Origin of the sequence: Microbispora sp. NBC_01389 (assembly GCF_045040095.1) — a bacterium.
Taxonomy (GTDB): domain Bacteria; phylum Actinomycetota; class Actinomycetes; order Streptosporangiales; family Streptosporangiaceae; genus Microbispora.
This window is the reverse complement of the sequence record NZ_CP109552.1, coordinates 2,807,536-2,865,206: the sequence shown is the minus strand read 5'-3', so window position 1 is coordinate 2,865,206 and position 57,671 is coordinate 2,807,536. Positions and strand designations below refer to the sequence as shown.

Annotated in this window: 46 protein-coding genes (2 of these 46 only partly in view); 27 read left to right on the top strand and 19 right to left on the bottom strand. The window is 71.0% G+C overall.

Annotation, left to right across the window (positions count from 1 at the left end; genetic code table 11):
- Together OG344_RS12960 and OG344_RS12955 are read right to left on the bottom strand one after the other, a co-directional pair.
- A protein-coding gene (locus OG344_RS12960; protein ID WP_405088440.1) for a BTAD domain-containing putative transcriptional regulator crosses the window boundary here: on the bottom strand, window positions 1-1,958 show its 5' portion. It extends 874 nt beyond the left edge of the window; only the first 1,958 of its 2,832 coding nucleotides appear in the window; it begins with the start codon at window positions 1,956-1,958; its stop codon lies off the left edge, out of view.
- On the bottom strand, window positions 1,888-3,000 hold the full coding sequence (locus OG344_RS12955; RefSeq protein ID WP_405088439.1) for a DMT family transporter: 1,113 nt from the start codon (window positions 2,998-3,000) through the stop codon (window positions 1,888-1,890). The genes OG344_RS12960 and OG344_RS12955 overlap by 71 nt, the downstream gene beginning before the upstream one ends.
- Window positions 3,001-3,208: 208 nt before the next feature.
- On the opposite strand from OG344_RS12955, the gene OG344_RS12950 reads away from it, so the two are divergent.
- The 10 genes from OG344_RS12950 to OG344_RS12905 all read left to right on the top strand — a co-directional run bounded on the left by OG344_RS12950 (window position 3,209) and on the right by OG344_RS12905 (window position 14,457).
- Window positions 3,209-4,966, top strand: coding sequence for a TauD/TfdA family dioxygenase (locus OG344_RS12950; RefSeq protein ID WP_405088438.1), 1,758 nt, complete (start codon window positions 3,209-3,211; stop codon window positions 4,964-4,966).
- Between the two features lie 29 nt (window positions 4,967-4,995).
- Window positions 4,996-5,883, top strand: a complete 888-nt coding sequence (locus tag OG344_RS12945; RefSeq protein WP_405088437.1) for a metal-dependent hydrolase — start codon at window positions 4,996-4,998, stop codon at window positions 5,881-5,883.
- A gap of 22 nt (window positions 5,884-5,905) precedes the next feature.
- Entirely contained in the window at window positions 5,906-7,153 is a 1,248-nt protein-coding gene (locus tag OG344_RS12940) for an acetyl-CoA carboxylase biotin carboxylase subunit family protein (RefSeq protein ID WP_405088436.1), read from the top strand.
- Window positions 7,150-8,370: a lysine N(6)-hydroxylase/L-ornithine N(5)-oxygenase family protein gene (locus OG344_RS12935; protein ID WP_405088435.1), complete on the top strand. Its 1,221-nt coding sequence runs from the start codon at window positions 7,150-7,152 to the stop codon at window positions 8,368-8,370. Before OG344_RS12940 ends, OG344_RS12935 begins: the two co-directional genes overlap by 4 nt.
- Window positions 8,367-8,714: a cupin domain-containing protein gene (locus OG344_RS12930; protein ID WP_405088434.1), complete on the top strand. Its 348-nt coding sequence runs from the start codon at window positions 8,367-8,369 to the stop codon at window positions 8,712-8,714. The genes OG344_RS12935 and OG344_RS12930 overlap by 4 nt, the downstream gene beginning before the upstream one ends.
- Window positions 8,696-9,808: an NAD(P)/FAD-dependent oxidoreductase gene (locus OG344_RS12925; protein ID WP_405088433.1), complete on the top strand. Its 1,113-nt coding sequence runs from the start codon at window positions 8,696-8,698 to the stop codon at window positions 9,806-9,808. Before OG344_RS12930 ends, OG344_RS12925 begins: the two co-directional genes overlap by 19 nt.
- Entirely contained in the window at window positions 9,805-11,445 is a 1,641-nt protein-coding gene (locus OG344_RS12920) for a class I tRNA ligase family protein (RefSeq protein WP_405088432.1), read from the top strand. The genes OG344_RS12925 and OG344_RS12920 overlap by 4 nt, the downstream gene beginning before the upstream one ends.
- A gap of 75 nt (window positions 11,446-11,520) precedes the next feature.
- Window positions 11,521-12,738 carry an acetyl-CoA carboxylase biotin carboxylase subunit family protein gene (locus OG344_RS12915; protein ID WP_405088431.1) on the top strand — a complete coding sequence of 406 codons (1,218 nt, stop codon included), beginning with the start codon at window positions 11,521-11,523 and terminating at the stop codon, window positions 12,736-12,738.
- Entirely contained in the window at window positions 12,738-13,994 is a 1,257-nt protein-coding gene (locus OG344_RS12910) for an MFS transporter (protein ID WP_405088430.1), read from the top strand. Before OG344_RS12915 ends, OG344_RS12910 begins: the two co-directional genes overlap by 1 nt.
- 79 nt (window positions 13,995-14,073) lie before the next feature.
- Window positions 14,074-14,457 carry an SCO4225 family membrane protein gene (locus OG344_RS12905; RefSeq protein WP_405088429.1) on the top strand — a complete coding sequence of 128 codons (384 nt, stop codon included), beginning with the start codon at window positions 14,074-14,076 and terminating at the stop codon, window positions 14,455-14,457.
- A gap of 23 nt (window positions 14,458-14,480) precedes the next feature.
- On the opposite strand, the gene OG344_RS12900 is transcribed toward OG344_RS12905, so the two are convergent.
- Genes OG344_RS12900 through OG344_RS12890 form a run of 3 tightly spaced genes read right to left on the bottom strand, consistent with a single transcriptional unit; the run spans window position 14,481 to window position 16,097 of the window.
- Window positions 14,481-14,876, bottom strand: a complete 396-nt coding sequence (locus OG344_RS12900) for a cupin domain-containing protein (protein ID WP_405088428.1) — start codon at window positions 14,874-14,876, stop codon at window positions 14,481-14,483.
- Window positions 14,877-14,906: 30 nt separating this feature from the next.
- Window positions 14,907-15,407 carry an FBP domain-containing protein gene (locus tag OG344_RS12895; RefSeq protein ID WP_405088427.1) on the bottom strand — a complete coding sequence of 167 codons (501 nt, stop codon included), beginning with the start codon at window positions 15,405-15,407 and terminating at the stop codon, window positions 14,907-14,909.
- Window positions 15,408-15,467: 60 nt separating this feature from the next.
- Complete coding sequence (locus tag OG344_RS12890; protein WP_405088426.1) at window positions 15,468-16,097, bottom strand: class I SAM-dependent methyltransferase; 630 nt, start codon at window positions 16,095-16,097, stop codon at window positions 15,468-15,470.
- A gap of 104 nt (window positions 16,098-16,201) precedes the next feature.
- Here OG344_RS12890 and OG344_RS12885 point away from each other — a divergent pair, with 104 nt between their 5' ends.
- Window positions 16,202-17,470 (top strand): CaiB/BaiF CoA transferase family protein, encoded by a 1,269-nt coding sequence (locus tag OG344_RS12885; protein WP_405088425.1) that lies wholly within the window; start codon window positions 16,202-16,204, stop codon window positions 17,468-17,470.
- Window positions 17,471-17,569: 99 nt separating this feature from the next.
- A complete protein-coding gene (locus OG344_RS12880) occupies window positions 17,570-17,911 on the top strand; it encodes a hypothetical protein (protein WP_405088424.1) in 342 nt (113 codons plus the stop codon).
- Here OG344_RS12880 and OG344_RS12875 read toward each other — a convergent pair.
- Entirely contained in the window at window positions 17,815-19,260 is a 1,446-nt protein-coding gene (locus OG344_RS12875; RefSeq protein ID WP_405088423.1) for an endo-1,4-beta-xylanase, read from the bottom strand. The genes OG344_RS12880 and OG344_RS12875 overlap by 97 nt on opposite strands.
- Before the next feature lie 731 nt (window positions 19,261-19,991).
- Between OG344_RS12875 and OG344_RS12870 the strand changes: the two genes are divergently transcribed.
- From OG344_RS12870 to OG344_RS12860, 3 genes are all read left to right on the top strand, one after another.
- Complete coding sequence (locus tag OG344_RS12870; RefSeq protein ID WP_405088422.1) at window positions 19,992-21,098, top strand: cellulose binding domain-containing protein; 1,107 nt, start codon at window positions 19,992-19,994, stop codon at window positions 21,096-21,098.
- 38 nt (window positions 21,099-21,136) lie between these two features.
- A complete protein-coding gene (locus tag OG344_RS12865) occupies window positions 21,137-22,516 on the top strand; it encodes a PHB depolymerase family esterase (protein WP_405088421.1) in 1,380 nt (459 codons plus the stop codon).
- Window positions 22,517-22,586: 70 nt separating this feature from the next.
- A complete protein-coding gene (locus OG344_RS12860; RefSeq protein ID WP_405088420.1) occupies window positions 22,587-24,668 on the top strand; it encodes a family 43 glycosylhydrolase in 2,082 nt (693 codons plus the stop codon).
- A gap of 133 nt (window positions 24,669-24,801) precedes the next feature.
- Here OG344_RS12860 and OG344_RS12855 read toward each other — a convergent pair whose 3' ends face one another.
- Window positions 24,802-25,473 carry a FadR/GntR family transcriptional regulator gene (locus OG344_RS12855; protein ID WP_327043507.1) on the bottom strand — a complete coding sequence of 224 codons (672 nt, stop codon included), beginning with the start codon at window positions 25,471-25,473 and terminating at the stop codon, window positions 24,802-24,804.
- 283 nt (window positions 25,474-25,756) lie between these two features.
- Here OG344_RS12855 and OG344_RS12850 point away from each other — a divergent pair, with 283 nt between their 5' ends.
- From OG344_RS12850 to OG344_RS12820, 7 genes are all read left to right on the top strand, one after another.
- Window positions 25,757-30,742 (top strand): ThuA domain-containing protein, encoded by a 4,986-nt coding sequence (locus tag OG344_RS12850; protein WP_405088419.1) that lies wholly within the window; start codon window positions 25,757-25,759, stop codon window positions 30,740-30,742.
- Between the two features lie 114 nt (window positions 30,743-30,856).
- The gene (locus tag OG344_RS12845) at window positions 30,857-31,489 is read left to right on the top strand and encodes a hypothetical protein (RefSeq protein ID WP_405088418.1); all 633 of its coding nucleotides are present in this window, start codon (window positions 30,857-30,859) and stop codon (window positions 31,487-31,489) included.
- Window positions 31,490-31,642: 153 nt separating this feature from the next.
- Window positions 31,643-32,362: a hypothetical protein gene (locus OG344_RS12840; RefSeq protein ID WP_405088417.1), complete on the top strand. Its 720-nt coding sequence runs from the start codon at window positions 31,643-31,645 to the stop codon at window positions 32,360-32,362.
- A gap of 172 nt (window positions 32,363-32,534) precedes the next feature.
- Window positions 32,535-33,275 (top strand): aminoglycoside 3'-phosphotransferase, encoded by a 741-nt coding sequence (locus tag OG344_RS12835; RefSeq protein WP_405088416.1) that lies wholly within the window; start codon window positions 32,535-32,537, stop codon window positions 33,273-33,275.
- Between the two features lie 117 nt (window positions 33,276-33,392).
- Complete coding sequence (locus OG344_RS12830; protein ID WP_405088415.1) at window positions 33,393-35,123, top strand: PHP domain-containing protein; 1,731 nt, start codon at window positions 33,393-33,395, stop codon at window positions 35,121-35,123.
- On the top strand, window positions 35,120-35,671 hold the full coding sequence (locus OG344_RS12825; protein ID WP_405088414.1) for a hypothetical protein: 552 nt from the start codon (window positions 35,120-35,122) through the stop codon (window positions 35,669-35,671). The genes OG344_RS12830 and OG344_RS12825 overlap by 4 nt, the downstream gene beginning before the upstream one ends.
- An 88-nt stretch (window positions 35,672-35,759) precedes the next feature.
- Window positions 35,760-36,416 (top strand): hypothetical protein, encoded by a 657-nt coding sequence (locus OG344_RS12820; RefSeq protein ID WP_405088413.1) that lies wholly within the window; start codon window positions 35,760-35,762, stop codon window positions 36,414-36,416.
- 102 nt (window positions 36,417-36,518) lie between these two features.
- Here the strand turns inward: OG344_RS12820 and OG344_RS12815 are convergent, their stop codons facing one another.
- The 3 genes from OG344_RS12815 to OG344_RS12805 form a co-directional block, all read right to left on the bottom strand.
- The gene (locus OG344_RS12815) at window positions 36,519-37,190 is read right to left on the bottom strand and encodes a hypothetical protein (protein ID WP_405088412.1); all 672 of its coding nucleotides are present in this window, start codon (window positions 37,188-37,190) and stop codon (window positions 36,519-36,521) included.
- Between the two features lie 140 nt (window positions 37,191-37,330).
- Window positions 37,331-39,883 carry an ABC transporter permease gene (locus tag OG344_RS12810; protein WP_405088411.1) on the bottom strand — a complete coding sequence of 851 codons (2,553 nt, stop codon included), beginning with the start codon at window positions 39,881-39,883 and terminating at the stop codon, window positions 37,331-37,333.
- Window positions 39,884-39,898: 15 nt separating this feature from the next.
- A complete protein-coding gene (locus OG344_RS12805) occupies window positions 39,899-40,675 on the bottom strand; it encodes an ABC transporter ATP-binding protein (protein WP_327043497.1) in 777 nt (258 codons plus the stop codon).
- Between the two features lie 180 nt (window positions 40,676-40,855).
- On the opposite strand from OG344_RS12805, the gene OG344_RS12800 reads away from it, so the two are divergent.
- Window positions 40,856-41,125: a heavy metal-associated domain-containing protein gene (locus OG344_RS12800; protein WP_327043496.1), complete on the top strand. Its 270-nt coding sequence runs from the start codon at window positions 40,856-40,858 to the stop codon at window positions 41,123-41,125.
- On the opposite strand, the gene OG344_RS12795 is transcribed toward OG344_RS12800, so the two are convergent.
- The 3 genes from OG344_RS12795 to OG344_RS12785 are packed head-to-tail and all read right to left on the bottom strand — an operon-like array spanning window position 41,115 to window position 45,470.
- Window positions 41,115-44,141 carry an AfsR/SARP family transcriptional regulator gene (locus OG344_RS12795; protein WP_405088410.1) on the bottom strand — a complete coding sequence of 1,009 codons (3,027 nt, stop codon included), beginning with the start codon at window positions 44,139-44,141 and terminating at the stop codon, window positions 41,115-41,117. The genes OG344_RS12800 and OG344_RS12795 overlap by 11 nt on opposite strands.
- 43 nt (window positions 44,142-44,184) lie before the next feature.
- On the bottom strand, window positions 44,185-45,273 hold the full coding sequence (locus OG344_RS12790; RefSeq protein ID WP_405088409.1) for a flavin-containing monooxygenase: 1,089 nt from the start codon (window positions 45,271-45,273) through the stop codon (window positions 44,185-44,187).
- Window positions 45,270-45,470 carry a heavy-metal-associated domain-containing protein gene (locus tag OG344_RS12785; protein ID WP_405088408.1) on the bottom strand — a complete coding sequence of 67 codons (201 nt, stop codon included), beginning with the start codon at window positions 45,468-45,470 and terminating at the stop codon, window positions 45,270-45,272. The genes OG344_RS12790 and OG344_RS12785 overlap by 4 nt, the downstream gene beginning before the upstream one ends.
- A gap of 207 nt (window positions 45,471-45,677) precedes the next feature.
- Here OG344_RS12785 and OG344_RS12780 point away from each other — a divergent pair, with 207 nt between their 5' ends.
- Window positions 45,678-48,968, top strand: coding sequence for a heavy metal translocating P-type ATPase (locus tag OG344_RS12780; RefSeq protein ID WP_405088407.1), 3,291 nt, complete (start codon window positions 45,678-45,680; stop codon window positions 48,966-48,968).
- A gap of 231 nt (window positions 48,969-49,199) precedes the next feature.
- On the opposite strand, the gene OG344_RS12775 is transcribed toward OG344_RS12780, so the two are convergent.
- From OG344_RS12775 to OG344_RS12755, 5 genes are all read right to left on the bottom strand, one after another.
- On the bottom strand, window positions 49,200-50,999 hold the full coding sequence (locus tag OG344_RS12775) for a DUF222 domain-containing protein (protein WP_405088406.1): 1,800 nt from the start codon (window positions 50,997-50,999) through the stop codon (window positions 49,200-49,202).
- 714 nt (window positions 51,000-51,713) lie between these two features.
- A complete protein-coding gene (locus tag OG344_RS12770) occupies window positions 51,714-52,406 on the bottom strand; it encodes a hypothetical protein (RefSeq protein WP_405088405.1) in 693 nt (230 codons plus the stop codon).
- 347 nt (window positions 52,407-52,753) lie between these two features.
- On the bottom strand, window positions 52,754-53,818 hold the full coding sequence (locus OG344_RS12765; protein WP_405088404.1) for an AI-2E family transporter: 1,065 nt from the start codon (window positions 53,816-53,818) through the stop codon (window positions 52,754-52,756).
- A gap of 369 nt (window positions 53,819-54,187) precedes the next feature.
- Window positions 54,188-55,084 carry a YihY/virulence factor BrkB family protein gene (locus OG344_RS12760; RefSeq protein WP_405088403.1) on the bottom strand — a complete coding sequence of 299 codons (897 nt, stop codon included), beginning with the start codon at window positions 55,082-55,084 and terminating at the stop codon, window positions 54,188-54,190.
- A gap of 98 nt (window positions 55,085-55,182) precedes the next feature.
- Window positions 55,183-55,614 (bottom strand): CBS domain-containing protein, encoded by a 432-nt coding sequence (locus OG344_RS12755; protein ID WP_405088402.1) that lies wholly within the window; start codon window positions 55,612-55,614, stop codon window positions 55,183-55,185.
- Window positions 55,615-55,750: 136 nt separating this feature from the next.
- Here OG344_RS12755 and OG344_RS12750 point away from each other — a divergent pair, with 136 nt between their 5' ends.
- Both OG344_RS12750 and OG344_RS12745 read left to right on the top strand, forming a co-directional pair.
- Window positions 55,751-56,650 carry a fructose 1,6-bisphosphatase gene (locus tag OG344_RS12750; protein ID WP_405088401.1) on the top strand — a complete coding sequence of 300 codons (900 nt, stop codon included), beginning with the start codon at window positions 55,751-55,753 and terminating at the stop codon, window positions 56,648-56,650.
- Between the two features lie 27 nt (window positions 56,651-56,677).
- Window positions 56,678-56,896, top strand: a complete 219-nt coding sequence (locus tag OG344_RS12745) for a DUF1918 domain-containing protein (RefSeq protein WP_405088400.1) — start codon at window positions 56,678-56,680, stop codon at window positions 56,894-56,896.
- A gap of 22 nt (window positions 56,897-56,918) precedes the next feature.
- Here OG344_RS12745 and OG344_RS12740 read toward each other — a convergent pair whose 3' ends face one another.
- A complete protein-coding gene (locus tag OG344_RS12740) occupies window positions 56,919-57,554 on the bottom strand; it encodes a phosphoribosyltransferase (RefSeq protein ID WP_405088399.1) in 636 nt (211 codons plus the stop codon).
- Window positions 57,555-57,651: 97 nt separating this feature from the next.
- Here OG344_RS12740 and OG344_RS12735 point away from each other — a divergent pair, with 97 nt between their 5' ends.
- On the top strand, window positions 57,652-57,671 hold the start of the coding sequence (locus OG344_RS12735; RefSeq protein ID WP_405088398.1) for a LacI family DNA-binding transcriptional regulator. Its footprint extends 1,015 nt past the window's final position; 20 of the gene's 1,035 nt are visible here — the first part of the coding sequence; it begins with the start codon at window positions 57,652-57,654; its stop codon lies beyond the right edge, outside the window.

The window sequence follows — 57,671 nt, the reverse complement described above, 5'->3', positions numbered from 1 at the left end:
CAGAGGTCGTCGAAACCCAGGTGCGCCGCCTGCCGGACCGCTCCCTGGATGTTCGGCAGTTCGGCCTCGCACCAGGTCACGGGATCGGTGACGATCTCCCTGAGGTGCTCTTCCGTCATCGGCCGGCGCCGGGCCGTGCTGTGCAGCACCAGATGGTCGTGGCCGGCGAGCTGGGTGTGGGCGTACTCGGTCACCGTCAGCAGTGCCGCGATGGCCCGCTCCAGCGCGGCGCGCACCTCGTCGTCGGGAAGCTGCGCCTGCGCCTGCTGCCGGGCGAAGATGCGGACCAGATCGTGCAGGCCGTACCGGGGCTGGCTGTGGTCTCCGGTCGCCACGGTGACCAGATGACTGTGGGCGAGCTGGTCCAGGAGGTCCTCGGCCTCCCGGAGCGGGCAGTCCAGCAGCGCCGACGCCGCCCATTCCTCGTATTCGACGAGGTCGAGACTGCCGAGCAGCATGAGAAGGAGCCTGGCCCGCGGCCCCAGCGCCGCGTAGGAGAGCATCAGGTTGGCGCGCACGTCCAGTTCGCCGTGCACGAGTTCGTCGAGCCGATGGTGCTCTCCGGCCAGCCGGTCGACCATGCGGCGTACGGGCCAGTGCGGCCGGGCGGCGAGCCGCGCGCCCGCGATGCGCAGGGCGAGCGGGTGACGCCCGCACAGGCGGACGAGCCTCGCGCCGGCCTCCGGGCTGCTCCTCATGCGGTCGTCGCCGAGCATCCGCTGCAGGAAGTCGATCGCCTGCTCCTCGGTGAAGGACTCGAGCTCGAGCCGCCGTATGCCCGGAACGGCCGTGAGGCGGTGCCGGCTCGTGATCAGGACGGCGCAGCCGCTCGTACCCGGGATGAGCGGCATCACCTGGCTCTCGTCCGCGGCGTCGTCGAGAATCAGCAGCGCACGTCGCTCCGACAGCACCTCCCGGAGCATCGCGCTGCGCTCCTCGATGTGCTCGGGCAGCCGGTGGTCGGGCACCCCCAGGGTGCGCAGCGAACCGGCCAGCGCGACGCCCGGCGGGATGCGGCGCGCCGCCTCGGCCCCGCGGAGCGGCACGAAGATCTGCCCGTCCGGGAAGTCCTCCCGCAACCGGTGGGCGACGTGTACGGCCAGGGTGGTCTTGCCCGCGCCTCCGCGGGCGGACACCGCCACGATCGACGGGCCGACCCGGTCACCGGAGGTCAGCCAGCGGGTGATCCGCCCGATCTCCTCGGCCCGGCCGGTGAAGTCGGGGGTGTCGGCCGGGAGGTTACACGGGCGCGGGGAGGCGGCGGCGGGTTCCTCGCCCGGCGACACGGCCTCCCGCAGGATCGCCTGTTCCTTTTCCCGCAACTGCGGGCCGGGCTCGATTCCGAGCGACTCGACGAGGAGGGCGCGCGTGTCCCGATAGAGCTGCAGCGCCTCCGCCTGGCGGCCCGACCGGTGCAGCGCCTCCATCAACCGGCCGCGCAGCGACTCACGCAGCGGGAACTCCTCGACGAGCTGGACCAGGACGGGGATCATGTCCGCGTGCCGGCCGAGCGCGAGTTCGTGCTCCACCCACTGGCCGGCGGCGGTGAACCGCCGCTCCTCCAGCACCGCGGCCTCGGCCCGCAGCGCGGGGCAGTCGTCGAGCCCCGCGAAGGGCACGCCGGTCCACTCGTCGAGGGCCCTGCGGAGGATCTCCGCCGCCTGCGCGACGTCGCCGCCGGCGGCCGGTTCCTCGCTCCTGACGACCAGCGCGGAGAACCGCAGGGCGTCCACCTCGTGAGGCCGTACGTGGAGGAGGTAGCCGCGATCGGCGCGGGTGATGCGGTGCGGGTCGCTCAGCGTCGTACGGAGGCCGCGGATGTAGGCGCGCAGGTTCGCGGCCGCGGACGGCGGCGGATCCGACGGCCACAGCCCGTCGATCAGCCGATCATCCGGTACGGCGGTGTTCGGACAACAGAGCAGAAGGGCCAGGAGCGTTCGAACCTTCTGGCCCTTCAAGGCGACCTGGGAGCCATTCGCTGTCAGCTCCAGCGGCCCGAGTATGCGGAACCGCAGATCTGGATGCTGCTCTCCCCCGGCCATGGCGGGTAAATACTATGTCAAAAGCCTGCGGGCGGCCTGTGAAAATTCCCCGGACCCACCCCATCGACGCGCGGGACGGCTTGACGTCCATGAGAAGCACGCCGAGCACCATGGTCGCGGCGCCCGCCCAGCCCAGCGGCGTCAAACGGTCGCCGGCGAGCCAATATCCGAAGACGCCGGCGAAGACGGGTTCCATCCCGAGGATGACGGACACCCGGGTCGGCGAGGTGCGTCGTTGCGCGTACGCCTGAACGAAATAGGCGAAGGCGCTGGCGGCCAGTCCGGTGAACGCGATCGCGCCCCAGACGTCCCATTCGCCGGGCAGGCGGAAATCCTCCTTGACCAGTGCGACGCACAGGGCGAGCACTCCGCATGTCCCCAGTTGCACCGCGACCAAAGCCCCCGTGGGGAAAAGCCGGACCGCCCTGTCCATGGCGATGATGTGCAGCGCGAAGCAGAGGCTCGAACCCAGGGTGAGCGCGTCGCCCAGCGGGTGGAAGGCCCCTCCGTAGCCCGAGAGGAGCAGCAGGCCCACGGCGGCGGCCCCGATGCACAGGGCGCTCCAGCGGGTGACCCGCTGGCGAAGGAGCAACGCGGCCATGAGCGGGGTGAACACGATGTAGAGACCGGTGATGAAGCCCGAGTTGGACGCGGTGGTGTACACGAGGCCGATCGTCTGGAATGCGTACCCGCCGACCAGCAGCAGGCCCAGGCCCGCCCCGGAGCCCCAGCCCGACCGCGGCAGCCGGCCGATCTGCGCGGCGTACGGAACGGCCACCACACCGGCCGCCAGCAGAAAGCGGAGAGCCACGAACGACCACGGCGGCACGTTTTCTATGGCGTCCTGAATGACGACGAAAGTAAGCCCGAAAACGGCGGCAACCACGACGAGACCCGACTCCGCCATCCATGCGGCCGGCGCGTCCGTCTTCCGCGCGGCGGGCTCTTCGATCGACATCAACGGTTTCCTCCGGGCGACGTGCTGGAACACGAGGCTAGTCGGCCGTTGTATAAGCGCCGTATATGCGGCGTGCACGGCTGCCCGGGACAGAACCGGAGAGCTTCCCCCGTTATACGAGGAATGTACAGAAATCCGAACTTCGTCCTCTAGCCTCTCCGATGGACGCGAAGTCTCACCTCGCGAAGTCTCACCTGGAGGATCCGGCATGGTGATCGGTATCGATCTGGTGCACGCTGCGGTGTGGAGGTTCGACATTCAGCGGAAATCGGGAGCCGGCCGGGCCGCCGACTTCTCCGAAGTCAGCGTCGTCGCCGACCTCGGAGAATTGGCCGTCGACCTCCTCGGCGGAACGGTGGCCGCTCTCGAGAACGGTTTCCAAGGAGACGCGCTCAAGGGCCTGGACCTCGTGCTGATCCCCGCTCCGGGCGTCGACGGAGCGGTCTTCACTCCCGGGGAGTGCGAGGCCCTCGACCGGTACGTCCAGGAGGGGGGCGCGGTGCTGATCCTCGGGGACGGGGAGTGGCCGCGGCCGCCCCGGGGCCCCGCCCCGTTCGGGTTCGTCTCGGGCGATCTGGCGATCGGCGACCCCGCGGATCCGGCGCAGCCCCATGTGCGGCCCTACCAGTTCCCGGCCGGGGTCACCGGCACGCACCCCGCGCTGGAGGGCGTCGCCCGGGCGTATCTCTATCGGCCCAAGCCCGTCAGCGCCCGCCTCCCGCTGACCGGCCTGGTGGAGAAGGACGGGCAGATCTTCCTGGGGACGGCGCGGCACGGGGCGGGCAGGGTCGCCGTGGTGGGCAACGCCGAGATGTTCGCGCGTCCCTTCCTCGGCCGCGAGGACAACGCGCGGCTCCTGCTCAATCTGCTCTCCTGGCTGCTGGACGGCCGGTCCGAAGGATCGGCCGCCGACCAGGCGGCCGAGGTGACCGGCGCCTACCGGTTCTCCGGCCGGGACTTCTCCTCCACCGAGAACCTGAAGAACGAGCCCGGTCCGCACGTCGTCGACGCCGGTCTCTACGCCCACCTGTTCACCGGGCTCGCCGAGGGGTTCCTGCCCGACTCGGAGACCGACGAGGAGGCGTTCCTCCGCGAGGCCGAACTGCGGTTCCACGAGATGCCGCGCGTCGTCAGGCAGGCGGTGAGCCGGTTCCGTCAGTACGGCACCGACTCGGGCGTCCTGCTGGTGAAGGGCCTGCCCGTGGACCCCGGGCTTCCCCCCACCCCCGCCGACCCGAAGGCGCGCGTCCGCTTCGCCAATCCGCTCAGCGAGCTGTGGCTGGCGGCCTTCGCGCAGGCGCTGGGCGAGCCCATCGGCTACCGCCAGGAGAAGAACGGCCTCCTGTTCCAGAACGTGGTGCCGACACCCCACAACGCCGCGAAGCTCTCCTCCGAGAGCTCTTCGATCCTGCTCGACTACCACACCGAGACGGCGTTCCACCCCTTCATGCCCGACTACGTGCTGCTGCACTGCCTGCGGCCCGACCACGACGGGGCGGCCAGGACGATCAGCGCCAGCCTGCGGATGGCCCTGTCCCGGTTGAGCCTCCGTGAGCGTGCGATCCTCAGCGAGCCCCTCTACCGGACGGGGATCGACTACTCGTTCGGCAGCTCCCACGGCACGAAGGGCAACGGGCCGCTGCTGCGCGTGCTCTACGGCGACCCCTTCGATCCCTATCTCACCGTGGATCCCGACCTCATGATGGGGATCGTGCCCGAGGCGGACGCCGCCCTGAAGCGGCTGCACGCGGTGCTCCACGAGGTCAGGAGGTGGGTGTGCCTCGACACGGGAGACCTGCTGATCGTCGACAACCGCAGGGCCGTCCACGGCCGCTCGGAGTTCACTCCCAGGTACGACGGCCGGGACCGATGGCTCCAGCGCGTCTGCGTGGTCCGGGACCTCGTTCCTTCCGCCGGACACCGAAGACTGCGCGGCCGTATCATCGACACCGCGTTCGCCGTCTGATCCCTTTATCCAAGGACAAGGACCGCGCCATGGGCGAAACCACCTCGGCCCCGAGCACCGTCGCCCTCTTCCCGCAGGGCGTGAGCGCCTGTGAGGCCACCGTCGTCCTCGCGGAGGCCGCCGGCGACGAGGGCCCGTTCGTGATCGCCACCGACCGGACTCCGTTCCACCCGCTCGACCACACCTGGCCCGACCAGCCGGGCGACCGCGGCGCCATGACGCTCGGGCGGCGGGAGCACGCCGTCGTCGACGCCGTCACGATGGCGGTCGGGCCGGACGGCACGCTGTACCGGGAGGAGGAGATCCCCGCCCGCCGTACGGACCCGGGCTGGTCCTTCATGGTCGGTCACGTTCTCGAGACGCCGCCGGACGGGTACGCGGCGGATCTCGTCGGAGAACAGGTGGGCCTGGCGGTGGACGTGGCACGGCGGTCGAGCCTGAGCGCCGCGCACACCGCCTGCCACCTGATGTCCCTCGCCCTGAACATGGAGCTGCGCGACCTGTGGCGCAAGGTCCCGCGTACGGACTGTCTCGGCAGCCCCGACTTCGACCAGACGGCGATCACCCGGTCGAGCATCACCCCCTGGGAGAGCGTCGACCGTTACCGCCTCGGCAAGTCGCTCCGCAAGGCGGGATTCGACGCGGAGGCCCTCCTCGGGCGGCTCGACGCGGTGGGCGAGGGCGTCACGGCCCGGCTGTCGGAATGGATCGCCGGCGGCGGGCGGATCGCGATCGACACCGAGGGGCCCTGGATCAACTCCCGCCGCTGGTGGAGCTGCGAACTGCCCCCCGGTCACGCACGGATCCCCTGCGGCGGCACGCACCTGGGGAATCTCGGCGAGCTGGCCTCGATCGACGTGCGGATAGTGATCGGAGAGGGGGAGCTGGTAGTCAACACTACGGTCAAGCAGTCATGAACCCGGAAGTGGAGGTCAGTCCGTGTTCGATCCGGTCGGCTCGTCCGTCCTCGTCGTAGAACCGGTCTCCGGCGGCGCAGACGTCGCCCGGCTCGCGCACCACCTCGGCATGACAGTCGTGATCGCCTCGCAGGACGTGGGCGACTGCGAGATCCCCCCCGACCTGAGAAAGCTCGCCTCCGTGGTGCTCACCGTGGACACCAACGACGAGCGGACGCTGTTCGACGTGGTCGCCGAGCACCACGAGCGTGAACCGCTCGCCGCGGTGCTCCCGGGATGCGACTTCTACGTGGCCACGACGGCCCGGCTCGCGGCGCGGCTGGGCCTGCCCGGCCTGCCCGTGGAGACCGTGGACGCCGTACGGAACAAGGCGCGCATGCGCGAGCGGGTCGCCGCCGCCGGGCTGCGCACGCCGCGCTTCGCCGAGGCGTCCTCGCTGGAGGAGCTGCGTACGGCGGCCGAGACCGTCGGCTTCCCGTGCGTCATGAAGCCGGTGGAGTCGTCCGGCAGCATCCACGTGAGCAGGGCCGACGACTGGGCGCGGCTCGCCGCCGCGTACGCCGCCCTGACCGGCGACCGGGAGCTCGACCTCGGCCGCCCGATGGGGCACACCGTCGTCGTCGAGCGGTACGTCGCGGGCGAGGAGGTCAGCACCGACGGCTACGTCGAGAACGGCCGGGTCACCGTCGTCGCGATCACCGGGAAGGTCCTCGGCGCCGAGCCGCGTTTCGTCGAGCTGGGGCACCTGACTCCGGCCGACCTCCCGGACGACGTGACGAACGAGGTCATCGCGTACACGGACCAGGTGGTCCGGGCGCTGAACGTCACCGCCGGGCCGTTCCACTGCGAAGTGCGCCTGAGCGACGAGGGCCCGGTCCTGATGGAGCTCGGCGCCCGGCTGCCCGGCGACGGGATCCCCGAGCTGATCCGGCTCGTCACCGGAACCGATCTCGCCGCGGTCATGCTCGCGGCGGGGCTGGGCGTCGGCGCCGCGGAGCTGCCGGCGTTCGGCCCGCCCGCCGCGCCGTACGCCGCCATGCGGTTCTTCACGGCCGACGACCTGGACTCCCACAGCGGGATCCGCGGGTGGGACGAGCTGGACGGCCGGCCGGAGGTCATCGGCAGGCAGCTGTTCATCCCGCCCGGCACGCCCGTTCCCCAGACCGGCGACTGCCGTTCGCGGCTCGCCTGCGTGCGCTACATCGCGGAGTCGCATGAGGCCGTCCTGGCTTTCTGGAAGAGCCTGGACGACCTGGCGGTGCTCCCGTGAGCGACGTCCTGGACTACGCGGCGGTGGGCGTCGGCCCGGCCAACCTGAGCCTGGCGGCCCTCGGCGCCGACGTGGAGAACCTGCGGAGCGCGCACTTCGAGGCGCGCCCCGGTTTCTCCTGGCACCCGGGCCTGCTGCTGCCCGAGGCGACCCTGCAGGTCTCGCCGTTCAAGGACCTGGTCACGCTGGTCGACCCGACCAGCCGTTACTCGTTCCTCGCCTTCCTCGCCGGCGAGGGCAGGTTGTACCAGTTCCTCACCGCGAAGTTCCCGGCCGTGCTGCGCGCCGAGTTCGACCAGTATCTCCAGTGGGCCTCCCGGAGCATCCCGTCCATCGAGTTCGGCGCGGAGGTGCGCGGCGTCCGCGTCCGTGCCGGGAACTTCGTCCTCGACACGGGACGCGGCGAGGTCGCGGCGCGGAACGTGGTGCTCGGGACCGGCCAGGCGCCGTTCGTCCCCGGCTTCCTGCGCCCCCACCTGGGCGCCGACGTGTTCCACGCCGAGGAGTTCCTGTCACGGCCTCGGGAACTGCCCGGCCGCGCCGTCGCGGTGATCGGCGGCGGGCAGTCGGGGGCGGAGATCGTCCGCCACCTCATGCGTCTCGACGAGCCGCCGCGCGGCATCACCTGGATCACCCGCAGGCCCGGCTTCCTCCCGATGGACGACTCCCCCTTCACCAACGAGTACTTCTTCCCGGCGTACGCGCGGGAGTTCCACGGGCTGCCGCGGCCCGACAAGCGGGAGCTCCTGGCCGAGCAGAAGTACGCGAGCGACGGGATCGACCTCGCGACGCTCCAGGACGTCTACCGCGAGCGCTACCGGCACGAGTGCCTGCTGGGCCGCAAGGACTGGCTCCGCCTGATGCCCCGGTCGGAGGTCACCGGCTGCGCCCCGCTCTCCGGCGGCTGGGAGCTGGAGGTGAAGGGCCCGCACGCCTCGGTCGTCCGCTCCGACGTCGTCGTCCTCGCGACCGGGTACGAATACCGCCTTCCGGACTGCATGGGCGAGCTCGCTCCCCACCTGGCCAGAACTCCCGACGGGCTCGTGGTCGGCGACGACTACGCGCTGTCGCTGGACCTCCGGACCTCCGGCCGCGTCTTCCTGCAGAACGGCGCCCGGCACGCCTGGGGCATCGCCGACCCCAACCTCAGCCTGCTGGCGTGGCGCAGCGCGGTCATCCTCAACGCGATTCTCGGTTACCGGAGGTACAACACATGAGCCTCCCCCGGCTCGGCTTCGAGGCGCTGCCGCGCGAGTTCGAGGAGCTGGACGAATGGGCCGCGCTCCTCGGGCCGCTCCTCGGGCCGTTCGACGGCGACCGGCCCTTCTCCATGGCGCGCTTCACGGTGGCCCCCGGCGGCGCGACGCCGCCCGACAGCCACGCCGTGAAGGAGATCTGGCTGGTCCTCGACGGCACCGGAACCGTGCGCTACGAGGGCCGGCCGTACGAGGTCGGCAAGGGTGATCTGCTGGGTTTCGCGCCCTTCGCCGAACATGTCGCGATGGCGGACCGCGGCGTCCCGCTCTCCGTGCTGTCGATCTGGTGGGGCACGACCGGATGACCGGCGCCGTCCGGGAGTTCGACCTCGCGGTCGTCGGAGCCGGTGTCGTCGGCGCGATGACCGGCCATCTCGCCCTGGAGAGACAGCCGGGACTGCGCCTGCTCACCGTGGATCAGCTCCCCCTGGATCAGGACGGGCTCAACGCGACGGATCTGTCGGCGGGGCTCGACGTGCCGACGGGGCGGGACGCGCGGCAGCGCGAGCTCGCGGCGCGCAGCACCGCCCTCTACCGGCGGCTCCTGGCCGGGCGGCCCGGCCTGCCCGTCCGTCCCGTCGACACCTTCTGGCTGCTGGCGCGCGACAACGTCGGCCGTCTCCGCGAGACGATGGCCGGTCCTGCCCTGGAGGAGGCCGGCCCGGACGCCCTCGACGGCGTCTTCCCCGGGCTGCGCCCGTCGGGCGACCGGATCCTGCTCCGTTCCGACGGATCCTGGCGCGCCGACGTCGCCGGGCTGACCCGCGCTCTCCTCGACGAGCAGCGGGGCCGCCCCGGCTGCGCCGTCCGGGAGGACGAGGAGGTCACCTCCCTGCGGCCGTACGCGGACGGATTTCTCCTGGCCGGCGAGGGCGGACGGCCACTCGCGCGGTGCCGTGCGGCGGTCGTCGCCACCGGCCCGTGGGCGTTGCACGGACCGTTCGGCGAGCGGATGCGGGCGGCCGGGCTGCGGATCAAGAAGGTCGCCGCGTTCCACCTGGACCTCCGGCCCGCCCACGACGCACCCGTGCTGATCTTCGAGGACGACGACGCGTTCCTGCTGCCGCAGCCGGAGAGCGGCCGCTGGCTCTTCAGCTTCACCTCCCAGGAGTGGGGCGGCTCTCCGGTCCTCCGGCCGGCCGCCCTGAGCGGCGGGGATTACAGCGAGGCGCTCCGCGTGCTGCGCCGGTACGCTCCGTCGCTGGCCGGCGCGCTCTGCGGCGGGCGTGCCTTCTACGACGGCTACACCCCCGACCGGCTGCCGCTGGTCGAGCCGGTGCCCGATCACCCCGGCGTCGTGGTCGCCGTCGGCGGCAACGGATCCGGCTTCCGCCTGGCGCCCGCGATCGCCGAACGCGCTCTCAGCCTTCTCCCTCGATCTGGAAATGGTCGCCAATGAGCACTCACTCCACGGGCCTCATCCGCGGCGCGGGCACCCTCCCCCCGCGCCACTACCTGCTGGTCCCGCCCGAGCCGACCCCCAACGGACGGCTCCATCTGGGCCACATCGCCGGTCCCTACCTGCGATCGGACATGCTCAGCCGGTTCGCCCGGATGAGGGGCGACCTGCCCCTCACGATCACCGGGATCGACGTCTACGAGCCGTACATGACGCTCAAGTCGGCCGTCGACGGACGCCCCGAAGGGGAGATCGCCGCCGAATACCACGCGCTCATCGCCGAGGACCTGGCCGCGATGGACATCGGCCTCGACGCGTTCGTCAACCCGGCCGAGGAGCCGTGGCGTACGGCGTTCGAGGACGAGGTGGCCGGCTGCCTCCGGCGGCTGCGGGAGCGGGGCGCGGTGACGACGCTGCGCGAACGGGTCCCCTACAGCCCCTCCGCGGGGCGGTTCGCCGTGGGCCCCTGGCTCGCCGGCCGGTGCCCGGACTGCGGCGCCGGGGCGGGCAGCTACTTCTGCGAGGCCTGCGGAGGACACTTCCGCCCGGAGAATCTGCGCGACCCCGAGGGCACGAACGGAGTGGGCCCGCTCCAGTGGCGGGAGATCACCTCGCTGTTCCTGCGGCCGGCGGACCCCCGCGACCTGGGGGCGCGGATGGCGGACATCGGGGTCCCGGCGCGCTACCGGGAGACGGTCAGGCGCTACCTGAGCCGCGAGGGCGGGATGGTCCGCGTCAGCGCCCCGGAACGCTGGGGGATCCCGCTGGACGAAGCGGATCCGGGCGTGCCGCGGACGCTCTTCCCGTACGCCGGGATCTTCATGTTCGCCCGGCTGGCCGGCGCCGTCCACGGCTCACTGAGCGGCACCGGCGTCAACGCGTTCGACCCCGGCTCGGACGTCGTCACGGTCACCAGCCTCGGCGTCGACAACGTCGTCCCCACCCTCGTCTGCATCGTCGGCACGTCGCTGCTCCATGGGGACATGAAGACGTACGACCGGACGCTGATCAACGAGTTCTACGGGCTCGAAGGGGAGAAGTTCTCCACCAGCAGGGGCCACGTCATCGGGGCCGCCGACATCGCCGGCGCCCCGGACGTCGACGTCGACGCCGTACGGTACTTCCTCGCCGGGACCCGGCTGGAGGAGCGCCGGGAGAGCATGGAGCCGGAGTCGTTCGTCGAGGTGGTCAACCGGCGGCTGGCCGGCGGTCTGACACCCCTGCTGGAACGCGCCCGCCGCGGGCTCGCGGAGGTTTCCGTGCCGGAGGCGATCTCGGACAGGCAGCTCACCCGGCTGGAGACGCTGCTGGAACGGCAGCGGTCGGCGCTGGACGGCCCGGTCGTCGCGACCTCCCGGGCGCTGGAGGCCTTCGACGCCTGGTGGCGGAGCGTCCCGGACCTCGACGAGAGCGCCTATTGGTGGCTGAAGGGCGTGAGCGTCCTCGGATTCCCGATCATGCCCCGGCTGAGCCGCCGCATCTGGGAAGATCTTGGCGGTGTGGGAGAGCCCCGGCTGGCGGACTTCCCGGCCCCGACGCCACCGCGCGAGGCCACGCGTCCGCTGGGGTTCGGCACGATGAGCATCGGCGACCTCGTGCCGGTCCTGCCCGCCACCTCGCGGTACGCCCTGGCCTGACCCTCGCCACTGTCCTTTGTCACTCCTACCGACTGTCACTCCTACCGACTGTCACTCCTACCGACGGAAACGACGATGCCGGACCGCCCGCACTACCTCGTCGTCAACCGCTACGACGACAGCGACGCCGAGTATTTCCGCTACTGCGCGGATCAGCCGTGCGACCTGTCGTACGTGACCCTGCCCATGCGGACGACGGCGCTGGGCCCGGTCGAGCCGGGCCGGGTCAGCTCCCTTCCCGACCTGCGGCTCGCGACGTTGGTGCCGGCCGCGCGAGACCTCGCCGAGCGGTACGGACGGTTCGACGGGGTCGTCGCGCTCTCCGAGTTCGACGTGCTGACGGCGGCGCTGCTGCGCGAGGAGTTCGGCGCCCCGGGACCGGCCGCCGACCTGGTGCGGGCGTTCAAGGACAAGATCGTGATGAAGGAGCGGCTGGCCAAACGTGGCCTGCCGGTGCCCCGGTTCATGGAGCTGGGCGCCTCCACCACGATCGCCGAGATCTTGGCCGGGATCGGTTTCCCGCTCGTCCTCAAACCACGGGCCGAGGCCGGCTCCGTCGGGGTGCGGATCATCCGCGACGAGGAGGAACTCGCGGCCGAGCTCGACGGTCTCGACGTCACGGCGTTCGAGTGCGAGGAGTTCGTCTCCACCGAGATCTACCACGCGGACGGCGTCCTCTCCGGAGGGCGGCCGCACTTCCTGAGCGTCTCCGGCTACGTCAACACGCCCCTGGACTTCCTGCGGGGCAGGCCGCTCGGCTCGGCGACGCTCGACCCGGGCCCGCTGCGGGACGAGCTTCGCGAGTTCGCCGTCGCGTGTCTCACGGCTCTCGGCCTGGAGACCGGCTGCTTCCACCTCGAAATCATCCGCCGGCCCGACGGCGGTCTGGTGTTCCTCGAAGCGGGGATGCGCGCCGGCGGGGCCGAGGTGCCCTATGTCCACCGGGAACTCCACGGCATCGACCTGGTGACGGAGAGCTTCCGTACGGTCCTGGGCATCCCGCTGCGGTCGGCGGGCGCCCGCTTCGGCGACGCCCCGGCCGGATGGGTGGTGATGCCCGAACCCGCCCTCCGCCCCGGCCGGGTGGTCCGCCGTACGGCGATGACGGGCATCGTCCCCCAGGTGTACGCGGAGGTGCTGCCGGAGCCGGGGGACGTCTTCGACGGGACCGGCGGCTACTTCCACGTGCCCGGGCGCTTCAGGCTGACCGGGCCGGACGAGCGCGGCGTCCGCGCCGCCGCCCGGAGGGTCATGCGGGAGTACGTTGTCGAGTTCGAGCCGACCGGCCTCTGATGGCCGCCGTCCACTGGCGCAACCTCGCGGAACTGGCCGGATTCACGCAGTTCCGCAACCAGTTCCTCGCGAGCGCCCTCTCCTCGGTGGGCAGCGCCCTGACACCCGTCGCGCTGTCGTTCGGCGTGCTCGAGGCCACCGGCTCCGCGGCCGCTCTCGGCCTGGTGCTGGCGGCGTACTCGGCGGCTCAGATCGTCTTCATGCTGGGCGGCGGCGTGTGGGCCGACCGCCTGCCGCGCAAGCGCCTGATGGTGCTGTCCGACGCCGTCAGCGCGGCCTCGCAGATCACGTTCGGCCTGCTCCTGCTGACGGGCCATCCGCCGCTGTGGGCGATGATCGCGCTGCACGGCCTCGCCGGCGCGGCGAGCGCCCTGTTCATGCCCGCGTCGGTCGGGCTGGTCGCCGAGACCGTGCCCTCGCGGCTGCTGCAGGAGGCCAACGCCCTGCTGTCGCTCACCCGCAACATCTCGGTGAGCGTCGGGCCGATGATCGCGGGACTGGCGGTGGTCCTCGCCGGCGCCGGCTGGGTGCTCGTCGCCGACGGGCTGACCTTCCTGGGCAGCCTGCTGTTCCTCCGCCGGCTGGCGGTCCCCGCCCGGCCCGCGGCCGAGGGCGGCGGCTTCCTCCGCGACTTCCGCGGCGGATGGCAGGAGGTCGCGAAGCGATCCTGGGTCTGGACGGGCATCGCCATGTTCATGATCTTCAACTTCGTCTACTCCTTCCTCTACGTGCTGGGGCCGGTGTCGCTGTCCGGCTCGGACAACGGCGGCCTGCTCTGGGGAGCGGTCGCCGCGAGCCTCGGCATCGGCGACGTGCTGGGCAACGCCCTCGCCGTACGGTTCCGGCCGCGCCGCCTCCTGCTCACCGGGCGGCTCATGATGCTGCCGGCGGCCCCGCTGATCGTCGTGCTCGGAGTCGCGCCGGAGCCGATCCCGCTCATCCTCTGCGGGCTCCTGGCCGGGATCGCGACCACCTTCCCCAACACCCTGTGGGAGACGGCGCTCCAGCAGCACATCCCCAACTCGTCGCTGTCACGGGTCTCGTCGTTCGACTACGCGGGGTCCTTCGTCCTGCGGCCGGCCGGGCTCGCCGTCACGGCCCTCGCCGCCTCGGCCTTCAACACCCAGGTGACGTTGACGGCGGGCGCCGCGCTCATCGCCTTGTCCGTGACCGCGAGCCTCCTCGACCGCGGCACCCGCACACTAATCCGCAACGAACACCAGGACCACCCGGCCCCCTCCACCGCACCAGGCTGACGCGCCCGGTGACGCACTGAGTGGCACTTGAGTATTCACGCTCAGGACATGGCGCCCGCAGTCGGTCAAAGTGGGGACCATGCGACCGCTGCGAGCACTGACCCGCTACGTCTCCCGATATGAGCGCGGAGGCTTCGCCGCGTCGATCGCCGGGCCCTACGCGCTGATCGTCGTCGCCGCGACCGTCTACGTCGCGATCTCGACGCAGAGGCCGGGCAGCCAGGGCCTGGAAGCAGTCGTTCTCTTCGCGGTCACCACGCCGATATCACTGCTCCTCCTGTCCCTGCCGCTCGCATCACTGCCGGACGACCCACCCGGCCCGCAGATCTTCCTGCTCACGATCACCGCCGCCGGGCTCTTCCAGGCGTGGCTCCTCTGGCTCATCGCGCGCGGGCGCAGAAAGGACAAGGCCGCCGGCGGAGACACTCCGGCTCCGGGACCGCCGACGGCTCGCCCATCATGAGCGAGGACGGCGTACGGGGCGGATCAGGGGAGATTGTGGCCTGTGGTGCTGTCCACGTTGGCCGGAACGTCCCCTTCGTGGCGGTCCCCGGTCGTCAGGGTTCCCGACGGCTCGAACATCAGGATCGACCCCCCGGGCGACGACGGCTTGTGCTCGGTGCCCTTGGGGACGACGAATGTGTCGCCCTTGTGGAGCACCACCGTCGTTTCGACACCGGCGGCATCGCGTATGGCGATGTCGAACCGGCCGTCGAGGACGAGAAAGAACTCGTCGGTGTCCTCATGGACATGCCAGACGTGTTCCCCCAGGGTGTGGGCGATTCTCACGTCGTAGTCGTTCATCCGCGCCACGATGCGCGGACTGTAGACGTCGTCGAACGACGCCAGCGCCTCGGTCAGGTTGACAGGCTTCGCGTTCATATCGCCGATTCTCTCCGATCCCACCGGCGGTCAGCCGTTCGCGACCCGGTCGAGGAAGGAGTAGAGGTTGGCTCTCGTGCGGGCGGCCTTCTCCTCCACGGTCAACGACTCCTCGACGACCCCGGCCCCGGGAGCCTCCTTCCTGCCGCGCAGGTAGAGAGAGCAGTCGAGGTCGGTGCACAGATACTGCCCGACGGTGTTCCCCTGACGGCCCGCCTCGCCGGTCCGGCGCGCGGTCATCAGCGCCACGCCGCCGCTGGTGTGGGTGGTCAGGCACAGTGAGCACATGCTGCGGGAGGTGAAGCCGCGCGAGACGCCGGAGGTCACCCGGAGCGCGATCCCGACGAGGGAGCCGTCGCGTTCCGCCACCACGTACGCCCGCTCCGGTGCGCCCGGGTCCCGCCAGCCGAGGAAGTCGAGGTCTTCCCACGGACGATCCGGGAGGTCCCTGGGCAGGTCGAGACGCTTGGCCTCGCCCTTGGAACAGTTGATGAACGACGTACGCACTTCGTGCTCGGTGACCGGCCTCATGAGCGGCGAGGCTAGTCATTCCTAATGGCACTAGGCAAATGATTAAAACCCATAGGCGTTTCAGGGTCGTACGGCCAGCACCCGGAAGCTGACGCCGCGCGCCGCCCGGGTCACCGACTCGATCTCGAACCCCGCCCGCTCCAGGTACGGCCGGGGATCGCGGGTGAGATAGTCGGCTTCGAACCGTACGAACAGGGGTTCCACCAGCCGCATCCCGGCCCGGAGGATCGGGTTGCCGGCGGGCCCGTGCTCGGCCAGCACGAACCGCCCGCCCGGCCGGAGCACCCGGTAGGCCTCACGGGCCGCGGCGGCGGGGTCGGGAATCGTGCACATCGTGAACGTGGACAGGACGGTGTCGGCGATGCCGTCGGGCAGGTCGAGGCGCTGCGCGTCGCCCTGCCGCAGTTCCACCCGCGCGCCGAGGCCGTCCCGGGCCACCCGCCGCCGCGCCAGGTCCAGCATGCGCTCGGACAACTCGATCCCGACCACGGTGGTCGTCGCGGCGTCGTAGAGCGGCAGGTTCAGCCCGGTGCCGACCGCGATCTCCACGACGTGGCCCCGCGCCTGCCCGACGGCCCATTCCCGGCTGCCGGGGAACAGGCGCCGCTCCCAGACCCGCATCTGGTCGTCGTACCGATCCGCGATCCGGTCGAACACCCGTCGTACGTCGGCGTCGGTGGTAACCCGCATAAAACGACCCTAACGCTTGAAACTTCGCGAATGACTTACGCAAGGCCACGGCCGCAAGACGGCCCGGAAGCTTCGCGTACATCCGATTTAGTATGTTTTGCGTCGTGACCCGTCCGCTCCACGGCGTGCTCGTCGCCGACTTCAGCCGCGTGCTGGCCGGCCCCTCCTGCACGATGACCCTGGCCGACCTGGGCGCGACCGTCGTCAAGGTCGAGCGCCCCGGCACCGGGGACGACACCCGTTCGTGGGGACCGCCGTGGTCGGCCACCTCCTCAACGGCCACCTCCTCAACGGCCGCCTCCTTGACGGCCACCTCCTCGACGTACTTCGAGAGCGTGAACCGCACCAAGCGGAGCGTCACGCTGGACCTGGACGATCCGGCCGACCTGACGCTCGCCCGCGAGCTGGCCCGGCGCGCCGACGTGCTCGTGGAGAACTTCAGACCGGGGGCGCTCGACCGGCGCGGGCTGGGCTACGCGCAGGTGGCGGCCGCGAACCCGGGGGTCGTCTACTGCACCATCAGCGGCTTCGGCGCGGGCGCCGGCGCCGGGCTGCTGGGCTACGACTTCATCGTCCAGGCCGTGGGCGGGCTCATGTCGGTCACCGGCGCGGCCGACGGGGAGCCGGCGAAGGCCGGCGTGGCCCTGGTCGACGTGCTGACCGGCAAGGACGCCGCCATCGGGGTCCTGGCCGCGCTGGCCGCCCGGGCGACCACCGGCAGGGGATGCCACGTCGAGGTGAACCTGCTGTCCAGCCTGCTCGCCGCGCTGGTCAACCAGGCACAGGGCTACCTGGAGACCGGCGTGCCGCCGGGGCGGATGGGCAACCGCCATCCCTCCATCGCGCCGTACGAGACCCTGCGCTGCCGGGACGGCCTGCTCGCCGTGGCCTGCGGCAACGACGGGCAGTTCGCCCGGCTGACCCGCGTACTCGGCGAGCCCGGACTGGCCGCCGACGACCGCTTCGCGACGAACGCCGCCAGAGTGGCCAACCGCGAGGACCTCGTCGCGGCACTCGAACGCCTCCTCGCCACCGCGGACGCGGCCGAATGGCAGGAACGGCTGACCGCCGAGCAGGTGCCCGCGGGCTGCGTCGCGGACGTCGGCGAGGCGTTCGAGCTGGCGGAGCGCCTCGGCCTGGCCCCGGCCGTACGCCCCCGGCCGGACCGCGCGCCGCAGGTGCGCCACCCCGTGAGCTACTCCGAGGACCTGGTCCGCCCGGCGGAGCCGCCGCCGGCGCTCGGCGAACACGACGCCGCCGTACGGGCCTGGCTCAGCTCGGCCGGCGGGTCGCTCGCGGATCTCGATCCCACTCCGGCCTCCCCCACGACCTCCCCCTGCATTTCCCCCGAGACAGGACAGATGCCGTCATGACCGCCCGGCCAACCGGCCACGCCGCCTGTCGCTGACCGGCGAGCGGGCCAGGCTGGCCGTCCGGTTACGCTGGCCGTCCGTCCGTCGGAGGGTGTCCCTGTGCGCATCGTCATGCCGCTGTTCGACCGGTTCACCCCGCTGGACGCCGTCGGCCCGTACGAGGTGCTCAGGTTCCTGCCGGACGCCGAGATCGTGTTCGCGGCCGCCACGCCGGGGCCGGTGCGCGATGTGCCGAAATGGCTGGCAGTGATTCTGTACGGCGAGTCCGTACGGCGTGCCTCCGGTGCGCGGGTGGAGGTCCCGCGCACCGGGGGCGTCAGGGGTCGCCGATCAGGAGGTGCGGATCAGGGGCTGGTGCAGGTGGCGGTGGGGGTGGCCGCGGTGCCGTTGGCGGTGAAGCCGAAGGTCGTGGAGCCGCCCGCCGCGATCGAGCCGTTGTAGGACTCGTTGGTGACGGTCACCGAGGAGCCGGACACGCTCTGCCGGCCGTTCCACAGGCTGCTGATGCTCTGGCCGCCCGGCCAGGTCCACTTCACGGTCCAGCCGTTGACCGCCGAACTGCCCGCCTGCACGGTCACCTCGGACTGGAACCCGCCACCCCAGCTGTTGATCGTCTTGATCGTCGCCGAGCATCCGCCGGGAAGCGGGGACCTCGTCGGCGAAGCAGACGGACTCGCACTGGGGCTCGCGCTCGGGCTCCGGGTGGGCGTAGCGCTCGGAGACGGGCTCGTGTTGGGGGTCGCCGCGTTGAGCGCGTCCAGGACCGAGTTGTAGGCCTGCTTCTTGTTGTAGTTCCCGTCGAACAGCAGCGGGGTGTCGCCGCTGCGCCAGGAGTACTTGTCGGTGATGCCCCACACGGTGATGCCGGTGCAGCGGGAGACCGCCATGCAGGCCTGCGTGACGCGGCGGTAGGCGTCGGCCTGGGTGGAGCCGGAGCCGCCGACGTCGAGCTCGGTGATCTGCACGTCGACGCCGAGCGCGGCGAACTGGGCGATGTTCTGCTGGTAGTTCGACGGAGGGTTACCGAAGTGCGACTGCAGGCCGACGCAGTCGATCGGCACGCCCCGCGCCTTGAAGTCCTTGACCATGTTGTAGACGCCACGGGTCTTGTTGGCGTTGGCGTCGTCGATGTTGTAGTCGTTGTAGCACAGCTTGACATTCGGGTCGGCGGCCCGCGCCGCGCGGAACGCCTCCTCGATGAAGCCGTTGCCGAGCTTCTGGGTGAAGATCGAGTCGCGCAGCGTGCCGACCGCGCCGCCGTCGTTGAACGCCTCGTTGACCACGTCCCAGGCGAAGACCTTGCCCTTGTAGTGGTTCATGACCTGGGTGATGTGGTTGGTCATCGCCGAGCGCAGGTCGCTGGCCGACATGCCGCTGTTGATCCAGCTGGGCAGCTGGGCGTGCCACACCAGCGTGTGCCCGCGGACCTTCATGCCCTGGCCGACCGCGTGGTTGACGATCTGGTCGGCCTGGCTCCAGTTGAACGAGTTGCGGGACGGCTCGATCGGCCCCCACTTCATCTCGTTCTCGGCGGTGACGGAGTTGAACTCCCGGTCCCAGGTGGCCACGTAGGTCGAGTCGTTCAGGTGGCCGGCCGCGATCGCGGTGCCGAAGTAGCGGCCGCTCTGCGCGGCGGCGGCCCCGAGGGTGCTCGCCGCGGCATTGGCGGGGAGGGTCGCCGCCAGGGCCGTCACCACCCCGAGCACGCCGAGAGCCCCGGCGGTCAGCGCACGGCGCGGACCGCTGAGCGGTCGCCTGGCGCCACCGGCGGATAAGGGGAAATCGCTCATGCCTGAGCCTCCACTGCTGCATCACTGAAGGGGAACGCGAGGACGCGCCCCCGCGGAAAGACGCCACGCCCCTCGACGGGACGCACGACGTGTCAACGACGCTCGGCGTCACGAACCACGGCCTCCGCCGTCCACCACCAGGCCCGGCAGAAAGAGGCCGCTTCGAAAAGTCAGTCTGGAAATCCCCACGAAACGTGTCAAGACTGCGCCGGAGAGGTGCGAGCGGCCTCCCCGCCACAGCGACCCGCGCCGGGCGGGTGGCACGCGCCGCCACCGCGCTTTCCGGCCGCCTCGCCACCCGTCGCGGGACGGCGCCGGCAGGATGAATGTTTCAGCACCCCGCCCACCTCGGCTTGTGCATCGCGCGCCCATCGGAGCAGTTGAGGCCCACCCGGCCGTACGGCGTTCAGGCTGGTGAATCCGGCCCGCTTGACGGGACCTGACCCCGTCGTATTTGCTCCGCCGCACCACCACCGACATCCACGCCCAACGAGAAAGGCGGGCCCGGCAGAGACGTGTGAGCGCTAACAAACCTTGACTCGCCTTCGAGCACGAAGGTGGGGCGATCCCCCGCCGCCGAGGGCGGCCTAGGTCCGGTCGGCGCGCCGTCGCGGCGCCCGTCTCGTACGCGTGCCCGGCTCCCGCGAGCCCCATCACCACCTCGCCACTACAGCCAGTGTGAGCGCTAACAGAAGCCTTCTCCTCAGAGATCACATTCTTCGGGAGTACTGATGAAGATCCCTCGCATCCGGTTCATCGCGATCCTCCTGGCTCTCGCCCTCCCGGTCCTGGGTACGGTGCTGGGGGCGGGCGCCGCGAACGCGGAGTCCAACGGCGGAGTGCGGGTGATGCCGCTGGGTGACTCGATCACCGAGGGCACCCAGGTGCCCGGCGGATATCGCATCGGGCTGTGGCAGCGCCTGGCCTCCGGCCGCTACACCGTCGACTTCGTCGGCTCGCAGTACAACGGCCCCTCCAACCTGGGCGACCACGACCATGAGGGCCACCCCGGCTGGCGGATCGACCAGATCGACGCCAACATCACCGGCTGGCTGCGCACCTACACCCCCCGCACCGTGCTGCTGCACATCGGCACCAACGACGTGCTGCAGAACTACAACGTCTCCTCCGCCCCCCAGCGGCTGTCCACCCTGATCGACCACATCACCTCGGCCGCCCCCAACGCCGACGTGTTCGTCGCCACGATCATCCCGCTGTCCAACTCCGGCCAGGAGTCGGCCGCCCGCACCTTCAACGCCGCCCTCCCCGGCATCGTGCAGTCCAAGGTCAACAGCGGCAAGCACGTCTACCTCGTCGACATGCACAGCAAGCTCACCACCGGCGACCTCACCGACGGCATCCACCCCACCGCCGGCGGCTACGACAAGATGGCCGCCGCCTGGTACGCCGCCCTCCAGTCGGTGCCGGGCAGCCTGGGCCAGGGGTCCAGCCCGAGCCCCAGCGCCAGTCCCAGCCCGAGCGCGAGCCCCAGTGCCAGCCCCAGTGCCAGCCCCAGTGCGAGCCCGCCGCCGGGTGGCAAGTCGTGCTCGGCCAAGTACGCGCTGACCGGGCAGTGGCAGGGCGGTTTCCAGGCCGACGTGACCGTCACCGCGGGCGGATCGCCCATCTCCTCCTGGACCGTCACCTGGCGGTTCGGCGACGGCCAGACTGTCACCCAGTCCTGGAACGCCACGATCACCTCCAGTGGCGCACAGATCACCGCCCAGAACGTGAGCTACAACGGTGCGCTCGGCGCCGGCGCGAGCGCACAGTTCGGCTTCCTCGGCAGCTCGAACGGCGCCAACAGCGTGCCCGCCGTGACCTGCACGGCGGCCTGAGCCTGACCTGACGAACCCGGCGTACGAAAGGACCTCCTGTGAAACGAAGGCTCAGATCCCTGCTGGCCGCCGTGTCGCTGCCGCTGGTGCTGGTCGGCATGCTGCTCGCGGCCCGGCCCGCCGCGGCCGCCACACTCACCCGGATCACCGGGTTCGGCACCAACCCGACCAACCTCAACATGTACCTCTACGTACCCGACCGGGTCGCCGCACGACCGGCCCTGCTGCTCCTGGTCCACTACTGCAGCGGCTCGGCCAGCGGCATCTTCAACGGCAACGGCCACGACTACGTCACCGCCGCCGACCGCTACGGCTACATCATCGTCGTCCCCGAAGCCACCCGCAGCGGATCCTGCTTCGACGTGTCCACCCCCGCCGCGCTCCGCCGCGACGGCGGCAGCGACTCCACCGGCATCATGGCCATGGTCAACTACACCCGCCAGCGCTACAACGTCGACCCCGGCCGCATCGTCGTCAGCGGCTTCTCCTCCGGCGCCATGATGACCAACGTCCTGGCCGCCCAATACCCCGACGTATTCTCCGCCGCCTCGGCCTTCTCCGGCGTCCCCGCCGGCTGCTTCGCCACCAACGACGGCTCCCTGTGGAACGGCCAGTGCTCCGGCGGCCAGATCAGCAAGACCGCCCAGCAGTGGGGCGACCAGGCCCGCGCCATGTACCCCGGCTACACCGGCCGCTACCCCCGCATACAACTGTGGCACGGCACCACCGACACCACCCTGCACTACAACAACTTCGGTGAAGAAATCAAACAATGGACCAACCTCAACGGGCTGAGCCAGACCCCCGCCTTCACCGACCACCCGCAGTCGAGCTGGACCCGCACCCGCTACGGCAACACCAGCACCCAGGCCACCGTCGAGGGCATCAGCATCTCCGGCGTCGGCCACCAGCTCCCCATGAACGGCCAGCTCGCCTACGCCATCTCCTTCCTCGGCCTCGACGCGCCGAGCACCTCCCCGTCGCCCTCGCCGTCGCCGTCCGCGTCCCCCACGCGGTCGCCGTCGCCCTCGCCGTCGCCGTCCGCGTCGCCCTCCGCGTCGCCGAGTAGCTCCCCGTCGTCCTCTCCGACGGGTGGTACGGGCGCCTGCCGCGTCAGCGCCACCGTCAACGCGTGGAACAACGGCCTGACCGAGGACATCACCCTCACCAACACCGGCTCCTCCGCGATCAACGGCTGGTCGCTGGCCTTCACGCTCCCCAGCGGGCAGACCATCACCAGCGGCTGGAACGCCACCTACTCGCCGAGCAGCGGCCGGGTCACCGCGACCAACGTCAGCTACAACGGCTCGATCCCGGCCGGCGGCTCCGCCCAGATCGGCTTCCAGGCCACGCACACCGGCAACGCCGGCAAGCCCACCTCGTTCACGCTGAACGGCGCCGCCTGCACGCTGTCCTGACAAGAGCCGTGTCCTGACAAGAACCGTGTCCTGACGACACAGTCCGAGACTTACTCTCTGGAGGACTTCAGTGCCCCCCATCCGACATCGGCGCTGGCTCGCGGCCGCGATGGCCGCCGCGCTCGGCGCTCTCGGAGTCGCGACCGCAGGCACGGCCCAGGCCGCCGCTGGTTGCCAGGTCACCTACACGGTGACCAGTTCGTGGCCCGGCGGCTTCGGCGCCGACGTGAAGGTGACCAATCTGGGCGACCCGATCAACGGCTGGAAGCTGACCTGGTCGTTCACCGCCGGCCAGACCATCACCCAGCTGTGGAACGGCACCCACACCCAGTCGGGCGCGCAGGTCACGGTGAACGACGCGGGCTACAACGCGTCCATCCCGACCGGCGGCAGCACGAGCTTCGGCTTCAACGGCGGGCTGAGCGGTTCGGCCAACCCGGTGCCGACGAACTTCGCCGTGAACGGCACCGCCTGCACCGGCACCGTGACCAGCAGCCCCTCCCCCAGCGCGTCGCCGAGCCCCAGCGCCAGCCCGTCGCCGAGCGCCTCGCCCAGCCCTTCCCCGAGCCCCTCACAGAGCCCGTCGCAGAGCCCGTCGCAGAGCCCGTCGCCCAGCCCCTCGGCGACGCCGAGCGGGCCGTGGCCCCCCTCGTCGACGTACTCCAACCCGGTGCTGTGGGACGACCTCGCCGACATCGACATCATCCGGGTCGGCGACACCTACTACTACTCCGCCTCCACGATGCACTACTCGCCCGGCGCGCCGGTCCTGCGCTCCTACGACCTGGTCCACTGGGAGTACGCCGGCCACTCGGTGCCCACGCTCGACTTCGGCAGCAAGTACGACCTCAACGGCGGCCGCGGCTACGTCAACGGCATCTGGGCGTCGTTCCTGAACTACCGGCCCAGCAACAAGACCTTCTACTGGGGCGGCTGCATCGACTTCAACAAGACCTACATCTACACCGCCACCTCCGTCGAAGGCCCGTGGAACCGGCACACCACGATCAACAAGTGCTACTACGACGCCGGCCTGCTCGTCGACGACAACGACACCATGTACGTCGCCTACGGCAACACGCAGATCAGCGTCGCCCAGCTGTCGGCCGACGGCAAGAGCGAGGTCCGCAGCCAGCAGGTGTTCTCCACCCCCTCCAGCGTCGGCACGCTGGAAGGCTCGCGGATGTACAAGCGCAACGGGAACTACTACATCTTCGTCACCAAGCCCGCCAACGGGCAGTACATCCTGAAGTCCACCAACGGGCCATTCGGCCCGTACGAGATGCGCCAGGTCCTGCTGAACATGTCCGGCCCGGTCTCCGGCGGCGGCGTGCCGCACCAGGGCGGGCTGGTGCAGACCCAGAACGGCGCCTGGTACTACATGGCCTTCCAGGACGCCTACCCCGGCGGCCGGATCCCCGTCCTGGCCCCGGTCACCTGGACCTCTGACGGCTGGCCCACCATCACGACCGTCAACGGAGGCTGGGGCGCGTCCTACCCCTACCCGAACGTGCCGCGTCCGCCTCGTCAGGTGAAGTCCCCGGGCGGGACCGACACCTTCACCGGGTCGCAGCTGGGGCCGGAGTGGGAGTGGAACCACAACCCCGACACCACCAGGTTCAGCGTCGGCAACGGGCTGCGGCTGCAGACCGCCACCGTGACCAGCGACCTGTACTCCGCCCGCAACACCCTCACCCACCGCATCCTCGGGCCGTCGTCCACGGCGACGATCCAGCTGGACTACTCCCAGATGCGCGACGGCGACCGGGCGGGACTGGCGATGCTGCGCGACTCCTCGGCCTGGATCGGCGTCCGGCGCGACAACGGGCAGACCCGGCTGGTCGCGACCAACAACCTGACCATGAACGGCAGCTGGCAGACCACCTCCACCGGAACCGAGGTGGCCTCCACCGCCGTGTCCGGCGGCCGGATCTGGCTGCGCGTCAACGCCGACATCCGGCCCGGCACCGGCCGCCAGGCCAAGTTCTCCTACAGCACCGACGGGGTGAACTTCACCTCCTTCGGCCCCGCCTTCACGATGGGCAACGCCTGGCAGTTCTTCATGGGCTACCGCTTCGGCATCTTCAACTACGCCACCCAGTCCCTGGGCGGCTCGGTCACCGTCAACCGGTTCGACCTGACGCAACCCTGATGCCCTGATCCCGCCGATGAGTTACACCGGCCGGCCCCGGCGCTCCCGACACGAGCGCCGGGGCCGCCTCCATGTCTCGTTCCGTGTCTCGTTCCGTGTCTCGCCGGCGTCGGAAACGGCGTCGGAAACGGCGTCACAGGGCGCTGCGGAGCCACTCCTCCACTCCGGCCACGTGGACCGTGGCCCATGCCCTCGCGACCTCCGGCTGCCGGGCGGCGATCGCGTCGCAGATGGCGGCGTGCTGCTCCCGCGTCTTCTCGTTGGCGCCCTCCTGGGTGAGGCCGCGCCAGATGCGCGCCCGGGTCGTCGGCCCGGACAGGCTCTCGATGAGCGAGCACAGCACCGCGTTGCCCGACCCCGCCGCGATGTGCTGGTGGAAGCGCAGGTCGTTGGCGACGAGCTCCTCCACGCTCGGCTCGTCGGGCACTCCGCTCAGAACCTCGCGGAGCGCCTCGACGTCCTCGTCCGACATGTGCAGCGCGGCCATGGCGGTGGCGGCCGGCTCCAGGATGCGCCGCACCTCCAGGAACTGCAGCACGGTGTCGTCGCGATGGAAGTCCACGACGAACGACATCGCGTCGAGCAGCAGGTTGGGCTGGAGGCTCGTGACGTAGGTGCCGTCGCCCTGCCGTACGTCGAGCACGTTGATCAGTGCGAGCGCGCGCACGGCCTCCCGCAGGGAGTTGCGGGACAGGCCGAGCCGTTCGGCCAGGTCGGCCTCCTTCGGCAACCGGTCCCCGGGGCGCAGCTCACCCGAAATGATCATCTGCTTGATCCGGTCGATCGCCGCGTCCGTCACCGCCACGAAGCCACCCCCTGTGCGCAGGCGGACGAGGCCGCCAGACATCGGACGTCTAGCAGTTTAGGGGAAGCCAGACCATCTCCGGCCCTGGTCAGCGGACTTGCGAAACGCAAATAGGAGTAGACGTAACTTCCAGAACGAAGGAGAGAAAGTCATGTCGATTCGATTAAAAGGTCTTCACAACCGGATGAAACGGGATTACGGTCGCGACGCCTGCTCTTCTGGGGGCGGCTGTGACAAAGCCCCCAGGTCAGCAGTCACCCGTTCACCCCTCAAAGGAGCTGTCTTGACAGTTCACAGGCATCGCGCCCTGAGCCATCTGGCCGCGGCGATGTCCCTCGCAGTGGCTCTCCCCGTCCCCTTGACGCTCGCGTCACCCGCCATGGCGTCGGTGACCCAGGCCGGCGCCGCCAGTGCCGCGGCCCCTGACTTCAAGGTGCTCGTCTTCTCGAAGACGACCGGGTTCCGGCACGACTCGATCCCCGAGGGGATCGCGGCGGTGCAGAAACTCGGCCAGGAGAACAACTTCGCGGTCGACGCGACCGAGGACAGCGCGGCGTTCACCGACGCGAACCTCGCGCAGTACCAGGCCGTCGTCTTCATGTCCACGACCGGTGACCCGGTCAGCACGCAGGACCAGAAGGACGCCTTCCAGCGCTACATCCAGAAGGGCGGCGGCTACGTCGGCGTCCACGCCGCGGCCGACAGCGGTTACAGCTGGGACTGGTACGGCAAGCTGGTGGGTGCGTACTTCAAGCAGCACCCGGCCATCCAGCAGGCCACGGTGAAGGTCGAGGACCCGGCGCACCCGTCGACCGCGGGCCTGCCGACGACCTGGACCCGTACCGACGAGTGGTACGACTACCGGTCCAACCCGCGTAACACGGTCCACGTGCTGACGTCGATGGACGAGAAGTCCTACAGCGGCGGCACGATGGGCGCCGACCACCCCAACACGTGGTGTCAGGACTTCGACGGTGGCCGCTCGTGGTACACCGGCCTGGGCCACCTTAAGGAGAACTACAGCGAGGCGAACTTCCTCAAGCTGCTCCTGGGTGGCATCAAGACCGCCTCGGGCGCCGTCAAGGCCGACTGCTCGGCCTCGCAGAGCAGCAGCTACGACAAGGTGGAGTTGGACGGCGACACGTCCAACCCGATGATGCTGGACATCGCCAAGGACGGCCGGGTCTTCTACATCGACCGGCTGGGCGACGTCAAGGTCATCAAGCCCAGTGGTGGCACGGTCCAGGCCGCTCACCTCAACGTGTTCACCGCCAACGAGAGCGGTCTGCTCGGCATGGCGCTGGACCCCGCCTTCGCCACCAACAAGTGGATCTACCTCTTCTACTCGCCCACGGGCTCGGAGAACGTCGACCGGCTGAGCCGGTTCACCGTCACCGGGGACACCCTGGACATGGCGAGTGAGAAGAAGATCCTCGACGTGCCGGTGCAGCGGGCCGAGTGCTGCCACCACGGCGGCGGCCTGGTCATGGACCCCAAGACCGGCAACCTCTGGCTGGGCACGGGCGACAACACCAACCCCTTCGCCTCCGACGGCTTCGCGCCGATCGACGAGCAGTCGGGCCGGTCCAGCTGGGACGCCCAGCGCTCCGCGGGCAACACCAACAGCCTGAGCGGCAAGCTGCTGCGCATCCACCCCGAGCCGGACGGCACCTACACCGTCCCGGCGGGCAACCTGTTCGCCCCGGGCACGGACAAGACCAAGCCGGAGATCTACGGCATGGGCTTCCGCAACCCGTTCCGGATCGGCGTGGACCCCAAGACCGGCAACATCATGCTGGGTGAGTACGGCCCCGACTCCAACTCCTCCAGCGCCACGCGTGGCCCGCAGAACACGGTGGAGTGGAACCTCATCTCCAAGCCGGGCAACTACGGCTGGCCGTACTGCATCGGCAACAACTCGCCCTACATCGACTACAACTTCGCCACGAAGCAGTCGGGTGCGGCGTTCAACTGCGCGGCTCCGGTCAACGACTCGCCGAACAACACCGGCCTGACCAACCTGCCGCCGGTGATCCCGGCCACGGTCTGGTACCACTACGCCTCCGACCCCAACAACTTCCCGGAGCTGAGCGGCGGCGCCCCGATGGGCGGCCCGGTCTACCGCTTCGACGAGAATGTGAAGTCGGACATCAAGTGGCCGGCGTACTGGGACGGCAAGGCCATGTTCGGTGAGTGGAACAACAACGCCATGTGGTCGTTCCAGCTCAACGAGGACGGCACCAAGCTCGTCGAGATGAACCGGATCCTTCAGACCCTGAGCTTCAAGAAGCCCATGGACATGAAGTTCGGTCCCGACGGCGCCCTGTACCTGATCGAGTGGGGCTCGGGCTTCGGCGGCGACAACGCCGACTCCGGCGTCTACCGCATCGACTACATCAAGGGCAACCGCCCGCCGGTGGCGCGCGCCAGCGCCGACAAGACCGACGGCCCGACGCCGCTGACCGTCAAGTTCAGCAGCGAGGGCTCGAAGGACCCCGACGGCAAGGCCATCACCTACGCCTGGGACCTCGACGGTGACGGAACGACCGACTCCACCGAGGCCAACCCCACCTACACCTACACGAAGGCCGGCGAGTACAGCGCCGTCCTGACGATCACCAACGCCGAGGGCAGGACCGCGACCGCCAGCGTGACGGTCAACGCGGGCAACACCAAGCCCGTGGTCACGGTCGAGCTCCCGCCGAACGGCGCGTTCTTCGAGTTCGGCGACCAGGTGAAGTTCAAGGTCACCGTCACCGACGCCGAGGACGGCACGATCGACTGCGCCAAGGTGCAGATCCAGTCCATCCTGGGTCACGACACCCACGGTCACCCGCTCGACCAGACGACCGGCTGCGAGGGCGTGGTCCAGACCGCCATGGCGGGCCACGGTGAGTACGACAACCTGTTCTACGTGATCGAGGCCAGCTACACCGACAAGGGCGCCGGGTCGGCCAAGCCGCTCACCGGGCGGGGTCAGGTCATCCTGCAGCCCAAGCGCAAGCAGGCCGAGCACTTCAGCGCCACCGGCCGCGTCACCGGCGGCGTGGGCACCGACGCCGCGGGCGTGCAGACCGAGGACACGACCGACACCGCGGGCGGCAACAAGAACATCGGGTTCGTCCAGGACGGCGACTGGTGGTCGTTCGACCCGATCAACCTGACCGACATCACCGCGATCCGTCTCCGCGCCTCCTCGGCCGGCGCCGGCGGCACCGTGCAGATCCGGCAGGGCAACCCCGACAACGGCACGCTCGTCGGTTCGGTGGACATCGCGCCCACCGGCGGCTGGCAGACGTTCAAGGACGTGACGGTCAACCTGACCAACCCGCCGACGACCAGTGGCCCGCTGTACTTCGTCGTGCGCAAGCCGGCGAGCGCGGCGGACGACGCCTACCTGCTCAACTTCAACTGGGTCGACTTCGTCGGCAAGGGCGCCACGGAGAACCAGCGCCCGACCGTGTCGGTGGCCGCCAACGCGACCACGGGCATCGCGCCGCTGAAGGTCGACTTCACCAGCACCGCCAGCGACCCCGAGGGTGACCCGATCACCTACAAGTGGGACTTCGGGGTGAACGGCGCGCCGCAGCCGACCACGGCCAACGCGAGCTACACCTACACCGCCCCGGGCACCTACACCGCCACGGTGACGGTGACCGACGCCAAGGGCGCCGCGAGCAGCGCCCAGGTGCAGATCAAGGTGAACGCGCCGAACACGGTGTGCTTCAGCGGACGTTCGGACGACTTCCTGGGCAACCAGCTCGACCGGGACCGCTGGTCGGTCATCCGGGAGAACCAGGACCTGCGGGTCGCCGACGGCAGCCTGATCATCCCGACCTCGGCCACCGACATCTACCAGACGACCAACAACACGCCGAACATCGTCGTGCAGCCGATGCCGTCGGGCGCCTGGACGGCCACCGCCAAGCTCACGCTGAAGGCACTCACGACCTACCAGCAGGCCGGCCTGGTCATCTACGGCGACGACGACAACTACGCCAAGATGGTGCTGGAGGCACGGGGCACCGACGACCACGCGGCCCGCATCTTCCAGTTCATCCGGGAGGACAAGGGCAGCCCGAACGAGGTGAACGACAGCAACACCGCCAACCTCGGGGACGCCTACCCCGACACGGTGTACGTGCGGTTCATCAGCGACGGCACCAACATCACCGCGCACTACTCGGCCGACGGCACCACCTTCACGGCGATGCCGGAGACCAAGCCGCTCGCCGGGATCTCCAACCCGAAGATCGGCCTGATCTCGCTGGCCGGGGCGAACAACCCGGTGACGGACGCGGCCTTCGACTGGTTCCACATCACGCCCGACGACAAGGCCGCGGCCGCGGACCCGGGCGACGAGTTCGAGGGCACCGCGCTCGACCTCTGCCGCTGGAACGCCAACGTGCGCTACGACGCGACGGCGGCACGGGTCAACGGTGGTCAGCTCCAGCTCGACACGACCACGGGTGACATCTACGGGACCGACAACACCGGCCCGAAGAACTTCATCCTGCAGACGGCGCCGAGTGGTGACTGGACGCTGGAGACCAAGGTCGACGCCTCGGCTCTCACCGAGCAGTACCAGCAGGGCGGCCTGATCGTCTACGGCGACGACGACAACTACGTGAAGTTCGACTACGTCATGGACAACGCCGCGGGCTCCGCGTTGGCCCGGCGGCTCGAACTGCGCAGCGAGGTCGGCGGCGTCGTGCAGGACCCGCAGCCGCAGGTCACGGACCTGACCACCGGGGTGTGGTGGCTGCGCCTGAAGAAGGTGGGCGACAGCTTCACCGGCGCCTACTCCTCCGACGGCACCACCTGGACCGACCTGACCACCGGCGGCACGATCACCGCGGTGACGAACAGCGCCGTGGCCAACACGTCGAAGGTCGGCCTGTTCACCATCGGCACCGCCCAGGCGGCGTCCAAGACGGTCAAGTTCGACTACTTCAAGCTGTCCTCGGCGTCCACGTCGAAGGTCAAGCTGACCGTCACCGCGGCCCCCCGCTGCATCGGCAGCACGGCGTACCTGGCGGTCACCGCCGTCAACGCCGGCGACGTGCCGGCGACGGTGAAGCTGGAGACCCCGTTCGGTTCGCAGACCGTGACCGACGTGGCTCCGGGCAAGCAGGCCTACCAGTCCTTCAACACCCGGACCACCCAGTTCGCCGCCGGCAAGGCCACGGTGACCGGCACCGCCACCATCGGCGGCAAGCAGGTCACCACGTCCTACGACGCGGCCTACCCCGCGGCCAGCTGCGGCTGACCGCACCGGTGGTGACAAGGCGCACGCGCTGACCCACCACCACAGCACAACCGGGGCCGGCCGGCACAACAGCCGGTCGGCCCCGCCCCCTCATAAATTCGGAGAAATCACCCCATGCGAATGACCCGCACCACCCAGATACTCGCCGCCTCCGTGCTCGGCCTCACCCTCACCGGCCTCAGTGTCTCCCCCGCCCTCGCCGGCGACGAGCCCAGCGACGGCATCGACGTCTCCGTCACCATCACCCCCACCACCACCCCCGGCCAGGTCTCCATGACCGTCGCCGACAACAACGGCGTCTCCCTCCAGGAGAACGGCTCCGACGCCGCCGCCCGCCAGTTCGTCGGCACCCTGCCCACCGTCACCGTCACCGACACCCGCCAGCCCGACGAGATCCCCGCCGGCGACTTCTGGGCCGTCGTCGGCCAGGCCAGCGCGTTCACCGCCACCGGCAGCGCCGCACCCCCCATCGGCCCCGAGTACCTCGGCTGGAAGCCCCGCCTGCTGACCGACAGCACCACCGGCGCCGTCTCCGCCGGCGAACCCATCTCCAGCGTCGTCTCCGACGGCACCGGGGCCCCCACCGTCGGTCTCCAGGGCCAGGAGCTCCTCGTCTCCACCGCCGACTCCGCCACCGAGATCGGCACCTCGAAGGTCAACGCCGACCTCGCCCTGCGCACCCCCGTCGACGTCGCCGCCGGCCAGTACCACTCCACCCTCACGCTTTCACTGTTCAACCAGTCCTGACCCATCGCACGCCGTGGACGTCCGGAACGTGTGCGAGTCTGACTCCACGTTCCGGACGTCCATTTCTGCTCCCGGTGTCGCTTCCGGGTGGCGCTTCCCATTACGCTCCGCCTATTACTCCCCGCGGAGAACTTCGACCAGGAGGTGGCAGCAATGAGCCCGCGTAGCGAACCGACGGTGATCCGGCAGCCGGCCAAGGGCCACCGGGTGCTCGCGCCGGTGGTCGCGTTCGTGCTCGGCTCGGTGGTGGCCGGTGGCGTGGTGTTCGCCGCGACCCGGCCCGACTCGACCGAGCAGGCGGTGAACCGGATCCGCGCCGAAGAGGCCGTCCGCGACAAGGCGCAGATCAAGGAGCTGACCGAGCTGGCCCGCACCACCCGCGACAAGCTCGTGCCCGTGCTGGAGGGGCTGGAGCGCGTGATGCCCGTGGATGACGGCGAGGCCGCCTCCACCTCTGCCTCAGCCTCTGCCTCCGCCGAGGGAGGGAAGCCCGAGAAGGCGACCGGCGCCGACATCGCGAACTGGCGGCATGCGACCGCCGCCGCCGTTCAGTCGTTCGCCAACCCACCCTCGGGCGAGACGTACACCAACCTGGCGAGGTCGGGCCTCGCCTCCGGCGTACGGCAGCTCGCCACCACCGTCGACAGCTACGCGGCCGCGCAGGCGCTCACGGGACCGGCCCGCACGAACATGCTGGCCCTCGCCGCCCGGCAGCGGATGGATGCGATCTTCACCTGGTCGGTCGGGGCCACCGCCCTCGACGCCGTCAGCATCGACGCGGGCAACGGACACCAGCACGTCTACCTGCCGGCCGCGCCCGGCAGCGGGGCGCTCACGGCCGACGACGAGGAAGAGGGCCACCACGATCACTGACGCGCCGATCAGCCGCGGGTCCACTTCTGGTTGGACCCGCCGCGGAGGTGCACTGGCAAGTGCCGTAAGCGATTCGGAGCGTGGGTACCGATGCAACACCCCTTCACAGCCACTGCCAATAGTAAGGTTTACTTTTAGTTCGAGCGATCTTCGCTAGGCGAGAATGGGGGTCGTGAGCCGTCCTCCCATCGCCTCTGTTCCGGCCGGGCCCGTCGACGTGCCGCGCGTCGTGGCCGAACTCGCCGACGGCGACGCCGTCACCCCTGTCTGGCGCAACGAGGTCGGCGGCCTCACGTTCCGGCTCGGCGGCACAGGCGACGGTGACACGAGGTACGTGAAGTGGGCCGCCGCCGGCACACCCGGGATCGACCTGGCCGGCGAGGCGGAACGACTGGCCTGGGCGCGACAGTGGATCACCGTGCCCAGGGTGCTCGCGTACGGATCGGACGCGGACGGCGCCTGGCTCGCCACCGCCGCACTCCCCGGCCGTTCGGCGGTGGATCCGCGCTGGACCGCCGACCCCGGCACCGCCGCGGCCGCGATCGGCCGGGGCCTGCGCCTGCTGCACGACGCGCTGCCGGTGGCGCGGTGCCCGTACGACTGGGGAGTCGATCTCCGGCTCCGGCGGGCCGGCGTGCGTCTCGCCCACCCACCCGCTCCCGACCGGCTCGTCGTCTGTCACGGGGACGCCTGCGCCCCCAACACCCTCCTGCACGACGACGGGACGTTCGCCGGGCACGTCGACCTCGGCTCGCTGGGCATGGCCGACCGGTGGGCCGACCTCGCGGTCGCCGCCTGGAGCACCGAGTGGAACTACGGCCCGGGCCACGACGGCGAGGTGTACGACGCGTACGGCGTCGCCCCCGATCCGGAGCGCATCGCCTACTACCGCCTGCTGTGGGACCTCACCTGACCGGTAAAGCCGCGGCTTACTGGATGCTCTCCGGAGTTCACGCGAGGTTCAGCCGTTGCCGCCAGGGTGCATTCGGAGCCGGAGCGATCCCTCCGGCGGAACGAAAGGGCACCACAGATGAGCGAGGGGCACCCCCACCCGCACCCGCACCCCCATCCCCACAGCCACAGCCACGGCCACGACGCCGGGGAGATGGCGACGGTCGTGGACATGGACATTCCCGACGAGGCGCTTTCGCCGGGTGAGCTCTCGCGCCGTCAGATGTTCCGGCGGGCCGGGCTGCTCGGCGCCGGCCTGACCGCCGCGAGCGTGCTCGGCGCCCCCGGCACGGCCGCCGCGACCGGCGCCGGCCGGGAAGGCGGGGACGGCCGGGACGGCCGCGAGCCGAAGGACGGCTACCTGTGGCTCGCGGGTGACCACCACATCCACACGCAGTACAGCTCCGACGCCATGTACCGCGTCGTCGACCAGGTGCGGCACGCCAACGCGTACGGGCTCGACTGGATGGTCATCACCGACCACGGCAGCGTCACCCACGCCAAGATCGGCGTGGAGAAGGTCAACCCCGACATCGTCGCGGCACGTCAGGTGGTCAGGGACACCCTCGTCTTCCAGGGCCTGGAGTGGAACATCCCGGCCGCCGAGCACGGCACGGTGTTCGTCGCCCCCGGGCGTGGCGAGGTGGAGACCCTGAAGGAGTTCGAGAACTCCTTCGACGGCGCGGTGAAGGGCGCCACGGCGAGCACACCGAAGAACGAGGCTCTCGCAGTCGCAGGGCTGAACTTCCTGGCCCAGGCCGTGAAGCGCCGCCGCGTCCCGGACGCGCTGTTCCTGGCCAACCACCCCGCGCGCAAGGGCATCGACTCGCCGCACGAGATCCGCGCCTGGCGTGACACGGCGCCGGAGATCGCGGTCGGCATGGAGGGCGCGCCGGGTCACCAGGCCGCCGGCATCCCCAAGCCCAACGGGCCCGGCTCCGGGCGGGGCTACTACGACAACAGCCCGAGCGCCGACTCCTTCCCCGGCTATCCGGCGGAGAGCTACAAGACCTTCGGCGGCTTCGACTGGATGACCGCGACCGTCGGCGGCCTGTGGGACAGCCTGCTCGCCGAGGGCAGGCCGTGGTGGATCACCGCCAACTCCGACTCGCACACCGTTCACGGCGACGCCAGCGACCGCGGGCCGAACAGCGACTTCGACGCCAACGGCCGGTACGAGGACCCGGTCTACAAGGGCGTGCCGAACCTGTCCAACGGCGACTTCTGGCCCGGCTACTACAGCCGCACCCACGTCGGCGCGACCTCCTTCGCGTACGGCGCGGTCATGGACGGCATCCGCCGGGGCCGCGTCTGGGTGGACCACGGCGGCCTGATCAGCGGCCTGGTCGTCCGCGCCCGGGCACGAGGCAACGGCGGCGGCGTCACGCTCGGCGACACCCTGTCCGTCCGCCCCGGCACCAAGGTCGAGGTGTCCATCCAGATCACGCTGGCGAACCGGCCCAACTGGGCGCAGTTCATCCCCACGCTGGCCCGGGTGGACGTCATCCAGGGCGACGTGACCGGCCCGGTCTCCGACAAGGACGTCTTCACCACCCCGAAGACCAAGGTCGTCACGTCGTACGAGGTCGGAAAGAACAGCGGAACCGTCACCTTCACCTATCAGGTGGGGGCCGTCGACCACCCGGTCTACGTGCGGCTCCGTGGCACCGACGGCAACCGCGTCGCCCCCGGCCTGCTCGGCCCGTCGGTGGACCCGCACGGCCCGGCGATGGACGTGCTCGGCGACGCCGACCCCTGGAAGGACCTGTGGTTCTACAGCAACCCCGTCTGGATCGTGCCGCGCCGATGATCGCCGGCCTGGACAACGGCTCCCGTACGGTGGCGCAGGCCGAGCATCTCCTCCACCAGGTGGTGGAGGCGCTCGGCCTGTCCTCCGGGGTCGTCGGCTGCACCCACTTCGTCCGCACCGGCGACCTGCCGCACGTCGCCTGCTCGCTGACCCTGGCCGGGCACCTGGAGACGTCCCGGCTCCCCGAGGGGGTGTCGGCCGCCCTGGGCGGCAGCCGTACGGGACCGGCCGCCGAGGGCGCGGCGGTGGCCGCGGCCGAGCACGCGGCCCGCACGAGCGGGCGGGTCGTCCTGTTCCCCGGCCGGGACGACCTGCCGGAGACGCTCACGGTCGGCGAGTTGCTGGACCGGACGGCGATCGACCGGGTGGTCGTGCTCGCCCAGCCCGAGCCTCCGGCCGGTGACGTGGTCCTGGTCACCAACGGCTACGTCCGGCCGATCTGGCGGGACGGGCTGATGACTCTGCTCGCCATGCCTGCTCCGGGCGGGCGGATCTCACCGGCCGAGGTGCCGGACCCGACCCCCTGCTGCGCCGACCACGCGTCGTGATCGGTTCGGTATCAAGCCTCTAGTGGATTTTGGACTGATTACGGTCAATGATCACTTGTACCCTTTTTCCTCGCTCTTTGAGGTACATGTGAGAAAGATCCTGCGAGTGGTCGCGGCTCAGCTGTTCGCCGCCGCCTTCGTCGTCACCACCCTGACCACCCCCGCGCACGCCGGCACGACCGCCAACCCGACCGAGAGCGACGCCGCCATCGCCCTCGAATGGCAGAGCGTGTACGACACCTACCACTTCACCGACGCCACCCCGCCCGCGCCCGGTTCCGGCCGTAGCCGGGTCTCCACCAGCATCTCCGTCGACATCGCCTCGCCGAGGCCGCTGACCTTCAGGAAGTACTCGAACTTCAACAACCACTTCGGCAAGAACCCGTTCCTGACGCGGGTCGTCACGCACAAGGAGTGGAAGGCGGCGTCCACGACCTACCGCAACCTCACGGCGATCGAGGAGATCCCGTACGAGGGCATGATCGTGGTGAGCAGGACGCACGCGCAGCAGCGCCTCCAGCAGAACGGGTTCTACTACGAGACCGACAGCTGGTCGCAGCCCAACGTGGTCACGCACCAGAAGATCGTCTTCACCTCCCTGCCGGGTGGGAAGACCCGGGTGACGGAGAACCTCACCTTCGAGGCGGACGACGCGCTGATCGACTTCGTCGCGGCGAACGGCACCGCCGCCCACCAGCAGCTCCAGGCGGCCCTGAAGCAGGCGATCGAGAGCGGCCAGCTCTGATCCGGCCCTGTTTCCGGCCCTGCTGATCCGGCTCTGACCCGCGAGAACGGGCGTCCTCCCCGGTGTTCCCCACTGAGGAGGACGCCCGTTCCGTTTCCGCGCTCAGCGCCCGCGGTATCCCGGGTCCTCGGCACTCTGGAGGGTCTGGTTGATGGAGCAGCCGCGGGCCCCGCTCCCGCAGTTGCCGTTGATCGTGTTGGTGTAGACGCTGACGCTCGACACCTGCTGGACGCCGGAGTAGTCGACGGCGCTGTTGCCCGCCGGGGCGTTCACGTTGTGCCGTCCCGCGCTCAGCTGGTAGGGCGGGCTGTCCATCGTGGGGGCGCCGGCCGAGTTGACTCCGCCCGTCCGCTGACCAGCCCCGCCGTACCCTCTGTCGTAGACCCTGCCGTAGCCGCCGTGCCCTCTGCCGTGCCCTCTGCCGTGCCTCGCGGGATGCCCCTTGAGGTGGCCGGGTTGCTCGGCGTGTGGGGCGCCATCCGGGTGAGCTGCGCCGTCCGGATGAGCGGCCGGATGGGCGGCCGGATGGGCGGCGGGATGGGCGGCGGGATGCGCCGCGGCGGCCGCGGCGGCCGCGCCGGCCGGACGGCCCGCACCGGTCGGATGGGCCGAGCCGGACGAAGAGCCGTCGTGACCGGTACCCGACCCGGGACCGGGATCGGCGGGGGCCACGAGAGCCGTTCGCGAGACCGGCTCCGCGAGTTCGGGAATCAGGTGACCGGGGATCGCGACGAGGAGCGCGGCGAGGGCGAGGGGCCGGGCATACTCCGCCACCGCCCGGAGCCTCCCTCGCCCTGCGCTGTCGCCGCCCATCCGGCCCACCCCCGCTCCGGCCGCTCCTGGGTACAAGCGGCGCATCCCGCTCATACCCTTCGCCCCCCGTCTGTTTCCCTCTTCGCGTGGCCAAGCGGCGGTCAGGATGTGGCGATCGCGGCGAGCACGTCGAGCCGGGCGGCGCGGCGGGCCGGGAGCAGCCCCGCCACCAGCCCCGCCAGGGCGGCCACGGCCACGACGAGCAGGAGCTGACCGGTCGGCAGCGTGAGCGTGGCCTCGCTGGTGCGGCCCAGCGCGGCGACCGTGCCGGCCGCGAAGGCGACACCCAGGGCCACTCCGGCGACGATCGCCAGCGCCGCGACGAGAACCGCCTCACCGCGGATCATCCAGCGGAGCTGGGCGCCGGTCATGCCGACCGCCCGCAGCAGTCCGATCTCCCGGGTCCGCTCGATGATGGACAGGGCGAGCGTGTTCGTGATGCCCATCAGCGCGATGAGCACGGTGAGCATCAGCAGCACGGTCACCAGCCCGAGGACCTGGTCGATCATGAGAGTCCGCCCGGCCACCGCCGCCGCCTGGTCGCGCACCTGCGCGGTCGGCGAGTCCGCGAGGGCGCCGTCGATCGCCTTCCTGGCCTCGGCGTCGCTCACCCCGTCGGCCACCTTGACGAAGACACTCGCGTCGACGTGCTCCTTGTAGTTCCGCTGGTAGGTGTCCAGCGAGACGATGTAGCTGGTGGACAGGGCCTGGGCGTCTCGATCCCGCAGCAGCCCGACGACCTGGAGCCGTCGCGTCCCCGTACGGGAGAACGTCATCGCGATGCTGTCGCCGATCGTGAGGTCGCGTTCCTTGGCGACGTTCGCGGCCAGGACGATCCCGCCACCCGCCGTGTCGTCTGCCAGTGCGTCCAGCCGTCCGGCGACCATCTTCAGCGAGGTGACGCGGGGCAGCGTGACCGGGTCGACCGCCGTCAGCGCCTCGGTCGTCCGCCCGTCCTTCCAGTGCCCGTAACGGATCCGCGAGGCCACCGCGACCTGCGGCAACTCGCTCACGTGGTGGTAGGCGTGCTCGGGCAGGCCGCCGAGCATCTCGTTGCGCGCGCTCTCCACCACATAGTCGGCGGAGACCGCCTCGGTGTACGACCGCGCGGCCGACTCCCTGATCGAGGCGCCCAGCACGGTGGTGAAGCTGATGAGCGCGAGACCGAACGCGAGGGCCAGGGCGGTCGCGGAGGTGCGCCGGGGCGCCCGCGCGGCCGACTCGCGCGCCAGCCGCCCGGGGACGCCCGTCAAGGCGAGCGGCCGTCCGAGCAGCCGGGCCATGCCCGGGGTGACCGCCGGCCCGAGCAGGGCCAGCCCCACGACGGCGCACACCGCCGCCTCGCCGAGCACGACGACCGAGCCCGGCCCGGCCAGGACGATCGCCAGCCCCGCCAGGCCGAGTGCGGTGAGCACCGCGCCGGCCACGGTGCGGCCCCAGCCGGACCGCCCGGCGACGCCCTCGGCCGCCGTACGCCGCATGGCCTCGACCGGGGCGACCCGGGCGGCGCGGCGGGCCGGCCCCAGGGCCGACAGGACGGTCACGCCGACGCCGATCACCAGCGAGACGACCAGGGTCCGCACGGTGACGTCGAGCCCGCCGCCGGGCAGCGTCATCCCGAACGCTCCGGCCAGGCGGCGCAGCCCGCTCGCCACGGCGATGCCGAGGCCGGTGCCCGCGACGGAGGCGAGCACACCCACGAACAACGCCTCGCCCAGCACCGAGCGCATGACCTGGGCGCCGGTCGCCCCGGCCGCGCGTAGCACGGCGAGCTCCCGGGTGCGCTGGGTGACGACGATCGAGAAGGTGTTGGCGATGAGGAACGCGCCGACGAGCAGGGCCGCCGCCGCGAGCGCCAGCAGCATCACCTGCAGGTAGGAGACCTGGTTCTTCGCCGCGGCGGCGCTGCTCGCGGCGATGTCACGGCTGGAGGAGACCTCGTACCGCGAGCCGAGCGCGGCGCTCACCGCGCCGCGCACCCGCTCGACGTCGGCGCCGTCGGCGGCGACGACGGCGACCTCGGAGACGTCCGTGCCGAGGGAGAGCAGACGCTGCGCGGCCGGCCGGGCTACCAGGGCCACCGTGCTGTTCGGCAGCCCGTCGGCCTGCGCGAACCCGGCCAGTCCCACGACACGCAGCCGGGCCGTCCGCTCGGCCCGCACGGTGACCTCGGCGCCGAGGTCGATGCGGTGCTGCCGGGCGGTCGCGGCGTCGACCACGACCTCCCCGTCGGTGACCGGAGCGCGGCCGGAGCGCAGGGTGAACGGCCCGACGGGAGCGGGCTCCCAGGAGGCGAGCAGCGACGGGCCCGAGGGAACGATGGCCTTCCCGTCGGCTTCGAGCAACCCCTGACCGCGTACGACGGGGGTGGCGGCGGCCACGCCGGGCACGGCCCTGATCCGGTCGACGATCTCGACCGGCAGCGGTTCGCGTTCCACCTCCACGCCCATCGCCGAGTCGAACGCGACCGCCTCGCGGATGGTCAGGTCGACTCCCGCGGTGGCCGTACGGAACTGCTCGTCGAGCAGCCGCTGGGAGGTGTCGGTCAGCACCAGGCTGCCGGTGACGAAGGTGACGCCGAGCAGGACGGCGAGCAGGGTCAGCGCGAGCCTGCCCCGGCGGGCGAGGGTGTTGCGGATGATCAGACGCCACATGTTGATCACTTCTCCTTACTTCTCCGTGCCGGACCGCGCGGAGGAGCCGAGGCCGGCCATGCGCGAGAGGATCTCGGGGACGGTGGGGCCGGGCAGTTCGCCGACGACGCGGCCGTCGGCGAGGAAGACCACCCGGTCGGCGTACGCCGCGGCGGTCGCGTCGTGGGTGACCATGACGATGGTCTGGCCCAGCTCGTGGGCGGCGTGCCGCAGGAAGCCGAGCAGCGCCTCGCCCGCCCGCGAGTCGAGGTTGCCGGTCGGCTCGTCGGCGAACACGATCCGCGGCCGGGCGGCCAGCGCCCGCGCCACGGCGACCCGCTGCTGCTGCCCGCCGGACAGCTCGGCCGGGCGGTGCAGCAGCCGGTCCGCCAGCCCGAGCATCTCGACGAGTTCGTCGATCCAGCCCTGGTCGGCCCGTCGTCCGGCGAGGGTCAGCGGCAGCTCGATGTTCTCGGCGGCGGTCAGCGTGGGCACCAGGTTGAAACTCTGGAACACGAAGCCGACGTGCTCGCGGCGCAGCAGCGTGCGCTGCCGCTCGCTCAGCCCGGCCAGGTCGGTGTCCCCGATCAGCACCTGGCCCTCGTCCACGGTGTCGAGGCCGGCCAGGGCGTGCATCAGGGTGGACTTGCCCGACCCGGACGGCCCCATCACGGCGGTGAACCGCCCGGCGGGGATCGACAGGGTGGCGCCGTCGAGGGCGCGGACGGCGGTGTCGCCGCGGCCGTAGATCTTCACGACGTCCCGGGCCAGCGCGGCGACCGCCGTACGCGGGGATGTCTCGGTGAGGGTCATGGAAGGCTCCTGGGGTTTCAGGGACGGTGACATGACGACAGTCCCGGTCCGGGCTGTCCGCGGGCTGGCCATGCGCTTGCCCGCGCTTGCCCGCACATGCCCCGCGGACAGACCGGAACGGAAAGGGCCGGACAGCGGGCGGACAGCGGACCGCCAGAGCAGGACGGCACGCTTTCCGGCATGGCAGACGAAAGCCGTCAGGGGGCGGCGGAGACGACGATCGTGCGGGTGCCGGCCATGCTGTGCCGGACGTGTGTCCGCCTGCTCAGCAGGCACGTACGGGATGTTCCCGGCGCCGCCTCGTTCGAGATCGACGCCGCCGGGGGGCTCCTGCGCGTACGCGGGTCAGTGGACGCCGGAGAGCTCCAGGCGACGCTCGCCGCGGCGGGGTTCGCGGGCGACCGGTGCCGTCACCTGCCGCCGGACGCGCCCGGGCCGCTCAGGTCGTGAGCGCGGCGGCCGTCTCCCGGGCGCGGGCGGCCTCGTCCGGCAGGCCCGCCGTCTCGGCGCAGCCGGCCAGGAACGACCACAGCCGGGCTCTGGCCCAGGGGAACTCGCCGTCCTTCAGCAGCGCCAGCGCGTCCCGGCACTCGCGGACGGCGGCGCCGGCGTCTTCGCGGACGTACGCCATGCGGGCGCGGCCCCACGCCGCCCACGCCTGGCAGCGGGGGTTGTACGCCCGGCGCGCCACGTCCTGAGCCTGGGCGAGCAGCGCCGCGACGTCGTCGCCCTCGTCCAGGTCGAGCCGGGTGTGGGCGGTGTGCACGAGGGCGAAGGCCAGCCCGTGGAGAGACCCCTGGCCCCGCACCCGGTCCACCGACTCGCCCAGCACCGTCAGGGCCTCCTCCCGTCGCCCGGACTCACGCAGGGCGATGCCGAGATGCGCCAGGATCGCGCTGCCCATGATGCGGTCGCCGGCCGAATGGGACAGGTCGAGACAGAACCTCCACTCCCTGACCGCGGCCTCGAAGTCGCCCAGGCGCAGGGTCAGCAGCGAGTCGAGATACTGGGTCATGAACCGCCACCAGCCGTCGTCGGAGTCGCCGAGGTCGCGGCGGCTCCGCGCGACCATCGCGCGGCAGCGCTCGGAGTCCCCGCCGTACTGGCCGGCCCAGGCCACCACGAGCCGGGAGATCGCGGCGTTGGGCACGTCGCCGATCTCCTCGAAGACGGCGAGGCTCTTCTCCGCGGCGGCGACCGAGTGCGGCGTCGGATAGTAGACGTGGAGGAGCCCGATGCCCTGCAGCGCGCGGGCCCGTGCGCCGGTGGAGCCGTCGCCGGTCTCCAGGAGCGCGGTCAGCGCCCGCGTGCCCTCGTGACGCAGCCCGTAGTTCCAGAACCACAGGAGCGCGCAGGCCAGGCGGAAGCCGCTCTCGGCGTCGCCGCTGTCGACGGCGTGGTCCACGGCGGCGCGGAAGTTGTCGTGCTCGTCACTCAGCCGCGCGAAGACCGCGATGTCCCGGACCCGCCTGCCGTGCTCCTCGGCGAAGCGGGCGAAACAGGCGAGATGACGGTCGCGGCAGGTCCCGGCCTCGCCGGCCTCCTCCAGACGGGCCCACGCGTAGTCGCGTACGGTGACGAGCAGCCGGAACCGCCCGCTGGCCGGCTCGGGCACCACGAGAGACCGGTCGACCAGCCGGAACAGCAGGTCGAGCACCTCGTCCCGGACGATACCGTCGAAGGCGCACACCTCCTCGGCGGCGGCCGGCGTCCAGCCGCCCCGGAACACCGCGAGGCGGCGCAGCAGCCGCTGCTCGGCCTCTGGCAGCAGGTCGTGGCTCCAGTCGAGCGTGGCGCGCAGCGTCCGGTGCCGGGCCTCGCCCGTACGCGGTCCCGCCGTCAGCAGGGAGAACCTGTCGGCCAGGCGGGCTTCGATGTCGGCCGGAGACAGTGCCTTCACCCGGGCGGCGGCCAGTTCGATGGCGAGCGGCATGCCGTCGAGCCGGCGGCAGATGGACGCGACGACTGGCGCCGTCTCGGCGTCGAGGGCGAACGAGGGCCGTACGGCGCGGGCGCGCTCCACGAAGAGCCGCACCGCCGGCCCGGCGTTCTCCGGCCCGGCGTTCTCCGGCTTGTTGGTGATCGGACCGGGAGAGACGGCGAGCGGACCCACCGCGACCTGGACCTCACCGGGGATCGCCAGCGCCTCCCGGCTGGTGGCCAGCACGCGCAGCCCCGGGCAGGCCGCGGCCAGCCGCTCCACGAGGGCGGCCACCTCGTCCACCACGTGCTCGCAGTTGTCGACCACCAGCAGCGGACGGCCGTCCCGCAGGTGCTCCTCCAGAGCGTCGGCCGGCGCCGTGCCCTGCGGTGCGATACCCAGTTCGGCGGCGAAGGCGCCGGCGACGTCCGTCCCGGGCTCCAGCGCCGCCAGGCGGACCAGCAGCACCCGGTCGGCGAGCGTCTCGTCCACGTGGCGGGCGATCTCGAACGCGAGGGTCGTCTTGCCCATCCCGCCCGGGCCGGTCAGCGTAACGACCCGCGCCTCCGCCAGGCGCTCCAGCGTCGTCGCGATGTCGTCATGACGGCCGATCACCGACGTCAGCCGCCGTGTCAGTCGCAGTGGCAGCCGCAGTGGCAGCCGCTGGGTGAGCCGCACAGGCGGTGGGGTGGACGGGGGGACTGACGGGGGGACTGACGGGGGGACTGACGGCGGGGCGGCGGCGGACGGCACCTGCTGGCGGAGGATGGCCTCGGCGAGCGCCTGGAGCTCCGGCGACGGATCGATCCCGAGCTCGTCGGCGAGCCCCCGCCGCAGCGCCTGGTAGGCGGCCAGCGCCTCCGCCTGCCGCCCGCCGCGATAGAGCGCGAGCATCAGCAGGCGGTGCAGCCGCTCCCGCAGCGGGTGCCGCGCGACCAGGCGTTCGACGTCGGCGACGGCCTCGTTGTGGCCGCCGGACTCCAGCAGGAGCTCGTAGCGGTCCTCGACCGCGCCCAGCCGCAGCTCCTCCAGCCGGGCGCTCTCGGTCGTCGCCCACGCGGTGGCGCCCACGTCGGCCAGCGCGGGCCCCCGCCACAGCCGCAGCGCCTCGTCCAGGCGGCCCAGGGCCGCGGTGACGTCGCCGGCCGCCGTCTCCGCACGGGCCGAGACGAGCAGCCGCTCGAACACGTGGACGTCGACGGACTCCGGGGGCACCGCCAGCCGGTATCCGGGCGCCTGCGTGACCAGGACGTCCCCGCCCAGGCCGGCGGCGGCGAGAGCACGGCGCAGCTTCGACACCCGGATCTGCAGCGCGTTCCCCGCGTCCGCCGGCAGGTCCTCGCCCCACAACGCGTCGGTCAGGCTGTCGACCGGCACCACCCGGCCGCAGGACAGCGCCAGCCGGGCGAGCAGCGCCCGTACGGACGGCGGCAGCGTTGCTGGACCTGCCCCGGAACCCGCCCCGGAACCTGCCGCCGAACCCGCGCCGCCCACCCGCACCTCGGTCGGCCCGAGGACCGCGAACGTCACAGCCGTGTCCCGCATGTCACTCCTCTTGCATCCCCGTACGGCGGGGGATTGCCCAATATTACGGGGCGATGAGTGATTTGCCGGGTTGACTGGCCGACGTGGTCAGGCGGCCGGCCAGTGTGGCCGCGTCGCGGCCGATCCAGCCGAGAACGGACGAGCCGCGGGCACTCTGCCAGGGCAGCCCGAGGAAGTACAGCCCGGGCCGGCCGGTGACGCCCTCCTGGTGCATCGGGGCACCACGCTCGTCCAGCACCGGCACGTGCAGCCAGGGATAGTGCGGGCGGAATCCGGTCGCCCACACGACCGCCCCGGGACGAAAGCGCCTCCCGCCCGCGAGGAGCACTTCCGGTCCCTCGGCCCCAACGACGCGCTCCACCCGCTCCACCCGGCGCATCAGCCGCTTCACGTCCGTACCGATGATCATGTCCGGCCGGCCTCTGAGGCGCTGCCCGAGCCGACTGCCGGCACGGACATTCATGAACCCGAGCAGGGAGAACCACCAGAACAGGTCCCGGCCGAGCGTCCGCTGGGGCAACGCCAGGCCCAGCGACGGCGCGGACAGCCGGACCCGCCGCCCGCTGCCGGCCAGCTCCTCGGCGATCTGCACGCCCGTGTTGCCCGCCCCGACGACCAGGACCTCCCCCATGGGAAGCTGCTCCGGGCGGCGGTAGGCACTGCTGTGCAACTGGACCACCTCCGGGGCGAGACCGGAGGCGAAGGCCGGCGTCCGCGGCGTGTGGAACGCGCCCGCCGCGACCACCACCCGGGCCGCCGTGCAGGACCCGGCCGTGGTCTCGACCCGGAACCCGTCGCTTTGATCCCCGTACGGCCGTACGGCGGTGACCTGGTGCTCCAGCCGGACCGGGAGGGCGAAGCGCCGCACGTACTCCTCCAGGTAGGCGGCGACCTCGTCCTTGCCGGGATGGCCGTCCGGGTCGCCCGGGAACGGCAGGCCCGGCAGCGCGTCGTACCGGCGCGGGGTGAACAGCGTGAGCGAGTCCCACCGATGCCGCCAGGCGTCGCCCACCCGCTTGTTCGCGTCGAGGATGGCGAACCGCAGACCGGCTCGGCGCAGGTGGTAGCCCAGCGCCAGCCCGGCCTGCCCGCCGCCGACGATCAGCGTGTCGTAGTCCGGGCGGGGGCTCATCCCGCCACCTCGTAACCCGCGTCGGCGATGGCCCCGCGGACGGCGGCCGGATCGGCGGCGCCCGTCACCAGCACGGTCTTGGCGGTGAAGTCGACGGCCACCGAGCCGACGCCCGGCACCTCGCCGACGGACTCCGCGATCGCCTTCACGCAGTGCCCGCAGCTGATGGTGGGCACGGACAGCACAAGCTGGTTCATCGTTCGCTCCTTCGGGTTCCGGGCCCGCCGAGTGCGGCCCGGACGCTTCGCACCCTCCCGTACGCCGCTGTCCGTCCCCTGTCCCCCGCTGTCCCCCGCTGTCCCCCGCTCCTGTCCCCCGCCGCCGCCCGGGGACAGGAGCGGGAAAGCGCCGCGCGGAAGCGTACGAGTCGTTCACTCGGACTCACTCATGGGAGGTGGGGAGCGATGACGACCGCGACGAGCGTCACGGTCTCCCGCGCGCTGGAGATCGGCGGGATGACGTGCGCGTCCTGCGTACGCAGGGTGGAAAAGGCCCTCACTCGCGTCGACGGCGTGACGGCGGCCGAGGTGAACCTCGCCACCGAGGTCGCCACGGTCGCCTTCGACCCGGCGCGCGTCACGGTCGAGATGCTCACCGAGTCGGTGGGCCGGGCCGGATACACGGCCGCCTCCGTACGCGAGGGCCCGGAGCCCGGCGGGCCTGAGCCGGAGCAGGAGGACGAACAGGACGCGGACCGGGAGGTCACCCGGCTGAAGCGCACCTGGCAGGTCACCCTCGCCGCCGGGCTGTCGATGATGGTGCTGATGTACGTGCCGCTGCCCATCGACGCGATGGACTGGCTGATGCCGCTGCTGCTGGTCGTCGCGACGATCGTGCAGTTCTGGGCGGGCCGCCCCTTCTACCGCGCCGCCTGGGCGGCGGGCCGGCACGGCGCGGTCAACATGCACACGCTGGTCGCCATGGGCACGACCGTGGCGTACGGCTACAGCGCGTTCGTCACCCTCTGGCCGGCCGCGGCGGAACGGGCCGGGCTACCCCTGCACGTGTACTTCGAGATCTCCGTCGTCGTCATCGCGCTCGTCCTCATGGGCCGGTGGATGGAGGCGCGAGCCAGGAAGCGGACGACCTCCGCCATCAGGGAACTGCTCGGGTTGCGGCCGAAGACGGCCCGCGTCCTGCGCGGAGACGCCGAGGTCGAGGTGCCGGTCGAGGAGGTCGCCGTCGGCGACCTGATCCGGGTGCGTCCCGGCGAGAAGATCTCCGTCGACGGCGTCGTGACCGCCGGCTCCACCACCGTGGACGAAAGCATGATCACCGGCGAGAGCATGCCGGTGCGCAGGGGCGAGGGCGACCCGTTGATCGGATCCACCGTCAACCGGACCGGCTCGGTGGTGATGCGGGCAACCGCCGTGGGGCAGGACACGACGCTGGCCCAGATCGTCCGGCTGGTGGAGGAGGCGCAGGGGTCCAAGGCGCCCCTGCAGCGTCTCGCCGACACCGTGTCCGGCTGGTTCGTGCCGGCCGTGATCGGCGTCGCCGTGCTCACCTTCGGCGTCTGGGCGCTCTTCGGCCCCGACCAGGGACGGCTCGCGTTCGGCATCGGCACCGCCATCGCCGTGCTCATCATCGCCTGCCCGTGCGCGCTCGGCCTGGCCACCCCCACGGCGATCATGGTGGGCACCGGCAAGGCCGCTGAACTGGGCATCCTGATCTCCGGCGGCGACGCGCTCGAACAGGCCCGCCGCCTCACCACCGTCGTACTCGACAAGACCGGCACGATCACCCGGGGCCGTCCGGGCGTGACCCACCTGGCCCCCGCGCCCGGGGTCGACGCCGACGAGCTTCTGGCGTACGTCGCCGCGGCGGAGACGGGGTCCGAGCATCCCCTCGGCGAGGCGATCGTCTCCCGGGCCCGGGAGGGCGGGCTCAGCCTGCCGCAGGTGGAGCGCTTCGAGGCCGTGCCCGGCCACGGCGTGGAGGCCGGCGTCGGCGGGCGGAGCGTGCTCGCGGGCAACATCGCGCTGATGCGGCGCCACGGCGTGCCGACCGCCGAGCTGGAGCCGGCCGCCGCCCAAGCGGCTGCCGAGGTCGCCGCAGTGGTCGCCGCAGAGGGCGCCACTCCCGTGTACGTCGCGCTCGACGGCCGCCTCGCCGGGGTGATCGGGGTGGCCGACACGATCCGGCCCGAGTCCCGTGAGGCCGTCGAACGGCTGCGCGCGCTCGGACTGGACGTGTGGATGCTGACCGGCGACAACCAGGTCACCGCCGACGTCGTCGCCCGGCAGGTCGGAATCGACCACGTCATCGCCGACGTACGGCCCGAGGACAAGGCCGCCCGCGTGGCCGCCCTGCGCGAGAGCGGCGCGGTCGTCGCGATGGTCGGCGACGGGATCAACGACGCCCCTGCGCTCGCCACGGCCGACCTCGGCATCGCCATCGGCACCGGCACCGACGTCGCCATCGCCGCCTCCGACATCACCCTCGTCGGCGGCGACCTGCGCGGGATCGTCTCGGCCATCGACCTGTCGCGCCGCACCGTGTCCACCATCAAGCAAGGCCTGACCTGGGCGTTCGCCTACAACGTGCTGCTGATCCCGGTCGCAGCCGGAGTGCTGTATCCCTTCAACGGCGCGCTCCTCGACCCCTCCCTCGCCGCCGCCGCGATGGCCATGAGCTCGGTCAGCGTGGTCACCAACGCGCTGCGCCTGCGCCGGTTCAGGCCCGGCATGTCCCGGTCGTGGAGCTCGCGACTCGCCGACTGGAGCTACCTCCTGGGCATCGCCGCACTCGCCGTCGCCGTGGGTGCCGGGTTCACCGCCCTCAGCCGTACGGAGGCGGCGCAGCGCGGGATGAACGGGGTGCTCGCCTGGGTGCAGGACACCGGCATGCCGATGCGCCCGACCATGAGCGTGATGATGACGGCCGAGACCGAACCCGTGCCCGCGGAGGACGCAGGCGTCCGGATGGACGTCCAGGTCCCCCGTGACGTCGTGCCCGGCGTCCCCACGATCGTGCGCATCCGCGTCACGGACCCCGCGACCGGCCGCCTCGTCGACGACGTCGTACGCAGCCACGAGGCGTGGATCCACTTCGTCGTCGCCCGGGCCGACCTGGGCACCTTCGCCCACGTCCACCCCGAGCCCACCGGCCGGGCCGGCGAGTTCTCCGTCCGGATGACCTTCCCGACCGCCGGACGCTACCTCGTCAACGCCGAACTCCGGCGGCAGGGCGAGATGGCCGACATCCTCAGCCACCATGAGCTCACGATCGGCGACCTGGAGACCGCCCCGGTCGTACGGACCACCTCGCCGTCGCCATCGCCGTCGCCGTCGCCGTCGCCTCGCGAGCAGGTCGTCGGCGGCCTGCGGGTCACCCTGACCGGCAACGCCGAGGTCGGCGGCAGAAGCGACTTCACGTTCCGCTTCGCGGACGCCGCCACTGGCAGGCCCGTCTCCGGCCTGCGCCCCTACCTGGCCGCCGCCGGGCACATCGTGATCATGCCGCTCGACGGCAGCGGCTTCGCCCACGAGCACGCCGAGGCCGAGGACGACAAGGGCCGCCCGGTCTTCGCCCTGCCGGGGCAGACCTTCGGGCCCGAGCTCGGCCTGCACGCCGAGTTCCCCCGCCCCGGCCTCTACCGCCTGTGGGGACAGTTCCGCGACGCGACCGGCCAGGTGCTCACCACCACCTTCACTGTCGAGGCCACTGTCGAGCCCACAGTCGAGGCCCACTGACTCGACCGGCAGAATCCGAGACAGGGTCGGGGCGACGACAGTTCGCCGTCACGGCCCTGCCGTATGTCCCCGTCGCATGTGCCCCGTCGCATGTGCCCCGTCGCATGTGCCCCGTCGCATGTGCCCCGTCGCATATGCCCCGTCGCATATGCCTGCACGCCACGCTGAGCCGGCAGTGCGGCGTCGCCGAGTGTCTTCGCCGGCTCGGTGTCCCCCCCTCGCACCCCGCCCCTACACCCACAATCGGGTGCTGCTGCGGGGGTTGCGGTAGGTGAAGGCCCAGCGGTCGTCGCCGATCGTGCGGCGGGTGTAGCGACTCGGGTGGCGGTAGCGGTCGCGGTTGTGGAACTGGCACGCCGGCCCCAGCAGCTTCAGGTCGGTCAGCCCGCCGCTGCTCCAGTTGTCGCAATGATCGATCTGGCACATCGTGGCGGGTAGCGGGCAGCCGTCGACCCAGCAGGTGGCGTACCGGGCGAAGACCGCCCGGCGCTGGGCGGGTGTGGCCAGGCGGACCTTGCGGCCCATGTCCAGGACCTGCCCGGCGGCGTTCATCACGATCCGGACCAGGGTGCTGGTGCGGGCAAGCCGGTGCACGCTGGAGGCGGGCAGCAGGTGCCCGGTCGCCAGGATCAGCCCCGGCAACCCCCGCAACCACACCCCCGGCGGACCGTTCACCCCCACCTCCGGCGGACTGCTCCCCGGCGGAGCGTCGGCTCCCACCCCCGCCCAGGCGTCACCTCTCAGCCAGGCTTCGCCGCCCGGCCAGGCACTGTCTCCCGGCCAGGTGTCGCCTCCCCACGCTGAGGGTCCTTGCATGGCGGGCTCGGCAGCGGTAGGGCGGTCGGGAGCGGCGCACTCCCCGCAGGAAGCGGAAGCCTCCGTGGCGGGGTTCTCGCCGACGAAGCCGGTGGCCCGGTGCTCATCGCCGTCCATCGGCGCATCGTTCCCGAACCGCCCGCCATCGCACACCGCCGCGTCGCTCTCGCGGTGCGCACTTTCACCCACCGCCGCATCACCGGCGCGGGGTTCGCCGCCGGGAGCGGCCGGGGAGTGGAAAGTGTCCAGGTGCTCGCCATGAGGGACGAGCGTGTCGCTGGTGAAGTGCTCGCTGCCGGGGCCGCTCGCGGTGGTGTCCGGGTTGGTGGGGCGATCACTGTCGCCTGAGGGTTCCGTGCCGGACGGCTGGTCGGCTGAGGGGTCTGTGCCTGCGGGGTCAGCGGCGGGCTGGTCGGCTGTGGGGGCGGTGTCTGTGGGGTCGGCTGTGGGGGCGGTGTCTGTGGGGTCGGTGCTTGGGGGGTCGTCGGGGAGGGATTCGGCGTTGACCAGCACCAGAAGCTCAGTGGCGATCTTGTTCTCCAAGAACGCGATCAACGCGTCCGCGTTCCGCACACTCAACGTGCGGTCGTCACCCTCCGCCTTCGGCCTGGCGTAGACGTCCAGCATGTGCTGCAACCGCGCGGCGGCCTCCACTGGCAGGTAGAACTCGCCCTCCAGCCCGCCGTTCCTCCGCCTGCGTACCCTAAAGAACCGGCGATCGAAGTCGGCCTGCTCGTCCTTCTCGTGCCCGTCGGGGTCCAGCACCGCGCGTAGGTACCGCCCCGCCTTGGCCACCTCCGCCGCACCCGCCGAGTTCGCCAACTCCAGCAAGATCGCCTCAGCGGTGGTGGCCTGGTCATCGGTCAGCCCACAGGTGGCGGTGCAGATCGCCTCCACAATCCCCTCTGGCAGGCTGCCCTCGGCGAACCGCTCACGCACCTGCGGCAGGCGATCCAGCTCCATGCTCATCGTCACCAACCGGCCGGCCCCCGCAGGGGTCATCCCCCCGGCAGACCGCAACCACAACCTGGTGGAGGCATGCCCATGATTCCTCGCCTCCCCCGCCCGATGGACACGACTCACCCGGGCCGCCAGCGCCGAGGTGATCCGATCACGGACCGCAAGCAACTCCTCCGCCTCGGCCAGACACACACCCGCGTCCTCAGGCACCGGCACCAGCGCCATCTCCCGCGCCGCCTCGACAAGAGCCGCCACCACCGCCCACGACGACCGAGCACCACAAGCACCACCAGAGACACCGTCAGAGGCACCGTCAGACACACCGGAAGCACCCGCGGAAGCGCCGGACGCATCCCCGGCAGGGCCGCGGGTGCCGCTGTCGGCGCCTCCTTTGTTATGGGCGGCGGGAGAACCGGCTTCGGGGCCGGGGATATCGGCATCGTCAAGAGCGCCATCAGGGGTAGGACCATCTACGGTTTCGTCGCCGATGGGGTCGTCAACGGCAGCGGTGCCGGCACAAGTCGCAAATGCTCGAATTAAGGTACGATGCGCCGGGGTACCGAATCGGCTCGCATACTCTCTCGCATCGGGAACGACGATCGGCACGTATTCGCGGGCAAGCGCACCCTCGGAAGACCAAAGGGGCGAGCGGGAGGTGAGCCGCTCCCACAAGCCGTCATCGTCGCTCGAACGAGGGAGGCGCTCAGGATCAACGTCGAACAGATCCATCACACCTCCTCAAGCGATTCGAAAGCCTGTATTAATTCTTCCACACCAGCCGGCCACGAACACCCCCGCGCCAGGACTTGTTGGAGCTACAGGCAGATCTCCCATTCGCCAGATATGCGACTTTCGCGTCCTCACCCCACATAGACAAATGTCCCCGCATAAAGTCTTGGACGGGGGGATGGCAGGGCACTTCGGCGATGAGGGACCGGCAGTGCGGGATAGGAGACCGCGAACTCAGGCTCAGGGGAAGGTGGCCAGAAGATCGGCCAGGGCCTGGACCGCTCTGGAGATCCCGACGGCGGCGAGGCCGGCACCCACGAGGTTGAGACAGATGGACAGCACGCAGCCGTGGCCCCCGCGCATCGGGCGGGGGATCGGTTGCTGCGACTGCAGGCCGTACCAGAGAGACCGTGGCTCCAGCAGAAGGAACAGGATCGCGCCCACCTCGCCCATCCAGAAGAGCCAGAACCAGGCCCATCTGTTGCCCCAGCGGGGTGGACCCGCCCCGAGCATGATGAAGAGAGCGGCGAGCCATGCGCTGCCGACGATCGAGGGCGCGCCGGGGAACGGCACCTGGAAGGGCCACGACGGGTAGTGCGGGTTGTCATGGTCACTGGTCCAGCGCCAGATGACCAACGGGCGCTGATCGGCGACCTCGGATTCGCGCACAAGATCGCGGCGAACGCGGGCCGCGTTCGTGACCCGATCGACGTCGTACCACAGCAGAGGACCGGCCGACCACCGTAACCGCACCGGATCGCCATTGAAGACGATCACGCACGTGACCTGATCCGCGCGCAGCGCAGCCTCGAACTCGGCGACCGTGCTCTCGCGCGGGAAAATGCTCAGGACTGTCAGAAAAGCGCCCCAGAGCAGGATGACAAGCAGTACGACACGTATCCACAGGCCCGCGATCCGGAAGGGAACCCGCATGGCCGGTGCTCTCTCCTGCGGATACACGTCCCTCCGATCTTCGAGGCCCGTACGGACGTCACTCCCGGACTACGGCGGCCATTCCACCCATCGTGGGACGCGGCCTGACGTGGGGGCGGCGACGGCACCACGGAAACGGGCCGTTCGCGCGCTTCTCACAAACGCCGACGCGCACCGCCGGCAGCCTGAAACAACCGCCGCGAAAGCCCCGAGGGTGCCCATGCCGAAAGCGTACGTGTTCATCGCCCCGAGCGCGTGCGCCGTTCGGAACAGGCATGAAGGAGCAGGCATGAAGGAGCAGGTATGAAGGAGCAGGCATGAAGCGGAGACGAAGCAGCTATGAGTCGCTACAGCCGATCCTGGCGGGGCAGCACGACCTCGCGGGCGATCAGGAGCAGGGCGGCCGCCAGGGGGATTCCGAGCAGCGCGCCGACGATGCCGAGTAACGCGCCGCCGAGCAGCGCCCCGACGATGGTCGCCACGGGCGGTACGTCGACCGACGACTTGAACACCTTCGGGGAGATCCAGTAGTTCTCCACCTGCTGGTAGATGATGAAGAACACGGTGCAGGCGACGCCTACCTGGACCGACACGAGAAAGCCCACCCCCGAGGCCACCACCGCGCCGATGACCGCGCCGGCCAGCGGGATCAGGTCGGTGACCGCGACGAAGATGGCCAGCGCCAGCGCGTACGGCACCTTCAGCATGGACAGGAACAGGAAGGTCACCACTCCGGCGATCAACGAGATGATCAGGTTCCCGGCGACGTAGCCGCCGATCTGGTTGATGATCTCGTCGCCGAGCAGCCGGACCCGCGTACGGCGCGAGCGCGGCACGAACCGGTAGGCCGTCTCCTTGATGGAGTTGAGGCACCCGAGGAAGTAGAGCGTCAGTATGAGCACGGTGAACCCGCTGAACAGCGCACTGATCAGGACGCTCGCCACGCCGAGGAGACCGCCGAACATCTGGGTGGCCAGCTTGTCGCCGGTCACGTACTGCTGAAGTTTTTCCAGGACCTGGTAGCGCTCGTCCACCGAGCGGATCAGCGGGTGGTTCTGCAGTTGCTGCACGTACTCCGGCAGGTGGCCGAAGAACCCGGTGGTCTGCTCGGTCAGCGGCGGCACGACCGCGAGGCCGAAGGCGACGAAGAACGCGATCACCGACCCGAACACGATCGTGATCGCGAGGCGGCGGGACAGGTTCCGGCGCTGGAGGGCCTCGACCGCGGGATTGAGGCCGATGGCCAGGAACAACGAGACCACGATCAGCACGAGCGCCGAACCCGCGCTGGCGATCGCCTGCACCAGCAGCCAGGCGGTGAGCACCCCGAGGGCGCCGGTCAGGCCGAACATGAACGGGTTGCTCCGCAGCGGGCGCCCGGGCATGCCGAACGGCCGGTCGAGGGGCGTCATCGCGACCCCGTCACCCGCGCTGTCGCCTGCGCTGTCACCCGCGCTGTCCTCTGTGGGCGTGTCCGTGGCGACGCCGGCACGCGTGTCCCGGGCCGTCTCGCCGCCGGTCCCGCCACCCGTGCCGGCATCCGTGTCAGCATCCGTGCCGAGCACGGGTCGGTCGGGGAACGGCCGGTCGGAAGAGGTCGGAGATTCGGCCGGCTCCAGTGTCCCTTCACTTTGACCCGGGAGTGAGGGGAAGACGCTGGAGATGCCGCTGGAGATACCGCTGTCTGGGGAACGACCGGTGTCGGACACGCCTCCCTACTGCCCAAACAATCTACGATTTATCGTGACAAATGCCGTGCAGCGCCCCCTCATCCCGGCGCGTCAGGGACGGTCAAGGGGCGGTCCGGCGGCAAGCGTGGCATCCGCCTCTCGCGCCTGGCGTTCGACCGCGCCGTTGATCTCCGCACCGAACAGCACGACCAGCGAGGAGAGATACAGCCAGAGCATGAGCACGACCACCGCGCCCAGGGCGCCGTACGTCTGGTCGAAGCGGCCGAAGCCGCTGACGAAGACCGACAGGCCCACCGAGACCAGCAGCAGGGCCGGTATGGCGAGTCCCAGGCCCCACCCGACCGACCGCCACCCGGGTTCCAGCGGGGCGCCGGGGACGTACCGGTAGAGCAACGCCAGCCCCGCGCCGAAGAGCAGGACGAGCATCACCCAGCGCCCGGCCGAGACGGCCGCGCGGGCCGCCGCGCCGAGCCCCAAATGACCCAGCACCACCGGGAACGCCGCCACGAGCGCCAGCAGTACGGAGGTCCCCGCGATGGCGGCGACCGTGAGCAGCAGGGCCGTCAGCCGGGTACGGAGGAAGCCGCGGTCCCGCCGGCCGCCGTAGACCGCGTCGACGGCCCGGACGAGCGCCTGGACGGCACGGGACGAGGCCCACAGCAGCGCGACCAGGCTGAGTGCCAGGGGCGCGCCGAGACCCCGGTGCCCGGCGCGCACCGCGTTGGTGAGCTGGGAGACGATCAGCCGGGCGACGTCCGGGGGCAGCGGCCGGGTGAACGACGCCAGTTGCCCGGCCACCTGCCGGGGGTCGGCCACCAGCCCGTAGACCGCCACCACGACCAGCAGCATCGGGAAGATCGACAGCGTTCCCCAGAAGGCGATGCCGGCGGCCAGCAGGGACAGGCGCTCGCGGGCCGCCTCCTCCCGCACCCGCCGGATGACCGACGGCCACCGCCCGGCCGAAAACCACGCCCATCCCGGGATCACGCCGAGCCGGCGCGATCCCGGCCGAGCGGAGCGAGCTCCGCCACGATCCGCAGAGCGAGCAGCGCAGGCCGCGGGACGGGCAGGTGAAGGGCGGACATCTAGTCGCTCTGCCGCTGCGGTTCGCTGATCTCCTTGACCACAGGCGTGAGCAGGTCGGCGGTGAGCTGGTGCATCTGGAGGAGCAGGTCGTCGAGGGTCAGCATGCCGACCACCCCCGCCTCGTCCGCCACCGGCAGCCTCCGGAAGGAGTGACGGCGGAACGTGTCGAACGCCACCTCCACATCGTCGCCGGGCCGCACCACGACGGGACGCTCCGACATCACCCGGCCGACGGGTGTGTCCCCGTCCCCGCCTCGGGCGAGCACCCGAAGGGTGAGGTCGCGGTCGGTCACGACGCCCAGGACGCCCTGTCCCTCCGAGACGACGACGCATCCGACGCCCGAATAGTCCATGTTCCGAGCGACGTCCCGCACCGGGGTGACCGGCGGGACGACCACCACGGGCGTGGACATCACATCTCTGATCTTCATGGCCGGCACTCCCCCCGCGCCCGCCCAGGGCCCTGTCTTCAGCTCACTCCTACCCGCCGTACAGAAGTCCCGCCCTATTTGTGACCTAGTGCTCTTTTTCTTCCCAAAAATCCGGATAAGTGTGTATTTAGAGGTGATGACCGTGATCACGCTGAGCGTCATCAAGGCCGACACCGGAGGATTCGTCGGCCACTCCGCCGTGCATCCCCGATTGGTCGCCGAGGCCAGGCGGGAGATCGAGCGGGCGAAGTCCGCCGGGTTGCTCGTCGACGGCTGTGTCGAGAGTTGCGGCGACGACATCTCGCTCATCATGACCCACACCTACGGCCCGGAGGCGGGGCTGATCCACTCCTTCGCGTGGGACACCTTCCAGGCGACCACCCACATCGCCAAGGATCTCGGCCTGTACGGCGCCGGGCAGGACCTGCTGTCGGACGCCTTCTCCGGCAACCTGCGCGGCATGGGCCCGGGCTACGCGGAGCTGGAGTTCGAGGAGCGACCGTCCGAGCTCGTGCTGTGCTTCCTCGCGGACAAGACCGAGCCGGGCGCGTGGAACCTGCCGCTCTACAAGATGTTCGCCGACCCGTCCAACACCGCCGGCCTGGTGATCGACGAGAAGATGCACGCCGGGTTCGCGTTCGAGGTCCACGACCTGCACGAGGACCGCCGCATCGTCTTCGACTGCCCGGCCGACCTGTACGACATGCTCATGTACATCGGCGCCCCGGTGCCGGTGCCCGTCGGGCAGGCGCACCCGTCCCGCTTCGACCGCCCGCCCCGGGTGGTCGCGCTGGGCTTCCAGATCAAGGACGGCAGGCTGGTCGGCCCCCGCGACATGTTCGACGACCCGGCCTTCGACGGCGCGCGGCGGCAGGCGACCGAGGTGATGGACTACCTGCGCCGCCACGGCCCCTTCGAGCCGCACCGGCTGCCGCTGGAAGACCTGGAATACACCACGATGGCCTCTCTGACCAAGCGCCTGGCGCACCGCTGGACGCCGATCACGACCGAGGTCGCCACACCGGCGGGGTTGTGATGAGAGGCATGTGATGAGAGGGCTGTGATGAGGATGAAGGCGGCGGTCGGCGACCGGCTGGTCGTCGAGAGCGTCCAACGGGGCAGGGCGGGCCGCGTCGGGATCGTGCTGGCGCTCTACCACACCGACGGCTCGCCGCCCTACCTCGTGCGCTGGCTGGACGAGGAACGGGAGACACCGTGCTTCTACCCGGGCCCCGACGCCCGGATCGAGCACTACCTGGAGTGGCGCCCGGAAAGCCCATAAGAGCACTGAGCCCATGAGGGCGCTAGGCCCGGTGAAGGCATTCCATGACGTCCTCGTCGCTCGTCTGGGTGAAGTCCTCGTACCACGCGCCGATCGCGTAGAAGTGGTCCGGGGTGTCCAGGCAGACGATCTCGTCGGCGTCCCCGCGCAGGCTCGCGATCGTCTCGGGCGCGCCCACCGGCACCGCCAGCACCACCCGGGACGCGCCGTGCGCGCGGGCGACCTGGCAGGCGGCGCGGGCCGTCCCGCCCGTCGCGATCCCGTCGTCCACCACGATCACCGTACGGCCGGCCAGGTCGACGGGCTCGCGGGCGCCGCGGAACCGGCGGGCGCGGCGCTCCAGCTCGGCCCGCTCCCGGCGTTCCACGGCGGCCATCTCGTCGTCGCTGAGCCGGGCGAGCCGTACGACGTCGGGGTTGACCACCCGCACGCCGCCCTCGCCGATGGCGCCGAACCCCAGCTCGGGCTGGTACGGCACGCCCAGCTTGCGGACGAGGATCACGTCCAGGGGGGCGCCGAGGGCCCGGGCGACCTGGAACGCCACGGGCACCCCACCGCGGGGCAGCCCGACGACGACCACTTCACCCACACCGTCCTGAGCGTCACGGAGGTCACGCAGGCGCTCGCCGAGGAGGAGCCCGGCGTCACGACGATCCACAAACACGACATCCACCCCCAAAACCGACGGTACGCGGCCACGACGGGCGGGGAGAGTCGCGGGTGAGTCCTGATCGCCTGTCCTGCATACTGGGGCGGTGACCGCGACCGACCGGGC

Bases quoted from the DNA above. Each gene is read 5' to 3' on its own strand.
- OG344_RS12800 (WP_327043496.1), top strand. From the start codon at position 40,856: ATGGCAGACGAAAGCCGTCAGGGGGCGGCGGAGACGACGATCGTGCGG.
- OG344_RS12745 (WP_405088400.1), top strand. From the start codon at position 56,678: ATGAGGATGAAGGCGGCGGTCGGCGACCGGCTGGTCGTCGAGAGCGTC.
- OG344_RS12920 (WP_405088432.1), top strand. From the start codon at position 9,805: ATGAGCACTCACTCCACGGGCCTCATCCGCGGCGCGGGCACCCTCCCC.
- OG344_RS12910 (WP_405088430.1), top strand. From the start codon at position 12,738: ATGGCCGCCGTCCACTGGCGCAACCTCGCGGAACTGGCCGGATTCACG.
- OG344_RS12750 (WP_405088401.1), top strand. From the start codon at position 55,751: ATGACCGTGATCACGCTGAGCGTCATCAAGGCCGACACCGGAGGATTC.
- OG344_RS12785 (WP_405088408.1), bottom strand. From the start codon at position 45,470: ATGAACCAGCTTGTGCTGTCCGTGCCCACCATCAGCTGCGGGCACTGC.
- OG344_RS12770 (WP_405088405.1), bottom strand. From the start codon at position 52,406: ATGCGGGTTCCCTTCCGGATCGCGGGCCTGTGGATACGTGTCGTACTG.
- OG344_RS12945 (WP_405088437.1), top strand. From the start codon at position 4,996: ATGGGCGAAACCACCTCGGCCCCGAGCACCGTCGCCCTCTTCCCGCAG.
- OG344_RS12930 (WP_405088434.1), top strand. From the start codon at position 8,367: ATGAGCCTCCCCCGGCTCGGCTTCGAGGCGCTGCCGCGCGAGTTCGAG.
- OG344_RS12915 (WP_405088431.1), top strand. From the start codon at position 11,521: ATGCCGGACCGCCCGCACTACCTCGTCGTCAACCGCTACGACGACAGC.
- OG344_RS12890 (WP_405088426.1), bottom strand. From the start codon at position 16,097: ATGCGGGTTACCACCGACGCCGACGTACGACGGGTGTTCGACCGGATC.
- OG344_RS12900 (WP_405088428.1), bottom strand. From the start codon at position 14,876: ATGAACGCGAAGCCTGTCAACCTGACCGAGGCGCTGGCGTCGTTCGAC.
- OG344_RS12795 (WP_405088410.1), bottom strand. From the start codon at position 44,141: ATGCGGGACACGGCTGTGACGTTCGCGGTCCTCGGGCCGACCGAGGTG.
- OG344_RS12875 (WP_405088423.1), bottom strand. From the start codon at position 19,260: ATGAGCGATTTCCCCTTATCCGCCGGTGGCGCCAGGCGACCGCTCAGC.
- OG344_RS12780 (WP_405088407.1), top strand. From the start codon at position 45,678: ATGACGACCGCGACGAGCGTCACGGTCTCCCGCGCGCTGGAGATCGGC.
- OG344_RS12810 (WP_405088411.1), bottom strand. From the start codon at position 39,883: ATGTGGCGTCTGATCATCCGCAACACCCTCGCCCGCCGGGGCAGGCTC.
- OG344_RS12830 (WP_405088415.1), top strand. From the start codon at position 33,393: ATGAGCGAGGGGCACCCCCACCCGCACCCGCACCCCCATCCCCACAGC.
- OG344_RS12895 (WP_405088427.1), bottom strand. From the start codon at position 15,407: ATGAGGCCGGTCACCGAGCACGAAGTGCGTACGTCGTTCATCAACTGT.
- OG344_RS12870 (WP_405088422.1), top strand. From the start codon at position 19,992: ATGAAGATCCCTCGCATCCGGTTCATCGCGATCCTCCTGGCTCTCGCC.
- OG344_RS12845 (WP_405088418.1), top strand. From the start codon at position 30,857: ATGCGAATGACCCGCACCACCCAGATACTCGCCGCCTCCGTGCTCGGC.
- OG344_RS12825 (WP_405088414.1), top strand. From the start codon at position 35,120: ATGATCGCCGGCCTGGACAACGGCTCCCGTACGGTGGCGCAGGCCGAG.
- OG344_RS12840 (WP_405088417.1), top strand. From the start codon at position 31,643: ATGAGCCCGCGTAGCGAACCGACGGTGATCCGGCAGCCGGCCAAGGGC.
- OG344_RS12955 (WP_405088439.1), bottom strand. From the start codon at position 3,000: ATGTCGATCGAAGAGCCCGCCGCGCGGAAGACGGACGCGCCGGCCGCA.
- OG344_RS12755 (WP_405088402.1), bottom strand. From the start codon at position 55,614: ATGAAGATCAGAGATGTGATGTCCACGCCCGTGGTGGTCGTCCCGCCG.
- OG344_RS12765 (WP_405088404.1), bottom strand. From the start codon at position 53,818: ATGACGCCCCTCGACCGGCCGTTCGGCATGCCCGGGCGCCCGCTGCGG.
- OG344_RS12905 (WP_405088429.1), top strand. From the start codon at position 14,074: ATGCGACCGCTGCGAGCACTGACCCGCTACGTCTCCCGATATGAGCGC.
- OG344_RS12805 (WP_327043497.1), bottom strand. From the start codon at position 40,675: ATGACCCTCACCGAGACATCCCCGCGTACGGCGGTCGCCGCGCTGGCC.
- OG344_RS12950 (WP_405088438.1), top strand. From the start codon at position 3,209: ATGGTGATCGGTATCGATCTGGTGCACGCTGCGGTGTGGAGGTTCGAC.
- OG344_RS12790 (WP_405088409.1), bottom strand. From the start codon at position 45,273: ATGAGCCCCCGCCCGGACTACGACACGCTGATCGTCGGCGGCGGGCAG.